Origin of the sequence: Pseudomonas juntendi (assembly GCF_021560075.1) — a bacterium.
Classification (GTDB): domain Bacteria; phylum Pseudomonadota; class Gammaproteobacteria; order Pseudomonadales; family Pseudomonadaceae; genus Aquipseudomonas; species Aquipseudomonas juntendi.
Map to the genome: position 1 here is coordinate 2,212,449 of NZ_CP091088.1, position 56,401 is coordinate 2,268,849.

At 63.9% G+C, this 56,401-nt stretch carries 52 protein-coding genes (2 of these 52 only partly in view); 26 read left to right on the plus strand and 26 right to left on the minus strand.

Going from position 1 to position 56,401, the window contains the following annotated elements:
- Window positions 1–883 carry the 5' portion of a LysR family transcriptional regulator gene (locus L1P09_RS10255; protein ID WP_054905654.1) on the minus strand. Its footprint begins 26 nt before the window's first position, so only the first 883 of its 909 coding nucleotides appear in the window; it begins with the start codon at window positions 881–883; the stop codon falls past the left edge of the window.
- 96 nt (window positions 884–979) lie between these two features.
- On the opposite strand from L1P09_RS10255, the gene L1P09_RS10260 reads away from it, so the two are divergent.
- Entirely contained in the window at window positions 980–2,158 is a 1,179-nt protein-coding gene (locus L1P09_RS10260) for an MFS transporter (RefSeq protein WP_029886083.1), read from the plus strand.
- 14 nt (window positions 2,159–2,172) lie between these two features.
- Here L1P09_RS10260 and L1P09_RS10265 read toward each other — a convergent pair whose 3' ends face one another.
- Window positions 2,173–2,796 (minus strand): glutathione S-transferase family protein, encoded by a 624-nt coding sequence (locus L1P09_RS10265; RefSeq protein WP_009685126.1) that lies wholly within the window; start codon window positions 2,794–2,796, stop codon window positions 2,173–2,175.
- A 191-nt stretch (window positions 2,797–2,987) separates the two neighbouring features.
- On the opposite strand from L1P09_RS10265, the gene L1P09_RS10270 reads away from it, so the two are divergent.
- Together L1P09_RS10270 and L1P09_RS10275 are read left to right on the plus strand one after the other, a co-directional pair.
- Complete coding sequence (locus L1P09_RS10270; protein ID WP_009685125.1) at window positions 2,988–3,290, plus strand: DUF3077 domain-containing protein; 303 nt, start codon at window positions 2,988–2,990, stop codon at window positions 3,288–3,290.
- Window positions 3,291–3,369: 79 nt separating this feature from the next.
- Complete coding sequence (locus L1P09_RS10275) at window positions 3,370–4,107, plus strand: hypothetical protein (protein ID WP_054905653.1); 738 nt, start codon at window positions 3,370–3,372, stop codon at window positions 4,105–4,107.
- Between the two features lie 9 nt (window positions 4,108–4,116).
- Here the strand turns inward: L1P09_RS10275 and L1P09_RS10280 are convergent, their stop codons facing one another.
- A complete protein-coding gene (locus L1P09_RS10280) occupies window positions 4,117–5,868 on the minus strand; it encodes a phosphoethanolamine transferase CptA (RefSeq protein ID WP_235768784.1) in 1,752 nt (583 codons plus the stop codon).
- A 204-nt stretch (window positions 5,869–6,072) separates the two neighbouring features.
- Between L1P09_RS10280 and L1P09_RS10285 the strand changes: the two genes are divergently transcribed.
- The gene (locus tag L1P09_RS10285) at window positions 6,073–6,228 is read left to right on the plus strand and encodes a DUF2986 domain-containing protein (RefSeq protein ID WP_009685121.1); all 156 of its coding nucleotides are present in this window, start codon (window positions 6,073–6,075) and stop codon (window positions 6,226–6,228) included.
- Window positions 6,229–6,253: 25 nt separating this feature from the next.
- On the opposite strand, the gene L1P09_RS10290 is transcribed toward L1P09_RS10285, so the two are convergent.
- The 3 genes from L1P09_RS10290 to L1P09_RS10300 form a co-directional block, all read right to left on the minus strand.
- Entirely contained in the window at window positions 6,254–6,646 is a 393-nt protein-coding gene (locus L1P09_RS10290; RefSeq protein ID WP_235768785.1) for a hypothetical protein, read from the minus strand.
- A gap of 173 nt (window positions 6,647–6,819) precedes the next feature.
- On the minus strand, window positions 6,820–7,410 hold the full coding sequence (locus L1P09_RS10295; RefSeq protein ID WP_029886078.1) for a biliverdin-producing heme oxygenase: 591 nt from the start codon (window positions 7,408–7,410) through the stop codon (window positions 6,820–6,822).
- A gap of 74 nt (window positions 7,411–7,484) precedes the next feature.
- The gene (locus L1P09_RS10300; RefSeq protein WP_235768786.1) at window positions 7,485–8,432 is read right to left on the minus strand and encodes a LysR family transcriptional regulator; all 948 of its coding nucleotides are present in this window, start codon (window positions 8,430–8,432) and stop codon (window positions 7,485–7,487) included.
- Window positions 8,433–8,524: 92 nt separating this feature from the next.
- Here L1P09_RS10300 and L1P09_RS10305 point away from each other — a divergent pair, with 92 nt between their 5' ends.
- Genes L1P09_RS10305 through L1P09_RS10330 form a run of 6 tightly spaced genes read left to right on the plus strand, consistent with a single transcriptional unit; the run spans window position 8,525 to window position 13,869 of the window.
- Complete coding sequence (locus tag L1P09_RS10305; RefSeq protein ID WP_232892963.1) at window positions 8,525–9,472, plus strand: ketopantoate reductase family protein; 948 nt, start codon at window positions 8,525–8,527, stop codon at window positions 9,470–9,472.
- Window positions 9,469–9,867 carry a VOC family protein gene (locus L1P09_RS10310; RefSeq protein ID WP_029886075.1) on the plus strand — a complete coding sequence of 133 codons (399 nt, stop codon included), beginning with the start codon at window positions 9,469–9,471 and terminating at the stop codon, window positions 9,865–9,867. The genes L1P09_RS10305 and L1P09_RS10310 overlap by 4 nt, the downstream gene beginning before the upstream one ends.
- Window positions 9,864–10,319 (plus strand): MaoC family dehydratase, encoded by a 456-nt coding sequence (locus L1P09_RS10315; RefSeq protein WP_029886074.1) that lies wholly within the window; start codon window positions 9,864–9,866, stop codon window positions 10,317–10,319. The genes L1P09_RS10310 and L1P09_RS10315 overlap by 4 nt, the downstream gene beginning before the upstream one ends.
- The gene (locus L1P09_RS10320) at window positions 10,316–11,548 is read left to right on the plus strand and encodes a CaiB/BaiF CoA transferase family protein (RefSeq protein ID WP_054905649.1); all 1,233 of its coding nucleotides are present in this window, start codon (window positions 10,316–10,318) and stop codon (window positions 11,546–11,548) included. Before L1P09_RS10315 ends, L1P09_RS10320 begins: the two co-directional genes overlap by 4 nt.
- Complete coding sequence (gene aroE / locus L1P09_RS10325; RefSeq protein ID WP_235768787.1) at window positions 11,545–12,363, plus strand: shikimate dehydrogenase; 819 nt, start codon at window positions 11,545–11,547, stop codon at window positions 12,361–12,363. The genes L1P09_RS10320 and aroE overlap by 4 nt, the downstream gene beginning before the upstream one ends.
- 60 nt (window positions 12,364–12,423) lie before the next feature.
- Window positions 12,424–13,869, plus strand: coding sequence for an MFS transporter (locus L1P09_RS10330; protein WP_166524970.1), 1,446 nt, complete (start codon window positions 12,424–12,426; stop codon window positions 13,867–13,869).
- An 81-nt stretch (window positions 13,870–13,950) separates the two neighbouring features.
- Here L1P09_RS10330 and L1P09_RS10335 read toward each other — a convergent pair whose 3' ends face one another.
- A complete protein-coding gene (locus tag L1P09_RS10335) occupies window positions 13,951–15,324 on the minus strand; it encodes an 8-oxoguanine deaminase (RefSeq protein WP_192439927.1) in 1,374 nt (457 codons plus the stop codon).
- Between the two features lie 194 nt (window positions 15,325–15,518).
- On the opposite strand from L1P09_RS10335, the gene L1P09_RS10340 reads away from it, so the two are divergent.
- Window positions 15,519–16,730, plus strand: coding sequence for an MFS transporter (locus L1P09_RS10340; RefSeq protein ID WP_161892749.1), 1,212 nt, complete (start codon window positions 15,519–15,521; stop codon window positions 16,728–16,730).
- Here the strand turns inward: L1P09_RS10340 and L1P09_RS10345 are convergent.
- Window positions 16,700–17,635, minus strand: coding sequence for a LysR family transcriptional regulator (locus L1P09_RS10345; RefSeq protein ID WP_009685106.1), 936 nt, complete (start codon window positions 17,633–17,635; stop codon window positions 16,700–16,702). The genes L1P09_RS10340 and L1P09_RS10345 overlap by 31 nt on opposite strands.
- A 69-nt stretch (window positions 17,636–17,704) precedes the next feature.
- On the minus strand, window positions 17,705–19,090 hold the full coding sequence (locus tag L1P09_RS10350; RefSeq protein WP_235768788.1) for an APC family permease: 1,386 nt from the start codon (window positions 19,088–19,090) through the stop codon (window positions 17,705–17,707).
- A 278-nt stretch (window positions 19,091–19,368) separates the two neighbouring features.
- Here L1P09_RS10350 and L1P09_RS10355 point away from each other — a divergent pair, with 278 nt between their 5' ends.
- From L1P09_RS10355 to L1P09_RS10365, 3 genes are read left to right on the plus strand one after another with little or no spacing between them, the layout of a single operon-like run.
- Window positions 19,369–20,211 (plus strand): helix-turn-helix transcriptional regulator, encoded by an 843-nt coding sequence (locus L1P09_RS10355; RefSeq protein ID WP_054912317.1) that lies wholly within the window; start codon window positions 19,369–19,371, stop codon window positions 20,209–20,211.
- A 40-nt stretch (window positions 20,212–20,251) separates the two neighbouring features.
- Window positions 20,252–21,634 (plus strand): aspartate aminotransferase family protein, encoded by a 1,383-nt coding sequence (locus L1P09_RS10360; protein ID WP_009685103.1) that lies wholly within the window; start codon window positions 20,252–20,254, stop codon window positions 21,632–21,634.
- Between the two features lie 35 nt (window positions 21,635–21,669).
- Entirely contained in the window at window positions 21,670–23,163 is a 1,494-nt protein-coding gene (locus L1P09_RS10365) for an aldehyde dehydrogenase (RefSeq protein WP_192439929.1), read from the plus strand.
- Window positions 23,164–23,201: 38 nt separating this feature from the next.
- Here L1P09_RS10365 and L1P09_RS10370 read toward each other — a convergent pair whose 3' ends face one another.
- Window positions 23,202–24,914: an FAD-dependent oxidoreductase gene (locus L1P09_RS10370; protein WP_232892960.1), complete on the minus strand. Its 1,713-nt coding sequence runs from the start codon at window positions 24,912–24,914 to the stop codon at window positions 23,202–23,204.
- A 195-nt stretch (window positions 24,915–25,109) separates the two neighbouring features.
- Between L1P09_RS10370 and L1P09_RS10375 the strand changes: the two genes are divergently transcribed.
- The 3 genes from L1P09_RS10375 to L1P09_RS10385 all read left to right on the plus strand — a co-directional run bounded on the left by L1P09_RS10375 (window position 25,110) and on the right by L1P09_RS10385 (window position 27,916).
- Window positions 25,110–25,886 (plus strand): IclR family transcriptional regulator, encoded by a 777-nt coding sequence (locus tag L1P09_RS10375; RefSeq protein ID WP_192439931.1) that lies wholly within the window; start codon window positions 25,110–25,112, stop codon window positions 25,884–25,886.
- A gap of 137 nt (window positions 25,887–26,023) precedes the next feature.
- Complete coding sequence (locus L1P09_RS10380; RefSeq protein ID WP_235768789.1) at window positions 26,024–27,076, plus strand: Gfo/Idh/MocA family protein; 1,053 nt, start codon at window positions 26,024–26,026, stop codon at window positions 27,074–27,076.
- Window positions 27,077–27,100: 24 nt separating this feature from the next.
- Window positions 27,101–27,916, plus strand: coding sequence for a sugar phosphate isomerase/epimerase family protein (locus L1P09_RS10385; RefSeq protein ID WP_232892958.1), 816 nt, complete (start codon window positions 27,101–27,103; stop codon window positions 27,914–27,916).
- A gap of 88 nt (window positions 27,917–28,004) precedes the next feature.
- Here the strand turns inward: L1P09_RS10385 and L1P09_RS10390 are convergent, their stop codons facing one another.
- Together L1P09_RS10390 and L1P09_RS10395 are read right to left on the minus strand one after the other, a co-directional pair.
- Window positions 28,005–29,294 (minus strand): MFS transporter, encoded by a 1,290-nt coding sequence (locus tag L1P09_RS10390; RefSeq protein WP_371105816.1) that lies wholly within the window; start codon window positions 29,292–29,294, stop codon window positions 28,005–28,007.
- 234 nt (window positions 29,295–29,528) lie between these two features.
- The gene (locus L1P09_RS10395) at window positions 29,529–29,942 is read right to left on the minus strand and encodes a histone-like nucleoid-structuring protein, MvaT/MvaU family (protein WP_232892957.1); all 414 of its coding nucleotides are present in this window, start codon (window positions 29,940–29,942) and stop codon (window positions 29,529–29,531) included.
- A gap of 398 nt (window positions 29,943–30,340) precedes the next feature.
- On the opposite strand from L1P09_RS10395, the gene L1P09_RS10400 reads away from it, so the two are divergent.
- The 3 genes from L1P09_RS10400 (at window position 30,341) to L1P09_RS10410 (ending at window position 33,834) form a co-directional block, all read left to right on the plus strand.
- Entirely contained in the window at window positions 30,341–30,769 is a 429-nt protein-coding gene (locus L1P09_RS10400; RefSeq protein WP_235768790.1) for a DUF2231 domain-containing protein, read from the plus strand.
- Window positions 30,766–32,058 (plus strand): PQQ-dependent sugar dehydrogenase, encoded by a 1,293-nt coding sequence (locus L1P09_RS10405; protein WP_235768791.1) that lies wholly within the window; start codon window positions 30,766–30,768, stop codon window positions 32,056–32,058. The genes L1P09_RS10400 and L1P09_RS10405 overlap by 4 nt, the downstream gene beginning before the upstream one ends.
- Window positions 32,059–32,619: 561 nt before the next feature.
- Window positions 32,620–33,834, plus strand: coding sequence for a YeeE/YedE family protein (locus L1P09_RS10410; RefSeq protein ID WP_054906146.1), 1,215 nt, complete (start codon window positions 32,620–32,622; stop codon window positions 33,832–33,834).
- 122 nt (window positions 33,835–33,956) lie between these two features.
- On the opposite strand, the gene L1P09_RS10415 is transcribed toward L1P09_RS10410, so the two are convergent.
- Window positions 33,957–34,286 (minus strand): hypothetical protein, encoded by a 330-nt coding sequence (locus L1P09_RS10415; protein ID WP_047149831.1) that lies wholly within the window; start codon window positions 34,284–34,286, stop codon window positions 33,957–33,959.
- 74 nt (window positions 34,287–34,360) lie between these two features.
- Complete coding sequence (locus L1P09_RS10420; protein ID WP_235768792.1) at window positions 34,361–34,846, minus strand: DUF998 domain-containing protein; 486 nt, start codon at window positions 34,844–34,846, stop codon at window positions 34,361–34,363.
- 194 nt (window positions 34,847–35,040) lie between these two features.
- Between L1P09_RS10420 and L1P09_RS10425 the strand changes: the two genes are divergently transcribed.
- Complete coding sequence (locus tag L1P09_RS10425; RefSeq protein ID WP_009687013.1) at window positions 35,041–35,790, plus strand: FadR/GntR family transcriptional regulator; 750 nt, start codon at window positions 35,041–35,043, stop codon at window positions 35,788–35,790.
- Window positions 35,791–35,811: 21 nt separating this feature from the next.
- On the opposite strand, the gene L1P09_RS10430 is transcribed toward L1P09_RS10425, so the two are convergent.
- From L1P09_RS10430 to L1P09_RS10480, 11 genes are all read right to left on the minus strand, one after another.
- Window positions 35,812–37,392, minus strand: a complete 1,581-nt coding sequence (locus L1P09_RS10430) for an aldehyde dehydrogenase (NADP(+)) (RefSeq protein WP_054906142.1) — start codon at window positions 37,390–37,392, stop codon at window positions 35,812–35,814.
- A gap of 57 nt (window positions 37,393–37,449) precedes the next feature.
- Entirely contained in the window at window positions 37,450–39,003 is a 1,554-nt protein-coding gene (gene garD / locus L1P09_RS10435; RefSeq protein WP_054906141.1) for a galactarate dehydratase, read from the minus strand.
- Between the two features lie 78 nt (window positions 39,004–39,081).
- Complete coding sequence (locus L1P09_RS10440) at window positions 39,082–40,446, minus strand: MFS transporter (RefSeq protein WP_054906140.1); 1,365 nt, start codon at window positions 40,444–40,446, stop codon at window positions 39,082–39,084.
- A gap of 104 nt (window positions 40,447–40,550) precedes the next feature.
- Window positions 40,551–41,462, minus strand: a complete 912-nt coding sequence (kdgD, locus tag L1P09_RS10445; RefSeq protein ID WP_235768793.1) for a 5-dehydro-4-deoxyglucarate dehydratase — start codon at window positions 41,460–41,462, stop codon at window positions 40,551–40,553.
- A gap of 387 nt (window positions 41,463–41,849) precedes the next feature.
- Window positions 41,850–42,653 carry a gamma-glutamyl-gamma-aminobutyrate hydrolase family protein gene (locus L1P09_RS10450; protein WP_029886748.1) on the minus strand — a complete coding sequence of 268 codons (804 nt, stop codon included), beginning with the start codon at window positions 42,651–42,653 and terminating at the stop codon, window positions 41,850–41,852.
- Between the two features lie 467 nt (window positions 42,654–43,120).
- Window positions 43,121–43,903: an amino acid ABC transporter ATP-binding protein gene (locus tag L1P09_RS10455; RefSeq protein WP_009687020.1), complete on the minus strand. Its 783-nt coding sequence runs from the start codon at window positions 43,901–43,903 to the stop codon at window positions 43,121–43,123.
- A gap of 21 nt (window positions 43,904–43,924) precedes the next feature.
- Window positions 43,925–45,169, minus strand: a complete 1,245-nt coding sequence (locus tag L1P09_RS10460; RefSeq protein WP_054906137.1) for an NAD(P)/FAD-dependent oxidoreductase — start codon at window positions 45,167–45,169, stop codon at window positions 43,925–43,927.
- 16 nt (window positions 45,170–45,185) lie between these two features.
- Window positions 45,186–45,896, minus strand: coding sequence for an ABC transporter permease (locus tag L1P09_RS10465; RefSeq protein ID WP_054906136.1), 711 nt, complete (start codon window positions 45,894–45,896; stop codon window positions 45,186–45,188).
- Window positions 45,893–46,612: an ABC transporter permease gene (locus tag L1P09_RS10470; RefSeq protein ID WP_009687024.1), complete on the minus strand. Its 720-nt coding sequence runs from the start codon at window positions 46,610–46,612 to the stop codon at window positions 45,893–45,895. The genes L1P09_RS10465 and L1P09_RS10470 overlap by 4 nt, the downstream gene beginning before the upstream one ends.
- Window positions 46,613–46,757: 145 nt before the next feature.
- Window positions 46,758–47,510 carry a transporter substrate-binding domain-containing protein gene (locus tag L1P09_RS10475; protein ID WP_054905894.1) on the minus strand — a complete coding sequence of 251 codons (753 nt, stop codon included), beginning with the start codon at window positions 47,508–47,510 and terminating at the stop codon, window positions 46,758–46,760.
- A 22-nt stretch (window positions 47,511–47,532) separates the two neighbouring features.
- Window positions 47,533–48,405: a MurR/RpiR family transcriptional regulator gene (locus L1P09_RS10480; RefSeq protein ID WP_029886745.1), complete on the minus strand. Its 873-nt coding sequence runs from the start codon at window positions 48,403–48,405 to the stop codon at window positions 47,533–47,535.
- 142 nt (window positions 48,406–48,547) lie between these two features.
- On the opposite strand from L1P09_RS10480, the gene L1P09_RS10485 reads away from it, so the two are divergent.
- From L1P09_RS10485 to L1P09_RS10495, 3 genes are all read left to right on the plus strand, one after another.
- On the plus strand, window positions 48,548–49,573 hold the full coding sequence (locus L1P09_RS10485; protein ID WP_009687028.1) for an Ldh family oxidoreductase: 1,026 nt from the start codon (window positions 48,548–48,550) through the stop codon (window positions 49,571–49,573).
- A 530-nt stretch (window positions 49,574–50,103) separates the two neighbouring features.
- Complete coding sequence (locus tag L1P09_RS10490; RefSeq protein WP_192439938.1) at window positions 50,104–51,300, plus strand: amino acid aminotransferase; 1,197 nt, start codon at window positions 50,104–50,106, stop codon at window positions 51,298–51,300.
- Between the two features lie 238 nt (window positions 51,301–51,538).
- Window positions 51,539–52,819 carry a serine/threonine transporter gene (locus L1P09_RS10495; protein ID WP_029887942.1) on the plus strand — a complete coding sequence of 427 codons (1,281 nt, stop codon included), beginning with the start codon at window positions 51,539–51,541 and terminating at the stop codon, window positions 52,817–52,819.
- A gap of 72 nt (window positions 52,820–52,891) precedes the next feature.
- Here the strand turns inward: L1P09_RS10495 and L1P09_RS10500 are convergent, their stop codons facing one another.
- Window positions 52,892–54,079, minus strand: a complete 1,188-nt coding sequence (locus tag L1P09_RS10500) for a Bcr/CflA family efflux MFS transporter (RefSeq protein ID WP_029887941.1) — start codon at window positions 54,077–54,079, stop codon at window positions 52,892–52,894.
- 564 nt (window positions 54,080–54,643) lie between these two features.
- Here L1P09_RS10500 and tpx point away from each other — a divergent pair.
- The gene (gene tpx / locus L1P09_RS10505) at window positions 54,644–55,144 is read left to right on the plus strand and encodes a thiol peroxidase (RefSeq protein WP_054881982.1); all 501 of its coding nucleotides are present in this window, start codon (window positions 54,644–54,646) and stop codon (window positions 55,142–55,144) included.
- Between the two features lie 539 nt (window positions 55,145–55,683).
- On the plus strand, window positions 55,684–56,401 hold the 5' portion of the coding sequence (locus L1P09_RS10510) for an MdtA/MuxA family multidrug efflux RND transporter periplasmic adaptor subunit (RefSeq protein ID WP_235768794.1). The gene runs 602 nt beyond the window's last position; 718 of the gene's 1,320 nt are visible here — the first part of the coding sequence; its start codon is at window positions 55,684–55,686; its stop codon lies off the right edge, out of view.

Genomic DNA, 56,401 nt, shown 5'->3' on the forward strand with positions numbered 1-56,401 from the left:
GCTGCTCCACCAGAAAATCCACGAACACCCGCACCCGCGCCGGCATCGACGGCCCGCCCACGAACACGGCATGGATCGGCTCGCGGTCGTCAGGATTGTAGGCTTCCAGCAGCGGAAGCAGGCGCCCGCTGGCCAGGTCATCGGCCACCGTGAAGGTGCCGATGCGGGCCACGCCTGCACCCAGCCTGGCCAGCTGTGCCAGTGCTTCGCCGCTGCTGCATTCGATGTTGCCCCGCACCTTCAACGCAAAGACCTCGCCGTCGCGGCGGAACGGCCAGTCTGCTACGGCCCGGCGAAAGTTGAAGTGCAGGCAGTTGTGGCCGGCCAGGTCTTCAGGCACCAGCGGCGTACCGCAGCGCGCCAGGTACTCGGGCGAGGCCACGACCACCTGGCCGGTTTCGCCAATTGGGCGGGCGCTGAGCGAGCTGTCGGGCAGGTGGCCAAAGCGCAGCGCAACGTCGGCCTGGCCGGCGTGAATGTCGGCCACCTCGTCGCTGATGGTCAGGTCGACCAGTACCTGCGGGTAACGCGCGCTGAACGCCGCCAGCAGCGGCACCACGGTCAAGCGGGCATGCCCTTGCGCGGCGCTGATGCGCAAGCGCCCGCGCGGCACGCCCTGGTCGGCGATCGCATCCTCGACTTCCTGCAGGTCGGCCAGCACCCGCCGCGCGCCGCGCAGGTATGCCTCGCCCTCGGGGGTCAAGGTCAGGGCCCGGGTGGTGCGCAGCAGCAGGCGGGTGCCCAGGCGCTGCTCGGTGCGGGCGAGAATGCGGCTGACCGCCGAAGGGGTCAGGTTCAAGGCGCGGGCGGCGGCAGACAGGCTGCCCGCGTCCACCACCTTGGCGAAAACCGCCATTTCACCGGATCTACCGCTGAAGTCCATTTGTGCCTCGCAAGCAAAGGTGATTGGCAAAAAGGCTGTCTAGTGCGCCAGGGAAGCAGATCGTAGCATTTGCCGCATAGCTAAGGAGTTTTTGCCATGCGTATCAATCCACCTCTGGTCGCACTTGCCATCGGTGCCTTCGGCATCGGTGTCACCGAGTTTGCCCCCATGGGCATGTTGCCCAGTATCGCCACTGACCTTGGCGTTTCCATACCTGCTGCCGGGCTGTTGGTCAGTGCCTATGCCCTCGGTGTGCTGATCGGCGCACCGCTGATGACCCTGGCCACGGTAAGGATCCCGCGGCGTTACCTGTTGATCGGCCTGATGGCGATCTTCACCCTGGGCAACCTGATGTCGGCACTGGCCAGTGACTACGCCAGTCTGCTGGTTGCCCGCGTGGTCACGTCACTTAACCACGGCGCGTTCTTTGGCATCGGCTCGATCGTCGCCGCCAGCGTGGTACCGCCCGAGAAGCGCGCCGGGGCGGTGGCAGCGATGTTCATGGGCCTTACACTGGCCACCATCGGCGGGGTGCCGCTGGCCACCTGGTTTGGTGAAATGCTGGGCTGGCGCACGGCGTTCTGGGGCATCGCCGGGCTTGGCCTGATCGCGATGACCACGCTGTGGTATGCACTGCCGAACGTACCTTCGCCCAAAGGCGACGGGGCCATGGCCGAAATCCGCGTGCTCGTGCGGGGGCCGGTGCTGGCGGCGTTGTTGCTGACCGTGGTGGGCTCCAGCGCCATGTTCACGGTGTTCACCTACATTGCGCCGATCCTGCAGAACGAAGCTGGCGCGTCCACCACCTTCGTCACCGCCATGCTGGTGCTGTTCGGTGTCGGCCTGACCTTGGGCAACGTGTGGGGCGGCAAGGCAGCGGACCGCTCGGTCGAGCGCACCTTGATCCTGTCGTTGGCGGTGCTGATTGCCGTGCTGCTGGTGTTCCCGCTGGTGCTGGACTGGCCACTGCCCACGGCACTGGCGATCCTGGTCTGGGGTGCGGCCAGCTTCGCCTTGGTGCCACCGCTGCAGATGCGCGTGATGGAAGCGGCCAAGGATGCCCCCAACCTGGCCTCGGCGGTGAACATCGGTGCATTCAACCTGGGGAATGCGATCGGCGCGGCGCTGGGCGGCGCGGTGATCAACGTGGGGTTGGGCTACGCGGCGATTGCCCTGGCAGGGGCGGCGATGGCGGCGCTGGGCCTGGTGTTGGTACTGCTGTTTGCCTGGCGTGGCCGGGCGGCGGCCATGGCACAGTGCAATGTGCCAGGCTGACCGCGCCGGGGGCTTTACGGGGTGCCGTTACGGCCATGCAGGTGGTAAGCCGGGCGCTCGCTCAGGCGCTCGTAGTAATCGCGCACAGCCGGTAGGTGCGGGTGCTCGAACGGCGTTTCGAACCAGCGGTTGACCGACAGGCCGATAGGAATATCGGCCAGGGTGAACTGGGCACCGGCCACGTAGGCGCCGGTAGCGGCCAGTTGCCGGTCGAGGATGTGCATGTAACGCGCCCAGTCCGCACAACCCGCCGCCAGCGCCACAGGGTCCTGGTGGGCGGGCGAATGCCTGACCAGCGACATGAAGGCGTAGCTCCAGGCGCGGTTCAAGTCTGACGCCTGCCAATCGATCCACTGGTCGATCCTGGCCCGTGCCTGTGCTTCGCCGGGGTAGAACGCGGTGGCGCCATAGCGGTTGGCCAGGTAGCGGATGATGCTGTTGGACTCCCACAGGGTGAAGTCGCCATCCTGGATCACCGGAACCATGGCGTTGGGGTTCAGCGCCAGGAATTGCGCGGTGTCGGTGGCCTTGAAGCCCGTACCCCAGTCTTCGCGCTCGAAGGCGACCTCGAATTCGGCACAGGCCCACAGGACTTTTCGCACGTTGATGGAAGAGGCTCTGCCCAATATCCGTAGCATGATGTTCGTCCTGAGTGGGGGTGATTGATCGTCCGCCACTGCCCGGTCTCGGTCAAGGGGCGGGGTGCAAGGGGGGGCTGCACGGTAACTTTGTAGGGCATTTCCGAAAATGAGCCGTTCCAGGCTCAAGTCATTGTGGTGGCCCAGGCCGCCGCCTAGTCTCGGCACGCTCAACCCCCCGAGGAATGAACATGGAAAACGACACCCCCGAAGACAACAACACGCTCAATGTGGTGGCGGCGGCCAGCCGCTTCGGCCACCCCGATGCCGAACTGGTGCACATGCGACCGCAGTTGCCGATACGAACCGCGCTGACGGAAGCCTCGGCCATCATGGGCTGCATTACTGAAATCACGCGCAAGGCCATCGACCGGCCAAGTGACCGCAAGGTGATGATCAAGGCCACGTTCTACCTGGCGGGCATGGCCAAGGCACTGGTCGATGGCCAGCTGCTGCAGATGCGCCAGGCGCGCGAGAAGGAGGGCATCGAGTAGACAGGGTTGCCTGGGGGCCATGAACTTGGCACCCTTGGGCGGTTTGAATCGTCTGCATCATTTCAAAAGGAGGTTCGCATTGAGTTGGGACAAGGTGGGGAAGCTCCTGGTCGCGGTGCTGGTTGGCCTGATGGTCCTGTCGGCCGCCTACGCGTTGTTCAGGGGCAACCCGCGGCTGGAAGCGTCACTGACGTATGCCTACCTCACCTATCCTGGCCAGTTCAGCGAGCGCATCAGCAAAGCCAGCGACCAGCTCAAGTATGAGCAGTTGCAGGGGCGCATCAACAGCATCAGCCAGGGGCAGTTGAGCCACGATCAGGTCGAGCGCCTGGTCGAACTGGCTCAGTTGCCGTACGCCCAGCTGTTCGCCAAACCGTTCGAGGCGGGGTTGGTGGACCACCGTACCGGCTTGCTCATCGAGCTGCACAACAGTGGCGATGCGCCGGTGCGCCAGGTCAAAGTGCGCCTGCCAGGCAAAGGCCTGGTGCAGGTGCGCGATGCTGCTGGCAACGACACACTGCTGGAGCAGGCTACCGCGCAAGTCGACATCCCTGTCATCGAGCCGGGTAGCCGGTGCAAGGTGTGGGTGTATTTCGACGCCGATTATTCCCAGATTCGCCAGGGCGGCGTCAGCATTACCCATGCCGACGGCGCAGCCAATGTGCAGGTGTATCACGAAGTGATCGGCTTCCCGGCAACCGTGGCCCGCTACAGCCGCGAGCTCATGGGGCTGCTGGTGGTACTGGCGCTGGGCGTGCTGGGCCTGGGTTACGCGCTGCTGGCGCGCCGTGCAGCGCGCCCCGCAGCGCAGCGCTAGGGGCTTGCCTTACTCTCCAGTGTCGCGGCTGGCAGTCTGCTGCTCCCCCATTACCTTGCCCCCAGGCAGTTGATCGAACGGGTGCAAGCCATCTTTGCGGTAGGGGTCGCCGATCCAGCGCGGTGCCGCCACGAATTGCGCGCTCACCAGGCTCTTGGCCGGCTCGAAGCCGTCGTAGCTCAAACCGGCAAGGTCCGACAGCGTATGGATCAGGTGCGAGCTGCTGTACGGGCGCTTGGCCATCGCCTGCAGGTCCCGCGGGTGCTGGGCCTGCCAGCTGGGTGAGGTCCACACCAGGAACGGGATGGTGTACATCGGCCGGGTCGGCGCGCTTTCGTTGCGCCCCAGCCGGTCGTGGTTACCAGAACTGTATACGTCCTCACCATGGTCGGACAGGTAGACCAGGAAGCCATTCGGGCTGCCGGCAGCGTAGCGCTTGATCAGGCTCGACACCACGAAGTCGTTGTAGCGCACTGCGTTGTCGTAGAAATTGTAGGTTTGCACCTGGTCATCGGTCAGCGCACTCGGTGCGCCCTGCTTGTCGGTGAAGTGGGCATAGGCGTCCGGGTAGCGGTAGCGGTAGTCCATGTGGGTGCCCAGCAGGTGCACGATGATGAACTTGTTGGGGGCCGGGTCTTGCAGGGCCTTCTCGAACGGTGCGAGCACCACGTCATCGTACTGGCTGGCATTCTGGTTGCGCTGGTTGTTCAGGTACACCGGCACGTCCGTCTGCTGCGAGAAGGTGGTGAGCATGGTGTTGCGCTTGGTCATGGTTTGCTGGTTGGTGATCCAGAAGGTCTTGTAGCCTGCCTGTTTCATCAGGTTGATCAGCGATGGGTCGGTGAGGAACCGGTCCGGGGCCTGCTCATCGCCGAAGGTCAGAATCTGCTGCATCACTTCGATGGTGTAGGGGCGGGGTGACACCACATCGCGGAATACGGTCAGCCCTTTGTCGTTGGCAGCCAGCGCGTCGAGGTTGGGGGTGGTGTCACGGTTGTAGCCATACAGGTGCATATGCTCGCGGGTGGTCGATTCACCCAGCACCAGAACCAGCGTGCGCGGTGCCGAACCGCTGTTGTCACGCAGGTTCTGTAGGGGCGGCAGGGCAGCATTCTGCGCCAGCAGCGCCTGCATGTTGTCCAGTTGCTGGCGGTACTGGCGGTAGCCGACCAGCAATTGCCAAGGCACTGCAGGTTCCATGCGCTGCTGTACCTTTTCCAGCGCATCGGCAAAATTGCGCTCCTGGGTGACCATTTGCTTGTAGAACGGCAGCACCAGGTTGGCTGCCAGCAACAGCACCACCACTGGCAGGCGGCTGCGCAGCGGCAGGGAGACCGGGCGCAAGCGGCGCCACAGCAATACTGCCCCCACGGTGTACAGCAGCAACGCCAGGCCCAGCCAGGCACTGAAGTACTGGCTGAAGTACTCACCGGCCTCGGCGGTGTTGGACTCGAACATAACGAAGATGACGCTCTGCGAGAACTCCTGGCGATAAATGCCGAAATAGCTCAGGCCAACCAGCGAAGCAGCCCACAGCAGCAGGCCGATGAGCGCCGCAGTGGCGCGGGTAAGGCGGGGCAGCAGCAGCACTGGGGCCAGCCACAGGCTACTGAGGAAAAACGCATCACGGAAACCCGAGAAACCGGTAGTGCCACTGAACAGCAGCAATGCCTGGGTGACGCCAGAGAAATACCAGAAGAACAGCAAGAGCCAGCCCAGGCCGGCCCAGTCCACGCGGGAAGGGGAAGTGGTGTGTGACACGTGTGCCTCGTCGTACCTTGGTAGCCCGCAACTGTGTGCGTGGCCGGAAAGGACGTGACGCTAATCTGTGGACTGTGAAAATAACGTCAAGGCGAGCAGCCATCGGGCCTTGGTCGTAGCCCGCTGCGCAGCAGCCGTGCGCAGCGGGTTGCTTGCACGGGTATGATGGCGGCAGCTAAACCGTACTCAAAGGCCGTGTGGACCATGAACCGTCGTAAGAAGATCAAGCAGCTGTTGCAGGCGCACCAGAAGAAAGCCAGCGCCAAACTCGCGCCGCGCAAGCCCAGGTACATCTGCAAGGCTGACCGTTTGAAGCTGGAAACAGAAGGGGTGGAGGCGGCCCCACCCCAGGCTGACTGAAGCGCCAGCAGCCGGTGTGTCGGCTTCAGCGGCGGTAGTGCCGGTGTTCGTCATAGTGGCGTTGGTGCATCGCCCGCTCATGGCGGCGCTCCCAATCCCGGCGGCGTTCCCAGTCACGTCGCCGCTCCCAGTCGCGTCGCCGCTCCCAGTCGCGCCGGGCCTGCTCGCGGCGCCACTGCTCGCGGCGCCAGTCCCCCCTGTGGTCGTGCCAGCGGTGGTCATCATGGGCCAGCAGGGGCGCCGGCTGAACAGCGGCGGCATTGGCCACGCTCGACCAAGGGTTGCTGGCCGCAGGCAACGCTGGCTGAACGGCCGGGGCCGCCACCTCGGCCGGTTTCAGTGGCAGGGCCGAAGCCGTGCCCGCTGCTGCAAGCGAGAACAGACCGAACAGCATCCACCTGGCGACTTGTATTTTCATGAGCGAAGCCCACCTCTGATCACAATTGAGCTATCAGGCCAGCGGTGAGGCAAGCTGCTTCGCCTGCCGTGACCGTTCTGTGCCACCCTCATAGACCAGCAACCAGGAAAAAGTTCGCTGTAGCAATAACTTGTACAATTATGCGGCAAGCAACCCGCCCGGCCCAAACCGGATCAGCGTTCGGCAAACACTGCGCGCAGGTGGCTGCGGTAATGCTCGAACGCAGCGATTGCGCCGTTTATCGCCTCGGCCTCTTGCTGTTCATCCAGCGCCAGGGCGTCCACACGGGCCACAAACTCACGCCAATGCAGCGCACGGCCATCAGGGTGCGGGGCCAGGTGGCTGGCGCCCTGGTCTTCACCCAGGCCCAGGCGTTGAGTGTACTTGAACAGAAACGCAGCCCCCAGGTTCGACCCCTCGCTGCAATACAGCCAGCCCAACGCCTGCGCCGGGCTGGCGCACACCGAAGGTGGTGGCGGTGGCGCGGGCAGGCCCAGGTCCAGCAGGTCGGCCTGCACCGCGGCAAACCGTGACAAGGCCGACAGCCCCGGTAGTTGCCGGTTGAGCTGCGGGTCCTGATACAACGCCAGCAAGCTGCCATGAAAACCATGCTGCACCTGCAGGAACCGGCCGTAGCGCTCGCGGCTCTCAAACGGCCGTGCCGCCATGACCAGCTGATCGACGCTGTCATGGTCGCGGCTGCTGGCCGCTTTCAAGCGTTGGCAGCGGCCTGGCTGCGAAACAGAGGGGGGTGCTGCGGTCATCGGCATATCCGTGGCATGAACGTAATGCGCCCATCATGCTTGCCACCTCGGCCAGCAGCAAGCGTTGCGCGGTGTCAGGCGCTTGCCCGGCTGGAGCCCTTGCGCGAGCCGGCTGAGCCGTCGCGGGCGAACAGCCCATGGACCACTGCGCGCAACCAGCGGTTACCCCCGTCCTGGTGGTAGCGGGCGTGCCAGTGCTGCTTGACCGTGAAACCCTCGACCGCGAACGGGCAGTCGTGCACCTGCAAATCATGCATGTCGGCCAACGTCTGGCCGATATGGCGGGGCAGGGTGGCGATCAGGTCGGTGCTCCCGAGGATCATGCCCAGGCCCAGGAACGCCGGTAGCTCCAGCACGATGCGGCGCTCGATGCCGGCCCGCGCCAGTGCCGTTTCCAGCAGCTTCTGGCCGGTGCCGGCGCTGATCTGCACATGGCCTTCGGCGTGGTAGCAGGCCATGCTCAGGCCGCCGGCCAGGCGCGGGTGCCCGCGCGCGCTCAGGCACACCCAGTCCTGGTCGAACAGCACTTGCTGGTACATGCCACCGCCCAGCCACGGTACGAAGCCGATCGCCAGGTCAGCTTCACCCGATTCCAGCGCGCTTTCGCTGTTGCCATCGATGCGTACCGCCTCCAGGCGAATGCCGGGCGCGTGGCTGCGTACGTGGTTGAGGATGCTGGGCAGCAAGGTGATGTGGCTGGCGTCGCTCACACACAGGCGAAAGCGCCGTTGTGCGGTAGCGGGTTGGAAGTGCGGTTCCCAGGCCGCCAGCCGGCGCAGTGACTCGAGGACTTCGCGGCACGGCCCGATCAACTGGTCGGCGCGTGGGGTGGGCGCCATGCCCCCAGGGGTGCGCACGAACAGCGGGTCGTTCAGTTGTTCGCGCAGGCGGCCCAGCCAGATGCTGATGGTCGGCTGGCTCTGCCCCAGCTGTTCAGCGGCGCGGGTAACGCTACGGCAGTGGTAGAGCACATCGAACAGTTGCAGCAGCTTGGGTTCGGGCAGTACCGGGGCAGTGGTCATTATTGCAAATCTCAATGGGGCTATTTGCTGCATTGTATAGCGCTAATAAGCGTGGCTGCATAAGGTGATCGCAAACCACGGAGGTCTGCGATTTGAAAATCTGCATTCTGGGTGCCGGCGCCCTGGGCTGCGCCATCGGCGCGGCCTTGAACGAAGCCGGGCATGAAACCTGGCTGCTCAACCGAGGCCGTGCCCATGTCGAGGCCATCAACCAGCACGGCCTGCAGGTGCAGGATGAGCGCGGCCAGCGCCAAGTCCGCGTGCATGCGGCGACGTGCGCCGATGAGGTGGGGGTGGCCGACCTGGTGGTGGTCTTGGTGAAGTCGTTCCACACCGCCGAGGCGATCGCCGGGGCCACGGCGCTTCTGGGCCCGCAAACGCTGCTGCTGTCACTGCAGAACGGCCTGGGGCACGAGGATATCCTGGCGCAGGCGGCCGGGCGCGAGCGGATACTGGCTGGCAAGACCTATGTCGGCGGCGTGCTGCTGGCGCCGGGGGCGATCCGCGCCGGGGTGGCCGGCAAGCAGACCTACATCGGTGAACTGGACGGGCAGCGCAGCGCCCGCGTGCAGGCTATCGCCGAGGTATTCAACGGTGCCGGCCTGGCCACCACGGTCAGCGACAACATCCTCGGCACCATGTGGGACAAGCTGCTGGTCAACGTCGCCACCGGTGCGCTCAGCGCCATCACCAGGCTCAGCTATGGCCAGCTGTACAGCGAGCCGCTGCTGGCGAGCACCGCCAAGGCGGCCGTTGCCGAAGCGATCGCGGTGGCCGAGCGCGCCGGTATCCGCCTGAGCCTGACCAGCCCCGAGGCAGCCTGGCAGTTGGCCGCCGAAGGCCTGCCGGCGAGCTTTCGCACCTCAATGCTGCAGAGCCTGGAAAAAGGCTCGATCACTGAAATTGACTTCATCAACGGTTCCGTCGTGCGCTGGGGCCAGCGCCACGGCGTCGCCACACCCGTCAACGCCACCCTGGTGGCGTGTATCAAAGGCATCGAACGCGCGATGGCCGACCAGCAGAACAAGGACAACCCATGAGCCAGCCGAAAGCCTACCTCGAACACGTCGCCTTCTGGGTGCGTGACATCAACTGGCATATCCGCTTTTTCAGCGAGGTGTGCGGCATGACTCTGCGCGAGTCGCAGGGTGACCCCGAGCAGCCGACCCAGTACTGGACCCTCGGCGGCCTGCAGTTCATCCACCAGCCCGACTTTGCAGGGCCTGAAGGGCGCATGGCGCACCTGGGGATCATGTGCGAAGACCTGGAAGCGGTGCTGGCGGCAGCACAGCGTTTCGGCGTCAGTGCAATGCCGCAGGGCCGCAACTGGCTGCGCTTGCCCGACGGCCTGGCCGTGGAGTTCATCCAGGCATTACCCAAGGCGACGGTCGCCCAGGCACTGGCTATCAACCCACGTGCGCAGGTGCAGCCATGAGCGTGACTGAAAAGTACTGGGACGACGCCCGCGAGGGCGATGAATGCATCAGCCCGAGCTACACCGTCACCCGCGAACGCATCCTGGCCTATGCCGACCTGACCGGTGACCATACCCCGGTGCATGTCGATGAGGCGTATGCCAATGCCAGCCACTTTGGCTGCCTGGTTGCCCACGGCCTGTTCGGCCTGTCGATCGCCGATGGCTTGAAGACCCAATGCGATTACCGCTTCGTGCCGGGCATGTCACTGGGCTGGACCTGGGATTTCGTGTTGCCGATCAAGGTCGACGATGTGCTGCATGTGCGCATGCGCGTTGGCGCGATGCGCCTGAGTAAAAGCCGCCCGGGTTGGGGCATCGTGGTCCTGCCGTCGGAGCTGATCAACCAGCACGGCCAGGTCGTGCAACGCGGCGAGCACCGGCTGATGGTGCCGTGCAAGGGGGCAGCATGAGCCAGGCATTGCCATTGGCGGGTATCCGCGTCATCGACTACAGCCATTTTCTTGCCGGGCCTTATGTAGGGCGTTGCCTGGCGGCGCTGGGCGCCGAGGTGATCAAGGTTGAACGGCCAGGCAGCGGCGACGCCGGTCGCCAGCACGCGTTCACCCTGGATGACCAGCAAAGCGGTTACTTCCTGCAACTGAACATGGGCAAGCAGGGCGTCAGCGTCAACATGAAGGACCCACGCGGCAAGGCCTTCATGCAGCGCCTGACCGATTCGGCCGACGTGTTCATCGAAAACTACCGGCCGGGCGCGCTGGACAAGCTGGGGTTGGGCTATGCCGAGCTGGCGACGCGCAACCCGCGGTTGGTGTACTGCTCCATTTCCGCCTATGGCCACACGGGGCCGGATGCACACCGTGCCGGCTTCGGGCTGATCGCCGAGGCCAAGAGCGGGATCATGCAGATGGTTGGCGTGCCGGGCGAAGCACCGCCGTTGCTGCGCATTTCGCTGGGCGACATGTACACCGGCATCCACGCCGTGGCAGCCATCAATGCCGCCTTGCTGGGGCGCGTCAGCAGTGGCCGTGGCCAGCACATCGACATGGCCTTGTACGACACGCTGGTGTCGATGCATGAGTACGCGGTGCAGTGCTTCACGCTGTCCAACGGCACCGTACTGCCCGAGCAGACCGGCCATGACATGCCCACCTCGACGTTGTATGGGGTGTTCCGTGCCGCCGACGGCGACCTGGTGATCGCTGCCCAGGTCGATGACGCCTGGCGGCGCTTTGCCGCCATGCTTGAAGCCAATGGTGGCCCGGCAGGTTTTGCCAGCGACAGCCGCTACCACAGTGTGAATGGCCGCAATGCCCACCGCGAGGCAATTCTGGCGGTGGTGCGCGATTGGGTGGGCGCGCGGCCAGTGGCGGCTATCCTGGCCTTGCTCGATGCCATCGACGTGCCCAGCGCCAAGGTACAGCGCATCGACGAGGTGCTGGCCGACCCGCAGATTCAGGCGCGCAACATGGTCGTCGAACAGCATCACCCGCGCTATGGCACACTGCGCCTGCCCAACCTGCCGTTCCGTTTTTCCGACTGCGACACCACCATCCACCAGGTGGCCCCGGACCTGGGCCAGCACAACGCCGAAGTCGCCGCCGGGCTTGGCTTCAGCGCCGAAGAAATCACCGCCATGCAGGCAGACGGGGTGCTGTTCACCCATGGAGAGGCACGATGAGCGACCGCTATGCAGTGATCGGCCGACCGATCAACCACACCAAGTCTCCGCTGATCCACGGGCTGTTCGCCCAAGCCTGTGGCCAGCAGCTGGAATATGGCGCAATCGAGGGGTCGCTGGAGGGCTTCGAGGCCCAGGTGCTGGCGTTCCGCGGTGAGGGTGGGCTGGGCATGAACATCACGGCACCGTTCAAGCTGCGCGCCTTCGAACTGGCCGAGCGCTGCAGCGAACGAGCGCAACTGGCCCGGGCAGCCAACGCCCTGAAGTTCGAGAACGGCGGCATCGTGGCAGAGAACTTCGATGGTATTGGCCTGCTGCGCGATATCGAGGTCAACCTCGGGGAGCCGCTGCATGCGCGTCGTGTGCTGGTACTGGGGGCGGGTGGCGCGGTGCGTGGGGCGCTGCTGCCGTTCCTGCACGCCGGCCCTGCCGAGCTGGTGATCGCCAACCGCGACATGGCCAAGGCGGTGGCGCTGCGCAATGAGCTGAATCACCCGCGGCTGCGAATCAGCCGGTACGAAGAACTGCCGGGGCAGGCTTTCGATATCGTGGTCAACGCCACCTCTGCCAGCCTGGTCGGTGAGTTGCCACCGCTGCCGGCCGGGGCCCTGGCCCAGGCCCGGCTGGCCTACGAACTGGCTTATGGCAAAGGCCTCACGCCATTCCTGCGCCTGGCCCGTGAACAAGGTGTGGCGCGCCTGGCCGATGGTGTGGGCATGCTGGTCGAGCAGGCGGCAGAGGCGTTTGCCTGGTGGCGCGGGGTGCGCCCCGAAACCGGTGCCGTGATCGATCGCCTGACCATCCCGCTGGAGTAGGCCTATGGTTGCCAACGTGCCCGTGCAGCTCCGCGCCCACGAACGGCGACTCGGTTGCCCATGACCGGGCCGCCAACGCAACGCCCTGGCACCCTGGCCCACCCGGCAGCCGCCCAGCGCTCGCGCCAGACCACCTGCATTGCCTTGCTGGTGGCCATCACGTTCTTCATGGAAAACCTGGACGCCACCGTCATTGCCACCGCGCTGCCGCAAATGGCCAGCGACTTCAGCCAGAGCGCGGTCAGCCTGAACATCGGTATCAGTGCCTACCTGCTGGCCGTGGCGGTGTTCATCCCGCTCAGTGGCTGGCTCGCCGAGCGCTTTGGCCCGCGCCAGGTGTTCGCCGGGGCTATCGCCTTGTTCACTGCCGCTTCGTTGCTGTGTGGGCTGGCCGCCAGCCTGGAAGCCTTTGTGGCTGCACGGGTGTTGCAGGGCATCGGCGGCGCCCTGATGGTTCCGGTGGGGCGGTTGGTGGTGTTGCGCACCACCGAGAAAAAAGACCTGGTGAAGCAGCTCGCGGTCATCACCTGGCCGGGCCTGGTGGCACCGGTACTGGGCCCGCCGCTCGGTGGCCTGATCGTCACGCACGGGTCGTGGCCGTGGATCTTCTACCTGAACATTCCCCTCGGTTTGCTGGCCCTTGCCGCCGTCTGGCTGTTGATACCCGACACCCGCTGCGAGGCGCCGCGCCGCTTCGACACGCTGGGCTTCGTCTGGTTGGGCTCGGCCTGTGCGGCTTGGCTGGTGGGCCTGGAGCTGCTCGGGTCACTGGCCGGCGACAGCCTGGGGGCAGGGCTGGTACTGGTAGTGCTTGGGGCTGTGCTGACCGGATTGGCCATCCGTCACGGTCGGCGCCACCCGGCCCCCCTGTTGCCCCTGCACACCCTGGCCATCCGTACCTTCAGGGTCAGCATCGTGGGCGGCACCCTGTTCCGCCTGTCGATCAGCGCGTTACCGTTTCTGATCCCTTTGCTGTTGCAGGTCGGCTTCGACCTGCCACCGTTGGACGCCGGCCTCTTGGTGCTGGCGATCTTTGCCGGCAACCTGGCGATGAAGCCGTTCACCAGCGGGTTGTTGCGGTGCTTTGGTTTTCGCCGCGTGTTGCTGGGCAACGGCCTGGTCGGCGTGGCCTGCATCCTGGCCTGCCTGGGGTTGCAGCAGGGCATGGCGTGGTACTGGATGGCGCTGGTGCTGTTCATGGGCGGGCTGTCACGGTCGATGCAGTTCACCACCTACAACGCGGTGGGGTTTGCCGATGTGCCGCAGCAGCAGATGGCCGAGGCATCGACGCTGTTCAGCATGTGCTTCCAGCTGGCCATGGCCTTGGGGGTGGCGGTGGTGGCGCTGCTGTTGCGCGTGGCCATGCAACTGCGTGGCGGCGAGAGCGGGTTGACCGTTGCCGACTTCCACTGGGCGTTGCTTGGCCTTGCACTGATTGCCGGTGTGGCCCTGCTGGACGCCCTGCGTTTGCCGGCCAATGCCGGCGACCAGGTGTTGCGCAACTGAGGCAACGGGCTGCGTTGCAGCCCATCGCCGGCGAGCCCACAGCACGCGGGTGCAGCGCAAACGGCTGGCTTGCCGTCGCGTTCAGGCGCCGCTGACCAATTGCAGGGCCAGCTGGTTGTGGCGTTCCAGCACCCGTGGCAGGTCGATCGTGGCCAACTGGCCGTCCTTGACCACCACCCGGCCATTGATGACGCTGGTGTGAACCTGGGTCGGGGTGCAGAACACCAGCGCGGCCAACGGGTCGTGGTGGCCGCCGGCGTAAGCCACATGGCCCAGGTCGAACGCGACGAAGTCGGCGACCATGCCGGGTGCCAGGGCGCCGATGTCGTTGCGGTTGAGCACTTTGGCGCCGCCCAGGGTAGCTATTTCCAGCGCTTCACGGGCGGTCATGGCGTCTGGGCCGAAGCCAACCCGCTGCAGCAGCAGGGCCTGGCGCACTTCGCCGATCATGCTGGCGCCGTCATTGGAGGCCGAACCGTCTACGCCCAGGCCAACCGCAACGCCGTGGTCACGCATCTTGCGCACCGGGGCAATGCCGGAGGCCAGGCGCATGTTCGAGCAAGGGCAGTGGGCAACCCCGGTACCGGTACGGGCGAACAGCTCGATGCCATGCTGGTCGAGCTGTACGCAGTGGGCGTGCCAGACGTCGTGGCCGACCCAGCCGAGGTCTTCGGCATACTCGGCGGGCGTCATGCCGAATTTTTCACGGCTGTAGGCGATGTCGTTGACGTTCTCGGCGAGGTGGGTGTGCAGCGAAACGCCATACTGGCGCGCCAACACCGCAGCTTCGCGCATCAGGTCGCGGCTGACCGAGAACGGCGAGCAGGGCGCCACGACGATGCGGCGCATCGACCCGTGACTGGCATCGTGGTAGTCCTCGATCAGGCGCTGCGACTCCTTGAGAATGTCGGCTTCCTTCTCGACCACCGCATCTGGCGGCAGGCCGCCCTGGCTTTGCCCTACGCTCATGCTGCCGCGCGCGGCATGGAAGCGCATGCCGATCTCGCTGGCAGCATGAATGCTGTCGTCTAGCTTGCAGCCGTTGGGGTAGATGTACAGGTGGTCGCTGGAGGTGGTACAGCCGGACAGCATCAGCTCGGCCATGGCGGTCTGGGTCGACACCGCGATCATTTCCGGGGTCAGCCGAGCCCAGATCGGGTACAGGTTGGTCAGCCAGTTGAACAGTTCACCGTCCTGAGCCGCCGGCACCACGCGGGTCAGGCTCTGGTACATATGGTGGTGGGTGTTGACCAGGCCCGGGATGACCACCTTGCCGGCCATGTCCAGCACCACGTCGGCGTGCTGCGGCAGGCTATCGCTGGGGCCCACTTGCTTGATCAGGTTGTCTTCGATGTACAGGCCGCCGTTTTTGATTTCGCGGCGTTCGCTGTCCATGGTGACCAGCAGTTGGGCGTTTTTGACGAGGAGGGTTTTCTTGGTAGCGGTAAATGACATGGCTTAAGCCCGTCGCTATACGCCTGGGCGATTACCGAGGTCGTAGGCGAACGCGTATGTAATCAGGAATCCTGAAAGTTGTATACATCAGCGCTCGATTGATGAAATCGAGTCATCCGATTAGTGAAATAACACCAGAAATACGAATTAAGTTTACCAATAGACTGGTGACCTTATTTCTGGAGCCTGTCTTGATGTCCGCTTTCGAACCAAGCCCTGGGGTCGCCACCCCCAGCCGGCACGCTGCAATCAGCATTGCCATTCTGGCGTTTTCAGCCTTTTTGATCGTGACCACCGAATTTCTGATCGTTGGCTTGCTGCCCGCGCTTAGCCAGGACCTGGGTATTTCCATATCGCTGGCGGGGCAGTTGGTCACCCTGTTCGCATTCACCGTGATGCTGGCCGGCCCGCTATTGACGGCGGCGTTGGCGCACCTGGACCGCAAGCGCCTGTTCATCGGCATTTTGCTGGTCTTCGCCGCAGCCAATGCGCTGGCTGCTGCCTCCGGCAGTTTCTGGGTGCTGGCCGTCGCCAGGGTGATACCGGCACTGGCGCTGCCGGTGTTCTGGGGCACCGCCAGTGAAACCGCCGGCCACCTGGCTGGGCGCGACAGGGCCGGGCAGGCCATTGCCAAGGTCTACCTGGGTATCTCGGCGGCGATGTTGCTGGGTATCCCGTTGGGGACCGTGGCAGCAACGGCGGTGGGGTGGCGCGGTGCATTCTGGATCCTGGCTGCGTTGTCGCTGCTGATGGCGCTGGCGATGTGGGTATGGATGCCGCACGTGGCGCGCACGGCGAAAGTTGACTTCATGCAGCAGGCGCGCATTTTCAAAGAGCGTTTTTTCCTGGCCAATGTGCTGCTGTCGGTGGTGGTGTTCACGGCCATGTTCACGGGCTACACCTACCTGGCCGACCTGCTGCAGCGGGTAGCGGGCGTGGCCCCGGCGCATACCGGCTGGTGGCTGATGGGCTTTGGCGCGGTCGGCTTGCTTGGCAACTGGATCGGCGGGCGGGCCGTGGACCGCTCACCGCTCAGGGCCAGCGCGCTGTTCCTGGTGCTGTTGGCCATTGGCATGGCGGCGCTGGTGCCGCTGGCCCAGGGGGCCGTGCTGTTCTGCCTGGCGCTGGCGCTGTGGGGCATTGCCAACACGGCACTGTACCCGGTGAGCCAGGTGCGGGTGATGAGTTCGGTCACCCATGCCCAAGCCCTGGCGGGTACCACCAATGTGTCGGCGGCCAACGCCGGTATCGGCCTGGGGGCCGTGCTGGGTGGCATGACCATTTCCCACCTGGGGGTCGGCTACGTGGGCTACGTGGCGGCTGGCATCGCCTTGCTGGCGCTGGCGTTGGTGCCCGTGGTGGGCCGGCTGGCGCCTCAGCCCGGTGCGCAGGCCCGGCTGCCGTGAGGCGCCAGGCGCGGTAGCAGGTAGTCGAGCAAGGCGCGAACCTTGGGTAGCCCTTCGCGGCTTTTCAGCCACACCAGGTTCATTGGCAAGCCGTCGGTGGCCAGTGCCGGCAATACTTCGACCAGGCGCCCCTGGTCGAGGTACTGCTGGGTCAGCCAGGTGGGTAGCTGGCCGATGCCATGGCCGGCCAGCACCGCTGCCACTTCGCCTTCGCCATCGCCCACGGCAATGCGCGGCTGCACGGTACGCCGCTCCATTTCGCCGGGGTGGCGGCCTTTGAAGTACCACGGGCTGACCAGGCCGTCGGTGTGGCCATAACCCACGCAGTGGTGGTGCTCCAGGTCGCGCTCGTGTTGCGGTACGCCATGCTTTTCCAGGTAGCCAGGGGCGGCACAGAACATCAGGCGCTGGGCACCGAAGTATTGGTGGCCCAGCGCCGCCGGCCAGGCATCCGGGCCACCGATGCGCACCACGATATCGATGCCCTCGTGCACCGGGTCGACGAAACGGTCGGAGAACGACACATGCGGCTGCAGCAACGGGTGCAGGCGGATGAAGTCGAGGATCAGCGGCAGCACATGCAGGCGACCGTAAGAGGCGGGCAGTTCGATCCGCACTTTGCCATGGGGTTGGTCATCGCTGGCCGCCAGGGTGTGCTCGACTTCTTCCAGGTCGGCCAGGACCGAGGTGCAAGTGCGATAGAACACCACGCCCGCTTCACTCAGCGACAGGCTGCGCGTGGTGCGGTTGAACAGCCGTGCGCCCAGGCGGGCCTCCAGCCGGGCCACGCTCTTGCTGATGGCCGAGCTGGTCAGGTTGAGCCGCTCGGCAGCTGCCGTGAAACTGCCCAAGTCAGCGACGGCGACGAAAACGTCAATGCCTTTGAGGCGTTCGGAAGAGTACATGGGTGGCTTCTATGATGAACTGGGTTCCCGGTTCGGGTGTGCCTATTGAAGCCTCGCACGTGGATTTCATCAATGAGTTTCGCCTGGCCTGGCCGGCAACGTGACCCGAAACGCCCGGGTAAGCCCCAGCAGTACCAGCAGGCCCATGCCCATCCAGCACAGGCCAATGCTGAACGACAGGCTGGTCAGGCTACTCCACAGCCACAGCGTGCTGAGAAAACCCAGCCCCGGTATGGCGCCGTACAGCACCACATTACCGGCACCGCGCAGCTTGCGGTCGATGAGGTAGTGCTTGACCACCGCCAGGTTCACCGCCGAAAAGGCGAACAGTGCGCCGAAACTGATCATGTTGGCCACGGTGTCGAGGGTAATGACCAGGGCAATCAGCGACAGCAGGCTGACCACCAGGATGGCGGTGGCCGGTACGCGCTTTTTCGTTGCAAGCTGGCCAAACGCCCGCGGCAGCACGCCGTCTCGGCCCATCGCGAACAGCACCCGTGACACGCTGGCTTGCGACACCATGGCCGAGGCGAAGCAGCCGGCCACGTAAGTGGCGGTGAATGCGCTGACCAGCAGTTCGCCGCCTACCCGGCGCATGACGTCCACCGAGGCCGAGTCCGGGTCGGCAAAGCTGCCCCAGTCGGGGAAGACCAGTTGTGCGCAGTACGACACCACCAGGAACAGCAAGCCGCCGATCAGGGACACGGCAAGGATCGCCAGCGGAATACGGTAGGTCGGGTTGCTGGTTTCCTCGGCCATGGTCGAGACCGCATCGAAGCCCAGGAATGACAGGCACAGTACGGCCGCGCCGGTCATCACCAACGGCACGCTGAAACCGTCGTGGTGGAACGGCGCCAGCAGCGAAACGGGTTCGGCCTGGCCGCTCAGCCTGAGCACGGCCAGGCCGACGAAAACCACGATGAACACCAGTTGCGTCACCACCAGGATCCAGTTGGCGCGGGTGATCGACTCGATGCCGATCAGGTTGAGGAAGGTGACCAGGGCGATGGACCCTGCCACCCACACCCAGGCATGAATGGCCGGGAAGTATTCCGACATGTAGATGCCGATCAGCAGGTAGCTGAGCAGTGGCAGGAAAATGTAGTCGAGCAGCAGGGTCCAGCCGGTGATGAAACCGATGTGGCTGCCAAAGGCCTTGCGGGTATAGGTGTAGACCGAGCCGGAGTAGGGGTGGGCCTGGACCATGCGGCCGTAGCTGTAGGCGGTCAGCAGCATGGCGGCGAGGGTCAGCAGGTAGGCAGTGGGCAGGTGCCCCTTGGTCATCTGGGTGACCAGCCCATAGGTGGTGAAGACCGCCAGCGGCACCATGTATGCCAGGCCGAACAGCACCAGGGCGGTCATGCTCATGGACTGGCGCAAACGCCCGCTGCTGGCGGCAGGTTGCGCGGTGGCGGGCGGGGTGGTGGGGTGAGCTGTACTTGTTGTTGTATGCATTGCTAACTCCTGGAAAGGGATGCAGGCCACTGCGGCAGGCGAGCAGGCTCGTTACCGGGGTGTCGTGCAAGGAGGTCGAGCGCAAGGCTCGCAGCGCTGGGGCGGGTTGATGCTCCCACACCCCGCCAGCACCCGGAATCACCCTTTGGGGTGAGCCCAGGCAGCGGCCATCCGGCTCACCCCAAAGGGTGATTCCGCAGGTTCCCCTGCCATGGGAGTATCTGCCCAACCACGCACCGCACTGGCGGCGGTGCCTTACTCCATATGGCAGGCCGACTGTGACTATCCAATTGCTTTCAGAACAGTGGTTCGAGCACCAGGCCAAGGTCACCGAGGCAATCGGCCGGCCTGGCTTCGCCGCCAACCTGTTTGCAGCACTGGGCGTGATCCGGCCGATCCAGGCCACCACGGTGTACCTGTACCCGCACCACGGCATGCCCTGCGCGCTGTTCGAGCAGGACGACAAGGCGCCCTGGCAGCCCGAGGGTAACGTCAGCCGCTACCTGTCGGGTTTCTACCTGCTCGACCCGTTCTACGGTGCTTGCGTGGAGCAGCTGGGGTCTGGCTGCTACGGCCTGTTCGAGGTGGCACCCGACCATTTTGAGGTCAGCGAGTACTACCAGTCGTTCTACCGCCACTCGCACCTGGCAGACGAACTCAACTACATCCTGCAGCTGGCCCCCGGCCAGAGCCTGGCCGTGTCGCTGGCTTTCACCGACAAGCTCGACCCGCAAACCCGTGCACTTTTCGGGCACATCACGCCCTGGGTGCTGGCGCTACTCGGCAAGCATTTTGCCGGCGTCGACAGCCGTGCCGGGCGCTTCGAGAACATCCTTGAGCAGCGTATTCACGCTGCGCTGAACAACTTCGGCAGCTCGTTGCTGACCGAGCGCGAATGCCGCATTGCCCAGCTGATCTTGCGCGGCCATTCGACCAAGTCGCTGGCCGAGCGCCTGGGTGTGTCGGAAGACACCATCAAGTCGCACCGCAAGAACGTCTACGCCAAGCTCGATATCGGCACCCAGTCCGAGCTGTTTTCCCTGTTCATCGACGCGCTGGCCAATGCCCAGGGCGTGCTGGGCAAGGACCCGCTGGAAAGCTATATGGGCAAGCGGCGCTGAGCGCCGCTGCCGTGCACCCCACCGCAAAGGAAAACCAACAATGAATGCGCCTTTCGCCCCGCAACGCCAGACCCGTGACTACCAGGCAGCCGACGCCGCGCACCACATCCATGCCTTCCTCGACCAGAAGGCGCTGAACGCCGAAGGGCCGCGGGTGATCGTAGGTGGCGAGCGCCTGCACCTGTGGGACAGCGAGGGCAAGCGATACCTGGATGGCATGTCCGGGCTGTGGTGCACCCAGCTCGGTTACGGCCGCCGCGACCTGACCGCCGCTGCCGCCAGGCAGATGGACCAGCTGGCGTACTACAACATGTTCTTCCACACCACCCACCCGGCGGTGATCGAGCTTTCGGAGCTGCTGTTCAGCCTGCTGCCCGGGCACTACAGCCACGCGATCTACACCAACTCCGGATCCGAGGCCAACGAGGTGCTGATCCGCACCGTGCGCCGCTACTGGCAGGTGGTCGGCCAGCCAAGCAAGACGATCATGATCGGCCGCTGGAATGGCTACCACGGCTCGACTCTGGCGGCCACGGCGCTGGGTGGCATGAAGTTCATGCACGAAATGGGCGGGCTGATCCCGGATGTGGCGCACATCGACGAGCCCTATTGGTACGCCGAAGGCGGTGAGCTGAGCCCGGCCGAGTTCGGCCGCCGCTGTGCCTTGCAACTGGAAGAAAAAATCCTGGAGCTGGGCGCCGAAAACGTTGCTGGCTTCATTGCCGAGCCGTTCCAGGGCGCAGGCGGCATGATCTTCCCGCCGGAAAGCTACTGGCCGGAAATCCAGCGCATCTGCCGCCAGTACGATGTGCTGCTGTGTGCCGACGAGGTGATTGGTGGCTTTGGTCGTACCGGCGAATGGTTTGCCCACGAATACTTCGGCTTCCAGCCCGATACCCTGTCCATAGCCAAGGGCCTGACCAGCGGCTACGTACCCATGGGCGGGCTGGTGCTGAGCAAGCGCATAGCCGAAGCGCTGGTGGAGCGGGGCGGGGTGTTCGCCCACGGCCTGACCTATTCCGGCCACCCGGTGGCAGCGGCGGTGGCCATCGCCAACCTGAAAGCCCTGCGTGACGAAGGCATCGTGCGCCAGGTGAAGGACGACACCGGCCCCTACCTGCAGCGCATCCTGCGCGAGGTGTTTGCCGACCACCCGCTGATTGGCCAGGTGCAGGGCGCAGGCCTGGTGGCGGCGCTGCAACTGGCAGAGCACAAGCCTACCCGCAAGCGCTTTGCCAATGAAAACGACCTGGCCTGGCAGTGCCGGACCTTCGGCTTCGAGGAGGGGGTGATCATTCGCTCCACCCTGGGGCGGATGATCATGGCGCCGGCCTTGATCGCCAACCACAGCGAGCTGGATGAGCTGGTGGAGAAAACCCGCATCGCCGTTGACCGCACGGCGCGCCTGGTTGGCAAGCTCTGACAGTCCGTCAGCACAACCGCTTGAAAGGAGTACAAATGTACACCCTCGAATTCTGGCAGCAACGCGCTGCGGACCTGTACTTGCCGGCCAGCGCCCTGATCGCTGGCAACGCCGTGAAGGCCCAAAGTGGCGCGACCTTTGCCGCTATCAATCCCGCCACCAACCAGGTGCTGGCGCAGGTCGCCGCCTGCGCCCAGGCCGACGTCGACCTGGCCGTGGCCAGCGCACGGCAGGCCTTCGAGCACGGCCCGTGGGCGCGCATGGCCCCCGGGCAGCGCAAGCAAGTGCTGCAGCGCCTGGCCGAACTGATCATGGCCCACCGCGAAGAGCTGGCGTTGCTGGACTCGCTGAACATGGGCAAACCGGTCATGGACGCCTACAACATCGATGTGCCCGGGTCGGCGCAGGTATTTGCCTGGTACGGCGAGGCGCTGGACAAGCGCTACGACCAGGTGGCGCCGACCGCCACCAATGCATTGGCCACCATCACCCGTGAGGCCTTGGGCGTGGTGGCGGCAGTGGTGCCGTGGAACTTCCCGCTGGACATGGCCGCCTGGAAGCTGGCCCCGGCCTTGGCCGCGGGCAACAGCGTGGTGCTCAAGCCGGCCGAACAGTCGCCGTTCTCGGCCTTGCGCCTGGCCGAACTGGCCCTGCAAGCCGGTTTGCCCGAAGGCGTGCTGAACGTGGTGCCGGGCCTGGGCGAGCAGGCCGGGCAGGCCCTGGGCCTGCACCCAGACGTGGATTGCCTGGTGTTCACAGGCTCCACCCAGGTGGGCAAGTACTTCATGCAATACGCGGCGCAGTCCAACCTCAAGCAGGTATGGCTGGAGTGCGGGGGCAAGAGCCCGAACCTGGTGTTCGAGCACTGCCAGGACCTGGACCTGGCTGCGGAAAAGGCGGCCTTTGGTATTTTCTTCAATCAGGGTGAGGTCTGCTCCGCCAACTCGCGGCTGTATGTGCAGCGTTCCATCCACGATGAGTTCATCGAGCGCCTGCAGGCCAAGGCCCGGCAATGGCAGCCTGGCAACCCGCTGGACCCGGCCAGCCGCGCCGGGGCGATTGTCGATGCTGGCCAGGCAGCGCGTATCCAGGCCGCCATCGACCGCGCGCGGCAAGAGGGCGCGCGGCTGGTGTGTGGCGGTCGGCGGTTGCATATCGGCGGGTCGGACAACTACATCGAGCCGACCATCTTCGCCGAGGTCGATGCCAGCATGAGCCTGGCGCAGGAAGAAGTGTTCGGGCCGGTACTGGCAGTGAGTGCCTTCGACAGTGAAGAGGAGGCGGTGCGCCTGGCCAATGACAGCATCTATGGCCTGGCGGCTTCGGTGTGGAGCGACGACTTCAACCAGGTGCACCGCGTGGCGCGGGCGCTGAAAGTCGGTACCGTGTCGGTGAACACGGTCGATGCACTGGATGTCACGGTGCCTTTCGGTGGCGGCAAACAGTCGGGGTTTGGCCGCGACCTGTCGCTGCATGCGTTCGACAAGTACACGCAGCTCAAGACCACCTGGTACCAGCTGCGCGGCTGAACCCGGGCCGGCGGCAAGCACGACCTGCCGCCGGCCGCTTACTCATACGCCTGCACCCCGGCAATATGCCGCCCGGCCACGTAGCCGAAGGTCAATGCGGGCCCCAGGTTGATGCCGCCAGACGGGTACCAGCCACCGAACACACTGGCCATGTCGGTACCTGCCGCGTACAGCCCGGTGATCGGCTGGCCGCTGGCATCCAGTACCCGTGCCTGGCCATCGGTGCGCAACCCGGCAAAGGTGCCAAAGCAACCCGGCTTCACCTTCACCGCGTAGAACGGGCCCTGTTCGATTGGCGCCACACACGGGTTGGGGCCTGGGTGTTGCGGGTCGCCCTGCTTGCGGTTGAATGCGGTGGAGCCACGGCCGAAGGCCGGGTCCTGGCCGTGGCGTGCAGGGCTGTTGAAGGCCTCGACGGTGGCGCGCAACCCGTCCGCATCGATGCCGCAGGCAACCGCCAACGCTTCGAGTGTGGCGCCACGTTTCAGGTAGCCACTGCGCACATGCGGCCACACCGGCAGTGGCGCCGGGCGGGCATGGCCCAAGCCATAACGGCGTAGGAAACGGTGGTCACACACCAGCCACGAACACACCTCCTGGTCCGCTGGCACTGCCGCGACCATGGCTGCCACATAGTCATAGTAACCGTGCGCTTCATTGACGAAACGCTTGCCGTTGGCCAGCACCCCGATGATGCCCGGTTTGCCCCGTTCGATGATGTGCGGGAAATGGCCGACAGTGCCATCGCCATGCGGCACCTGCGAAACCGGCGCCCAGGCCACCGGCGACTGCAGGTCGGTGGCCACCACGCCACCTGCTGCCTCGCCCAGGCGCAGGCCATCGCCAGAGCAGCCCTTTGGCGGCAGGGCCAGGGTGTCGTGGCCGCTGGCGTCGCGGGGGAACAGCTGCCGGCGCCGGGCAGCGTCGTGAGGGAAGCCGCCCGCTGCCAGTACCACTGCCTTGGCGCGGATACGCTGCTCGCCTTGCGGGGTCGTCACCAGCGCGCCGCACACCTGGCCTGCTTCGACCAGCAAATGCTTGGCCGGCGCCGACACCTGCAGCTGCACGCCCAGGTCCTGCGCCGACTTGGCCAGCCGCGCCACCAGTGCCACGCCGTTGACCAGGTGCATGGCCCGGCCATGGCGGGCCAGATGGTACAGGTGCCGGCCGAAGCGCTTGCAAACGTGCAGCAAGGCCTTGGGCGAACGGGTCATGTTGAGGAACGCGGCAAGGTCGGCGCCGGCCATGATCGGCATGCCCATGAACGAGGTTTCGTGCAGGGTCTGGCGCAGGCGTGGCAGCAGTGCACCCACCTCGCGGGCATCGTACGGTGCGGCAATCACCTGATGCCCACCTTCGGCGGCGCCAGGGGTGTGGCCGTGCATGTCCGGTATCGCATTGCCGTCGGCAAACTGCAGCGCCGTATGCTTCTCGAAAAACGCCACCATGTGGGGGCAGGCTTCAAGGAAAGCGTCCACCCGTTCGGCATCGTAATGGGCACCCAGCTCATTGCGCAGGTAGGTCCGTGGCTGCTCGATGTCTTCATCGATGCCGGCGCGGCGCGCCAACGGGTTGCGCGGCACCCAGGCCCAGCCACCGGACCAGGCCGTGGCGCCGCCCAGCACTGGCTCCTTTTCTACCAGAATCACCTTTTGCCCATGCCAGGCAGCTGTTACAGCGGCGGCCAGCCCGGCGGCGCCTGAACCTATCACCAGTACATCGCATTCGGTTTCGAAGGGGGCAGGGGGCATCGCACTAATCCTGTATTGTTATTGGAACGTGGTTCTATATTCTTATTTGGCCCGTGTCGATCCGCAAGGGCAGGGCTGACCGCCCGCGCAACAAGCGGGCGATAATCGAACAATTGGCAGGAGCTGGCATGTGTACCCTGTCGGCGATGTGGAATCATCTTCTAGAATTCGCAAAACGTAGCAAGGACCTGTGTCATGGCTGGTAGTCAGATCGAACGCGCCTTCAATCTTGTTGAGAGCCTTGCCGGTGAGCCCCAGGGCCTGGCATTGCAAACCCTGGCCGAGCGCCTGGATATCCCTAAAAGCGCCGCGCACCGCATGCTGGCCGAGCTGATGCGGCTGGGCTACGTACGGCAGAACCGTGACAACAGCCGCTATCAGCTGTCGGCCAAGCTGGTCGCCCAAGGCTTCCGTTACCTGGCCAGCAGTGGTGCCGATGTCATTCAGCCGATTCTCGACCGCTTGGCCCAGGACAGCGGTGAGCTGGTGCGCCTTGGTGTCATCGATGGGGGGCGGCAGACCTGGATCGCCAAGTCCCAGGGCGCGCGCTCCGGGTTGCGTTACGACCCGGACATGGGGCGCGACGCGCCGCTGTTCTACACCGCGTCCGGGCACGCCTGGCTGGCCAGCCTGGACGATGAGCAGGCGCTGCAGATGGTGCTGCGCCAGGGCATCGCCGACCCGAGCCAGTTCGGCCCGAATGCGCCGCGCACCACCGACGAGTTGCTCGCCTACCTGCACCGCGCCCGCGAGCTGGGTTATGCCTGGGTCGAGCAAACCTCGGCGGTGGGCACCTCGGCGCTGGCTGCGGTGGTACGGCGCCCGCAAAGCGGCGAGGTGATTGGCGTGCTGAGCATTGCCGGGCCCAGTGCACGCCTGGCGCAAAGGCGTTTGGCCGAGCTGGCCCCCCTATTGCTGGCGGCTACCGAGGAACTGTCTGCCGCCAGCCACGCCAGCGAGCTGTTTGCCTGAGGGATATTCCGGTCGATTACCGCACAGTCTGTTCAGCAGGCTCTTCTGAAAAGTTGAACCTGGTTCTAAATTGCTGAGTGTGAATTCTGGAACGCTGTTTCATATTCGCACTACAACAATGACAAGAGGACAGGCTGTTGAACGCACCCCTTCGTATCGCCCTGGTCGGCGCTGGCATCATGGGCCGCCAGCATTACCAGCACTTGCGCAATGTACCCCAGGCCCGGTTGTGCGCGGTGGCCGACCCCGGCCCGCAGGCCGAAGCCTTCGCCGTCGACTGCGGCGTGCCGTACTTTGCCGACCACTGGCAGATGCTGCAACGCGTGCAGCCCGAGGCGGTGATCATCGCCAACCCGAACAACCAGCACGTGGCCACTGCGCTGGATTGCGTCGAAGCCGGCGTGCCGGTACTGGTGGAGAAACCGGTGGGCGTGCAGCTGCAGGAGGTGCGGGCGCTGGTCGAGGCGTCACGGCGGTGCAAGGTACTGGTATTGGTCGGCCACCATCGTCGGCACAATCCATTGATCGCCAAGGCGCACCAGGTGATCAGCGAAGGCAAGCTGGGCCGGCTGATCAATGTCACCGCACTGTGGCAGTTGCAAAAGCCCGACAGCTACTTCGACACCGCCTGGCGCCGCGAGCCGGGTGCGGGTTTTTTGCTGACCAACCTGATCCATGACCTCGACCTGCTGCGTTACTTGTGCGGCGAGGTGGTACAGGTGCAGGCCTTCACCCGCAACGACGTGCGCGGGTTCGCCAACGAAGACAGTGCCGCCGTGCTATTGCAGTTCGCCAATGGCGCCTTGGGTAGCCTGACCGGCTCGGACGCCGTAGCGGCGCCCTGGAGCTGGGAGCTCGACTCGGGTGAAAGCCCGGTCTACCCGCGCCAGGATGGCCAGCCGTGTTATCTGCTGGCCGGCACCCAGGGCTCGCTGAGCATTCCTCAGCTCAAGCACTGGCACTACGCCGAGCCGGGTTCGGGGTGGCACACACCGTTGTTGCAGCACCAGCACAGCATACCCGCCGGTGAAGCATTGACCCTGCAGTTGCAGCACTTCGTGCGGGTCGCCCGCGGTGAACAGCCGCCTTTGGTCGATGCCGCCGACGCTGGCCGCACCCTGGCACTGATCGAAGCGATCCGCCAGGCTGCCGCCAGCGGCCGCGCCTGTGCTCCCGAGCACATTGCCTGATACCCTCTTTGCTGGTGACGACGAATGACTGATCGAATATTTTCCCTCGCGGCCCTGACGGTACTCGAACTGTCCCCGCCAGACATGGTCGAGGCTGCTGCCCGCGCTGGCTACAGCCATGTTGGCCTGCGCCTGGTGCCGGCCACCGAGCAGGAACAGCACTACCCGCTGGTGGCCAATGCCGATCTGCGCAGGCAGACCCAGGCACGCCTGCGCGATACCGGCATCCAGGTGCTGGACCTGGAGATCCTGCGCCTTAAGCCGGACACCTGCGTGGCGGACTTCGAAGCCATCCTGGCGGTGGGTGCCGAGCTGGGGGGTACCGAACTGCTGGTGGCAGGCAACGACCCGGACGAAGCACGGCTCACCGAGCGCTTTGCCGCGCTGTGCGAATTGGCGGCGGGCCATGGCATCCACCCGCACCTGGAGTTCATGCCCTGGACCGACGTACGCGATTTGCGCCAGGCCATGCGCGTGGTAGCCAACGCCGATCAGGCCAATGGTTGCGTGCTGGTGGACGCGTTCCATTTCAACCGCTCCGGCTCTGCGCTGAGCGACCTGGCGCAGTTGGCACCGCAACGCATGCGCTATGCCCAATTGTGCGACGTGGCGGGGCCAGTGCCGGCCGACATGGACGAAATCCTGCGCCAGGCGCGTAACGAACGGCGCTTCCCGGGTGATGGCGATGCCGATCTGGTCGGGCTGCTGCGTGCGCTACCGGCCACCCTCCCGCTGAGCCTGGAAATCCCTACCCGGCAGTTGCTGGAACAAGGGATCAGCGGCGAACAGCGTGCGCGCATGGCGCTGGACCACGCCAAGGCGGTATTGGCCAAGGTCTGACAGTGGCCAGTGCGGCGCGGCGCCTCCGTTGACCGGTGGCGCAAAAAAAGGGCCCGCAAGGGCCCCGTAGAGGTAACTGAGCAGCGCCTCAGGCGCTTTCGACCTGGCGCGGCGCCATGAAGTACATCCATACCAGCGCCAGGAAGTACATGGCCGGGATCATGGTGAACAGCACGGCATAGTTATTGTGGGTAGCCGTCAGCACGCTGCCGACGATCTGCGTCATGAACATCCCGCCAATGGCTGCGCACATGCTGCCGAAGCCGAACACGGTACTCACCAGGTGCTTGGGCGTGTAGTCCATCACCAGGCTCCAGATGTTCGCCGTCCAGGCCTGGTGCGCCCCCACCGCCAGCGAAATGGCCGCCACCGCGACCCAGAGGCCGCTGGCGTTGGCGGCCAACACTACGCTGACCATGGTGCAGGCGAAGACCAGCATGGACAGCAACCGCGCCGTCGTGGCGCGCACGCCGCGGCCGATCAACCATGACGACAGAATGCCACCGCCGATGCTGCCAAAATCGGCCGTCAGCCAGATGATGATCAGTGGGATACCCATCTGGGTCACATTGATGCCCAGGCTGTACTGTTGGTTGAGGAAGGGCGGCAACCAGTACAGGTAGAACCAGAACACCGGTGCGGTGATCGCATAGGCCACCGCGAACGCCCAGGTCCCGCGCAGGCGCAGTATGCGGCTGAACGGTACCCGGGTCGGCTCGGGCTCGACAGCTTGCTGGATGTACTGCACCTCGCTCTGCCGCACTGTCGGGTGGTCTTCAGGGTTGTAGTACTTGACCAGCCACAGCACTACCCACACCAGGCCCAGGCAGCCCATGGCGATGAATGCGGCCTGCCAGCCCCACACGGCCAGAATCAGTGGCAGCAGCGCTGGGGTTACCATGGCGCCGACATTGGTACCGGCATTGAACAAACCGGTGGCGATGGCCCGCTCACCGGCCGGAAACCACAGGCGCACGGTTTTCACGCAAGCCGGGTAGTTGGCGGCTTCGGTCAGGCCAAGGATAAAGCGGCAAACCATGAAACCGGCAGCCGAGGTGGCCAAGCCATGGGCGCCGGTGGCCAGGCTCCAGAGCAGCACGGCAAAGAAAAAGGCCCGTTTGACGCCGACCTTGTCGATCAGCCGGCCTTGCAACAGAAAGCCGATGGCGTAACCGACCTGGAACCAGAAGTTGATGTTGGCGTAGTCCATCGCCGTCCAGCTCATTTCCTTGGCCAAGACAGGCTGCATGATGCCAAGGGCGGCGCGGTCGATGTAATTGAGGGTGGTGGCGAAGAACACCAGGGCCAGCATGCCCCAGCGGGTCTTGCCAACGCCGAAGGCGGCGCGAAGCTTGTCGCCGATCGAACCCTGGGGCATCCGGGGCGCGGCGGGGTGAGTCTTGGAGTTGTTCATGACGGCTCGTTTCTTGAAATTGTATTCAACTGCGGTGCTGCGGGTGCGTGACCATTTCCCAGGCAAGGGTGCACGCAAGGCCGGTGCATGGTGAGCAGTGCGGGCGGCAGCGTCAATTCAAGAGGCGGGCTAATGTTCGGTTACCGAACGCTTGCGTGTGCCGGCGAGGCAGCAGGATTACCGCTGAGCCGGCGCTGGTTATTCGCGCGGGCTGCGTGGTAGCAGGGCACCTGGTATTACCCAGCTTTCCACTTCGGCGCGGCTGTACTGCCTGATCCACTGGCGCAAGGTCTTGTGCAAGGTGCTCTTGGCTTCGACAACTTCACCGGTATAGGGGTTTTGATAAAACTTGCTGAGCCGCGCCCGGAAACCGGTCGGTGAAACCAGTGCGTGGGGTTGCCGGGTGAACAGGTCGAACGTGTGGCGCTGCTCAGGTGCCATGATGCTCAGCACCTGCCTTAAACCGAATTGATATTCGGCCAGCAGGTCGTGCAGTTTGCTTTCGAATTCCAGCTCGCGGCGAAGCTGGGGGTCAACCTTGATGAACTGAAGTTCGTCTTTCTTGTTGGCGAGTAGCCATTCGAGGGCGCGGAACTGGGCAAGATGAGACATGGGGCTTCCTCCAGTGCGTGATGGCACCAGTGTTAGCGCGCCGGTCAGAGCAACGCAAGTGGGGAAATAATTTGAGATTTTTGCAGGGCATTCTTCGCTGTTGTGTTGTACGAAAGTCCAGTTCTAAGTTGGGTTGTCAGTAACTTCTTACAGCGGTTGCCTTCAATAACTTCAATCAATGAATGCCTGGGGTTTTGCCTGTCAGGGCATCTGCTGAGGCGCTGCTGGTTGCTTGAGCCCAATGGTGTGCACGCTGGGGGGATCGGTTCTTACAAGATGTTTCATTGCAGCGAAGCGGTGAACTATCGGCGATGCGCAGGGCTCCTTTGCTAGGCGCACCCTGCGCACGGCTGATGGCCACCCTGTCAGCCTGGGTCACCGAATGAAAAGGAGGCACCGTGACCACATCCGACCACACCCTTTACCGGCGCACCCCCAGCCCGCTGCACGCCCTGCTGTTGGCCGGCAGTGTGCCGTTGTTCCTGGGCGCGCTGCTGAGCGATATCGCCTACTACAACAGCTACCAGATCCAGTGGAGCAACTTCGCCGCCTGGCTGATTACCGGGGCCTTGCTGTTCTGCGGGCTGGCGCTGCTGTTTGCCTTGGCCAACCTGATCCGCGCCGAGCGCAAAGGCGGGCGCCCGACGCTGTATTTCGTGCTGCTGCTGGTGACCTGGGTGCTTGGCCTGATCAATGCCTTCGAGCATGCCAAGGACGCCTGGGCGGTGATGCCGGCAGGGCTGGTGCTGTCGGTGGTCGTGAGCGTACTGGCGTTGGCCGCAGCCTGGACCGGCTTGAGCAACCTGCGTTCTGGAGGTGAAGCATGAAGCCCTTGCACGCGTTGAGTGTATTGAGTGTGGCGCTGCTGTTGAGTGCCTGTGGTGGCGATGGCGAGCCTACCCAGGCCCATGGCCCGGACCCGCGCTTGCCCGAGCCACAACGTGGCTTGTTGCCGAGCATGAAGATCGCTCAGCCGGTGGCCTGGGGTGCGCAGAAACCGACCGTTCCCGAAGGCTACAGTGTCACGGCCATTGCCACCGACCTGAAGATTCCGCGCCAGAGCCTGGTATTGCCCAATGGCGACATCCTGGTGGCCGAAGGCAGGGGCGGCAGCGCGGCCAAGCTCAAGCCCAAGGATGTGATTGCCAGCCAGATCAAGGCCAAGGGCAACACCCAGGTCAAAGGCGGCAACCGCCTGACCTTGTTGCGCGATGCCGACGGCGACGGCAAGTACGAGGTGCAGACGGTATTCGCGGAAAACCTCAACGCGCCGTATGGCCTGGCTTTTGCCGACGGCAAGTTGTACGTGGCCAACCAGGACGCCCTGGTGCGCTTCAACTACACCGAAGGCCAGACCAAGGCCGACGGCCCGCCGACCAAGGTCACCGACCTGCCATCGCAGATCAACCACCACTGGACCAAGGCGCTCACGATCAGCCCCGATGGGCGCTACCTGTATGTGGGCATCGGCTCGAACAGCAATATCACCGAGCGCGGCCTGGAAGTGGAGATCGACCGCGCCATGGTCTGGCAGGTGGATGCCGAAACCGGCGCGCACCGGCCTTACGCCACAGGCCTGCGCAACCCCACCGCACTGACCATTGAGCCGCAGACCGGGCAGTTGTGGACAGTGGTCAACGAGCGCGATGAGTTGGGGCCTGATTTGGTGCCTGACTACCTCACCTCGGTGCGTGACGGCGGCTTCTACGGCTGGCCCTACAGCTACTGGGGGCAGAACGTCGATGAGCGCGTAAGGCCGCAGGCCCCGGACAAGGTCGCCGCGGCGATCAAACCCGACTACAGCCTGGGCTCGCACGTGGCGGCACTGGGGGTGGACTTCTCGATCCCGGCCATGGGGGAGGGATTTGCCGACGGGGTATTCGTGGGCGAGCACGGCAGTTGGAACCGGCCGAACCCGGTGGGCTACAAGGTCATCTTCGTGCCGTTCAGCAATGGCAAACCGGCTGGGGAACCGATTGACTTCGCGACGGGTTTCCGGGGTGAAGACGGCAAGACCCGCGGTCGCCCGGTGGGGGTGACGGTGGACCCACGCGGTGCTTTGATCATTGCGGATGACCTGGCCAATACCGTGTGGCGGGTTACGCGCAATCGGTGAAGGTGGCCGGCTTCGCGTGCGGCCACTCATTGCGAAAGGCGGGGGCCGCGTTGCGGCCCATCGCCGGCAAGCCAGCTCCCACAGGGGTCGCCTTAGGGCTGACAGGTGTTTGTCACAAGATATGCAGTGCCTGTGAGATCGAGCGCCGCCCGCGCGGCGCAATCGCGAGCTGCGCTCGCTCCTACGTTTGTTTCGGGCCAGTAACGCCTGTGACAGGCGCGCGCGGCCGCCTTGTTTGTACGGCGCGATATTGAGGCATGCACCAAGGCGTTCGCGCGCGAATCCCACAGGAATAACTGGCCCGAAACAAAAGTAGGAGCGAGCGCAGCTCGCGATTGCGCCGCGCGGGCGGCGCTCGATCTCACAGGCGCTGAAGATGCTCCGGCTACCCCCGCCAGGAACCATAGAATCTCCCTCAGGTACGGCGCATGGCTTGAGTGCTGTGCAGTATGTGAGAGCTGGCAGCTTTGAACGGCTTAACAAATGCCCTGGCCATACGCGGACCCGGTTGACCGTTGCGGGTATACTCGCCAACCGTTTCACTGTTATCCGAGTATTTAGATGGGTCTTTCCGCAATCGCAACACCCGCACCGCGCCGCTTCGGCGTGCCCCTTGTCGCCTTGCTTGTGCTGCTGGCTGGTGCCTGGTTCCTGAACCTCAACGCCGGCTTCAAGCAGGCCTTGCTGCTTATGGTCGGCGCCGCACTTGGCCTGACCTTGTACCACGCGGCCTTTGGTTTCACCTCAGCCTGGCGGGTGTTCATCAACGAACGCCGGGGCGCGGGCCTGCGCGCGCAGATGTTCATGCTGGGGCTGGCGGTGCTGTTGTTCTTCCCGGCGCTGTCGGCAGGTAGCCTGTTTGGCTCACCCGTGACCGGCCTTGTGGCCCCGGCCGGTGTTTCGGTGGTGTTCGGTGCGTTCATTTTCGGCATCGGCATGCAACTGGGCGGCGGTTGTGCCTCGGGCACGCTGTTCACCGTTGGCGGGGGTAATACACGCATGCTGGTGACCTTGCTGTTCTTCATCATCGGTTCGGTCAGCGCTACCCACCACGCCGACTGGTGGTTCGCCTTACCGTCGTTCCCGGCCACCTCGATTGTGCAGGCGTGGGGCGTGGCGCCGGCGCTGCTGGTGAGCCTGGGCGTATTTGGCCTGATCGCGTGGGCCAGCGTGGTGCTGGAAAAGCGCCGGCATGGCGGGTTGGAGGCGCCTGTCGGCAGTGCGCAGCGCGGCTTGCGGCGATTGCTGCGGGGACCCTGGCCGCTGCTGTGGGGCGCCATCGCTTTGGCCGTGTTGAACTACGCGACACTGGCCCTGGCGGGGCGGCCGTGGGGCATCACCTCGGCCTTCGCCTTGTGGGGCGCCAAGGTGCTTGAAGGCCTGGGTGTGAATGTCGCCAGTTGGGTGTTCTGGCAGGCACCGACCAACGCCAAGGCGCTGGCTTCGCCGTTGTGGCAGGACATCACGACGGTCATGGACCTGGGCATCGTGCTCGGTGCGCTCCTGGCAGCAGGGTTGGCCGGGCGTTTTGCGCCCAGCCTGAAAATTCCGCTGCCGTCATTGCTGGCTGCGGTGATTGGCGGGCTGCTGCTGGGCTATGGTTCGCGCCTGGCCTATGGCTGCAATATCGGAGCGTACTTCAGCGGTATTGCTTCGGGCAGCGTGCATGGCTGGCTGTGGCTGGTGGCGGCTTACGCCGGCAACCTGATCGGGGTGCGCTTGCGCCCGCTGTTCTTTGCCGGGGAACGCCGTCCGGCGGTGCTGAGCGGCTGCTGATTCAGCACTGGGCGCCGTCCGGGGCTGCTTGAAGCTTGCTTCACGGCAGGGGCCCCGTGGCGGCGTTTTTAAATTCATGAAGTACTTTAGATTTGATTCATAAGTGCTTGAAATAAAAACACCTATCTCTTCGCAACTGCATGGTGCACGCACTGCTCGTAATAGGTCTGCCGGATTGCCGCAGGCTTGAGCCTGGAGCGGCTGTTATAGGTTTGTTCAGTAATGCCGAAGGCGGTCATGCGCATCCACGGTTTGGCGAACTTTCGCACCTGAAGCTTCTTGCGCGTAGCGTACAGGGTGACCCCGGCAAGCTTGGCCTGCTGGGCTTCACCGGCTATTTGCGCACCCCACTGGCAGGTGTGGCGATCATTCTGACTGAGCGCCCTGGCCTGGGCGCCGAAAGCGAATGTGGCGAGCAGGCAGCCGGCCATCGTAGCTAGAAGTACTCGCATATTGCTGTCCTAAGCAATTGAAGGGGAACGAAGTTTGCCTTCAATTGCAAAGGTGGGGGGCCAGCGAATTGCCGTCAGCGGTTGGGCCTGTGCAATGACCTGGCAGCCGGGTTGCGCAGGCTAGCCCAGGCAAGGCAGGCGATCCACGGTACCGACACCCCGTAGTTGAGGCGCTGGTACAAGCCGAACAGTTGCCCGCTTTGTGCCGCCTGGGCCATGAGTGCGACGGTCACGATGGCCAGTATCAGGCTGGTGGCGGACAGTAGCGCGACGGCCTGGCTTCCGGCCAGACGCGTCCTGAGCCACGCCCACAGGGCGCTCGCCAGGGTCAGTGAAAAGAACATCAGCAACCCCGACAAGATGAACAAGACCGCGAGAGGATAATTGTTGACCCATGGCGACCAGCGCTGCACGGGCGAGCCAACCGCGCTGAGCTGGCTCATGGCTTGTTGGAAATGGTCGTAGCCGGGGTACGCCAGTGCAGTGAGCCAGACCCCGGCCAACAGCCACAAGGGGATCAGTAAGCCGCAGCCCAGCAAAAGGCGGTCATAGGTTTTCACACGGGCAGTTCCTTCCATGGATGCGTGAGGTGGAAGCGCACAGTATCTTGCAGCGCAGGCTCTGTGCCAGCACTTCCAGGTGTTGTCGGATAGGTGCAGCCCCAGGCAGGCAATGAAATCCGCACGCGACATATGTGATCGTACAACTGCTTGCGCTATGATAAGCGCTGTCTTTCAAGGTGAAACACAGGGCGATGACAGAGCAGCAGGTACAGGCAAGGACCCGGCGCAAGCCGCGCAGTCTGGCCCAGGAACTGGTTACGGTGCTGACCGAGCGTATTCGCAGCGGCCAGCTCAAGCGCGGCGACAAGCTGCCGACCGAATCGCAGATCATGGTTGAAGAGGGCGTCAGCCGCACGGTGGTGCGTGAGGCCATTTCGCGGCTGCAAGCCGCCGGGCAGGTGGAAACCCGCCACGGCATCGGTACGTTCGTGCTGGATGCGCCGGCGACCGGGGGCTTCCGGATCGACCCGGCTACCGTCGTTACCCTGCGGGAAGTGCTGGCGGTGCTGGAGTTGCGCATTGCCCTGGAGATCGAATCGGCGGGGCTTGCCGCACAACGCCGCAGCGATGACGAGCTGGCCGGCATGCGCGCGGCGCTGGATGAGCTGAACGAAGGGGCGGCCCACGCCACCGATGCGGTGTCGGCCGATTTCCAGTTTCACCTGCGCATTGCCCAGGCCAGTGGCAACCATTACTTCGCCGACATCCTCAACCACCTGGGCACCAGCATCATCCCCCGGACCCGGTTGAATTCAGCGCGGTTGGCGCGTGATGACCAGGCCCATTACATGAGCCGGCTGCGCCATGAGCATGAAGCCATCTATGAAGCCATTGCACGGCGAGACAGCGAAGGGGCCAAAATGGCCATGCGCATGCACCTGAGCAATAGCCGTGAGCGTTTGCGTCAGGTGCATGAAGAGGCTGAGGCGCAAGGGGCCTGAGGCCCGTGCCGCAAAGGGGCGTCAGATCGCCCCGTCGCGCCACTGCCCATTCACCAACCGCCGCAGCCCCAGCGGGTTGCTGTCACGCAGGGCCTCGGGCAACAGCGCCTGCGGGTAGTTCTGGTAGCACACGGGGCGCAGGAAGCGGTCGATAGCCAGGGTGCCGACCGAGGTTCCGCGGGCGTCGGAAGTTGCCGGGTACGGCCCGCCGTGGACCATGGCATCGCACACCTCGACACCTGTCGGGTAACCATTGAGCAGAATCCGCCCGACTTTCTCTTCCAGCAGTGGTACCAGCCAGGCAAAGGCTTCAAAGTCCTCAGGCTCGCCGATCAGTGTGGCGGTCAGCTGGCCGCGCAGGCCAAGCACGGCAGCGCGCAACTGGTCGTTATCCTGAACTTCCACGGCCACGGTGGTGGGGCCGAACACTTCCTCCTGCAGCAATGGGTCGGACTCGACCAGCAACCGGGCATCGGCCTTGAACAACTGGGCATGGGCCTGGCTGCCTTGCTGTGCCTGGCCGGCCAGGTGTTCGATACCGGCGTGGGCGTGCAGGTGCTCCAGGCCAGCGACATAACTGCGCAGGCCGCCGGCGTTGAGCATGACCTGGCCGGCCTGCTGGCCCAGGTGCTGACCCAGCTCAGCCAACAGCTGGCTGTACGGTGGCGATTGCAGCCCGATGACCAGGCCCGGGTTGGTGCAGAACTGCCCTGCGCCCAGGCACACCGAACCGGCCAGCTCACGGGCGATGGCGTCGCCACGCTTGGCCAGGGCGCCCGGCAGGATGATCACCGGGTTGATGCTGGACATCTCGGCGAACACCGGAATCGGCTGGGGGCGCTCTGCGGCCATGCGGCACAGGGCGTCGCCGCCTTTCAGCGAGCCGGTGAAACCTACAGCCTGGATGGCCGGGTGCTTGACCAGCCACTCGCCCACGCCGCCACCGAACACCATGTTGAACACCCCCTGGGGCATGCCGGTACGCTCGGCTGCCCGGTTGATGGCGCAGCCGACCAGGTCGGCGGTTGCCATGTGGCCGCTGTGCGCCTTGAACACCACCGGGCAGCCGGCGGCCAGCGCCGCGGCGGTGTCGCCACCTGCGGTGGAGAACGCCAGCGGGAAGTTACTGGCGCCGAACACCGCGACCGGGCCAACGCCAATGCGCATCTGGCGCAGGTCCACGCGTGGCAGTGGCTGGCGTTCGGGCAGGGCGAGGTCGATGCGTGCGCCTAGGTAGTCGCCACGGCGCAACACCTGGGCGAACAGGCGCATCTGGCCGCTGGTACGGCCGCGCTCACCCTGGATACGTGCGGCGGGCAGTGCGGTTTCGCGGCAGACGATAGCGATGAAGGCATCGTCCAGCTCGTCCAGTTCGGCGGCGATGGCATCCAGAAATTCGGCGCGGCGCGCCGGGGCCAGTTGGCGGAATTCGGCGAAAGCGGCGGCCGCGGCTTTGGCGGCTTGGTCGACTTCGCCCTCGGTAGCCTGGGCAAAGTTGTACGGCAGGGCTTCGCCAGTGCTGGCGTCCAGGCTCTGCAGGCGCTGTGCGCCAGCGGCGCTGCGCTGGCCGGCGATGAAGTTGTGGCCGAGGATTTCAGGCATGGGGTGCTCCTGTGAGGGTGGCTGAATGAAGAGTGCTGGGCAAGCCTGCCCAGGGCATCAGGTAATCGGCGCCGGATTGAACAGGGTGATGTCGTTGTGCAAGCGGTGCTGCTCGGCCCAGGTCTGCTTGCGGCCACTGGCGACGTCGAGGTAGTAGTGGAACAGCTCCCAACCCAGTTCCTCGATGGTCGCGCGGCCGCTGGCGATGCGCCCGGCGTCGATATCGATCAAATCGGGCCAGCGCTGCGCCAGCTCGCTGCGGGTGCACACCTTGACCACGGGCGCCATGGCCAGGCCATACGGTGTGCCGCGGCCCGTGGTGAAGACATGAAGGTTCATGCCTGCGGCCAGTTGCAGGGTGCCACAGACGAAGTCGCTGGCCGGGGTGGCGCAAAAGATCAGGCCCTTGCCCTTGACCCGCTCGCCTGGGCCAAGCACGCCCTGGATGGCCCCGCTACCGGACTTGACGATCGAACCCAGCGACTTTTCGACGATGTTCGACAGCCCGCCTTTCTTGTTGCCCGGTGTGGTATTGGCGCTGCGGTCGGCAGCGCCTTGCTGCAGGTAGCGGTCGTACCAGTCCATTTCGCTGACCAGCGCGTCGGCCACCGCCTGGTTTTGCGCGCGGGAAGTCAGCATGTAGATGGCGTCGCGAACCTCGGTCACTTCCGAGAACAGCACGGTGGCACCGGCACGTACCAGCAGGTCGGCGGCATAACCCAGCGCCGGGTTGGCGGTAATGCCCGAAAAGGCGTCGCTGCCACCGCACTGCATGCCGAGGATCAGCTCGCTGGCCGGTACGCTTTCGCGTCGACGCTGGTCGAGTTTCTTCAGGCGGGTTTCGGCCAGCGCCATGATCTGCTCGATCATTTCCACAAAGCCCAGGCTGGCGTCCTGCAGGCGGTACAGCCACGGGTCGCTGAGATCTACCGACGGGTCGTTGTCGTGCATCACCTGGCCGGCCTGCAGCTTTTCGCAGCCCAGGCTGATGACCAGCGCTTCGCCGCCCAGGTTGGGGTTGCGCGCCAGGTTGCGCACGGTGCGGATCGGGATATAGGCGTCGCGGGCGTTGATGGCCACGCCGCAGCCGTAGCTGTGGGTGATGGCTACCACGTCATCGACGTTGGGGTATTTGGGCAGCAGTTCGCTGCGAATGCGCTTGACCGCGTGCTCCAGCACGCCGGTCACGCACTGCACGGTGGTGGTGATGCCAAGGATATTGCGCGTGCCGACCGTGCCGTCGGCGTTGCGGTAGCCTTCGAAGGTGAATCCTTCCAGTGGCGGCAGCGGCTGTGGCACGGCATCGCAGCGTGGCAGGCTGTCCAGTTCCGGGGCAGCGGGCATGGCCAGCTGGCTTTCCTGTACCCAGCTGCCCTGGCGCAGGTCTTCCAGCGCATAACCGATGATTTGCCCGTAGCGGCGCACCGGCTCGCCCTTGGCGATGGTCACGGTGGCAACCTTGTGGCTTTGCGGTACGCCCTCGACCAGGGTCAGGCCGTCGGCAAAACGGGCACCTTCGCCCAGGCCGCCGTCATTGACCACGACCACGACGTTGTCATCGTCGTGCAGGCGCACGTAGCGGGGCGAGTCGGAATGTTCAATCAACTGCATGTTTGGGCCCTACTTGTCAGGTTCTCAGGCTTTTTTGTACATCCGCCCGCACCGAACGAGCCGGCGCGGGCGTGTCACTCAATGGCGCGAGCTGGCCAGTTCGCCGTTGGCAGCAGGCTCAGCCTGTGGCTTCGGGGCGTCGTCGCGCAGTTCGATACGCTTGATCGGGCCAACGATCGCCAGGTAGCTGAACACCGCTACCAGGGCGTTGGCGCCTACGTAGACCAGGGCCCACTTGAACGAACCCGTGGCGCTGATGATGTAGCCGATGACGATAGGCGTAGTGATAGAGGCGATGTTGCCGAAGGTGTTGAACAGGCCGCCCGACAGGCCGGCGATCTGCTTCGGCGAGGTGTCTGCCACTACCGCCCAGCCCAGCGCGCCGATGCCTTTGCCAAAGAAAGCCAGGGTCATGAAACCGACGACCATCCACTCGGCGTCTACGTAGTTGCAGAACACCATGGTGGTCGACAACATCAGGCCGCAGACGATCGGCAGCTTGCGCGAGAAGGTCAACGAGTTGCCACGGCGCAGCAGCCAGTCCGAGATCACCCCACCCAGCACACCGCCGATAAAGCCGCATACCGCCGGCAGCGAGGCGATGAAGCCGGCCTTGAGGATGGTCATGCCGCGTTCCTGCACCAGGTACACCGGGAACCAGGTCAGGAAGAAATAGGTGATGGCGTTGATGCAATACTGGCCCAGGTACACGCCCAGCAGCATGCGGCTGGTCAGCAGCTGCTTGATGTAACCCCATTTCGGGCCATCGTTGCCGCGCTTGTGGTCCATGTCGACCAGGCCGCCGTTCTGCTCGATGTGTTCGAGCTCGGCCGGGCTGATGCGTGGATGCTGGCGCGGGTTGTAGATGGTCTTCAGCCAGACCATCGAGAAGATGATGCCCAGCGCCCCCATCACCACGAACACGTGCTCCCAGCCGAAGCTGAACACGATCCAACCCATGATCGGTGCGAACAGGGCGGTGGCGAAGTACTGCGCGGAGTTGAAGATGGCCGAGGCGGTACCGCGTTCCTGGGTCGGGAACCAGGCCGCGACGATACGGGCATTACCTGGGAACGACGGGGCTTCGGCAAAGCCGACGAGGAAGCGCAAGGTGAACAGGGTCACGACTGCCCAGGCAACCGGAAGGCCGCCGACAAAGCCCTGCAACAGGGTGAACAGCGACCAGGTGAAGATGCTGAAGGCGTAGACGTTCTTGGAACCGAAGCGGTCGAGCAGCCAGCCACCCGGAATCTGGCCAGCCACGTAAGCCCATCCGAAGGCGGAGAAGATATAACCGAGGGTTACGGCGTCAATGCCGAGGTCTTTCTGCAGGCTGGAGCCTGCGATTGCAATGGTCGCGCGGTCGGCATAGTTGATCGTGGTCACCAGGAACAGCATGAACAGGATCAGGTAGCGCACATGCGTCTTTTTAGTCGCTTGCATGCTGGTTGTACTCCCACTAGTTATTTTTGTGCGGGCTCACGAATGGTAACCGGAGCGGGGCAGGCCCACTCCGGGCGCGGCATATGGCAGGCCGCAAGCAGCGCTTACTGCGGGCCCATCTTGTCCATCAGCGCGGCGAGCATTTCGTACTCTTCGGCGGTGAGGTCGGTCAGCGGGGTACGCACCGGGCCTGCGTCGTAACCGGCCAGCTTGGCGCCGGCCTTGACGATGCTCACGGCGTAGCCAGCCTTGCGGTTGCGGATGTCCAGGTAGGGCAGGAAGAAATCATCGATCAGCTTGGCTACAGCAGCGTGGTCGTCGCGGGCGATGGCGTTGTAGAAGTCCATCGCTGTCTTCGGCACAAAGTTGAACACTGCCGAGGAGTAGACCGGTACGCCAAGGGCCTTGTAGGCAGCAGCATACACTTCTGCGGTTGGCAGGCCACCCAGGTAGCTGAAGCGATCACCCAGGCGGCGGCGGATCGACACCATCAGCTCGATATCACCCAGGCCGTCCTTGTAGCCGATCAGGTTAGGGCAGCGTTCGGCCAGTTTCTCCAGCAGGTCGGCGTTCAGGCGGCAGACATTGCGGTTGTACACCACCACGCCGATCTTCACCGATTTGCACACGGCCTCCACGTGGGCGGCAACACCGTCCTGGCTGGCTTCGGTCAGGTAGTGCGGCAGCAGCAGCAGGCCCCTGGCGCCCAGGCGCTCGGCTTCTTGCGCATATTCGATGGCCTGGCGGGTGGAGCCACCCACGCCGGCGAGGATCGGTACCGAAGTGGTGCAGGTATCGACTGCGGTCTTGATGACCTGGCTGTATTCGCTGGCAGCCAGGGAGAAGAACTCACCCGTACCGCCGGCGGCGAACAGGGCACTGGCGCCATACGGGGCCAGCCACTCCAGGCGCTTGATGTAGCCCGCCGGGTTGAAGTCGCCCTGGGCGTTGAAGTCGGTGACCGGGAAAGACAGCAGGCCGTGGGAGAGGATGGATTTGAGTTCTTGTGGATTCATTGTTGTTGGCATCCTGTGGCGCTTGGGTGGAGGTGTTGTTTTGCGTTAGAGGTAAGTTATCGTACAACCTCAGGGATGACCAGTGCTTTTTGCGATTTTTGTTTTGTGCGAGCGTGCCTGCTTCTACGTGCCCGCCTCGATATATGTGGTGGGTTGTAGATCGAGCCCCGCCCGCGCGGCGCTCGATCTTACAGGCGCTGAAAAACCGACGACTACCACCTGGTAGTCATCGTATCTCTCAAGACCAAAGAAAAAAAACGATCGCAAAGACAGGCACAAACCCGCCGCCCGATTCCACGGCAGATATTCTGGGACCAGCAGAGGGTGACCGGGGGAGGCGGGGGCGGCCTTGCGCCGCCCCGCGATCAAAGCAGGGGAAACTGTAGGTCAGGCAGCGCGCTTGACCTGCGCCTTGCGAACCTGGGCGCGGCACGCGTCACCGAACGCCTGGAAGATCTTGATCGAGTCGGGGTTCTGCGCGGCTTGCCATTCTGGGTGCCATTGCACGGCGAACAGGAACGGCGAAATGCTTGGCGCATGAATGGCCTCGACCAGGCCGTCTTCCGCATGCGCGATGGCCTCGATGCCGGCGCCGAGCTTGTGCAGGCCCTGGCCGTGCAGCGAGTTGACGCGGATTTCGTCGCAACCCAAAGTGTCGCGCAGCCAGCTGCCTGGTTTGATCTTTACGCTGTGAACCTGGGCGTACTGTACTTCGACCGGGTCTTCCGGGTTTTCCCGGTGGTCATTGAAACCCGGTTCGGCGTACACCTTCTGGTAGATGTCGCCACCCAGCGCCACGTTGATTTCCTGCATGCCCCGGCAGATGCCGAAGATGGGCAGGCCACGCTTGAGCGCCGCCTTGACCAGCGGAATGTCGAACAGGTCGCGGTTCTGGTCCTGGCCTTTGCCTGGGGTCTGGTTTTCCTGGCCGTACAGCGCCGGGTCGATGTTGCTGCCAGCGCCGGTCAGGTAAACGCCGTCGGCCATGTCCAGATAGGTCTCGAGGTCGTCAATGCCGCAGCAGGTGGGCACCAGCACCGGGACACAATCGGCGAACTCGACCAGCGGGGTGATGTATTTGTGGGTCATGACCTGGTAGTCATGGCCTTTGCGCTCTTGGCTGCCCATGGTCATCAGGACGACGGGTTTGCGCAGGGAAGGTTGCTTGTTGCCAATGTTGCTGTTGGACATATGTCACCTTGGGACAGGTTCGACCTGTCGTTGTTGTGCAGGCGCACGGCGCGGGGCCCTGAGTGGCGCCTGGAGCCCCGAGCACTGCCGGCTCGTCGAGCTGACGATGCCGGTCGGGGCCTGTAGATAGCTTGCCAGAGCCGTTCGATATGTCAAACGACTGAAAGGGGCTGCAAGGCGGGAAATGCGCCGGTTTTGGGTGGGTTGAACCGATGCGGGCCTGTGGCGGCGTGGGTTTGGCGGGAGGTTCGGTCAATAATATTTAACGACGCAGTCGGGTCTTTGCAGCCGTGCAATGAAATAGGTGGCTTGAAGTCAACGCGGTCGTTGTGGGAGCGGCCTTGTGTCGCGAAAGGGCTGCACAGCAGCCCCGGCAATATAGGCAACAGTGCTGAAAAACCGGGGGCCGCTTTGCGACCCTTTCGCGACACAAGGCCGCTCCCACAAGCTCAGTGACAGGTCTGCACTCAGTGCAGGATCTGCGCCAGGAACCCCTTGGCCCGCTCGGTGCGCGGGTGGTTGAAGAACACCTGCGGCGGGCTGTCCTCGATGATCTGCCCACCCTCCAGGAACAGCACCCGCTCGGCCACCTGCCGGGCAAAGCCCATTTCGTGGGTGACGCAAAGCATGGTCATGCCCGTGCCGGCCAGTTGCACCAGCACATCCAGCACTTCAGCGACCATTTCAGGGTCCAGTGCCGACGTAGGCTCGTCGAACAGCATGATCCGCGGTTTCATGCACAGCGCGCGGGCAATTGCCACGCGCTGCTGCTGCCCGCCGGACAACTGGCTGGGGTACTTGTGCGCTTGGCTTGCGATGCCCACTTTGGTCAGGTACATGCGCGCCCGCTCCTCGGCATCCTTGCGCGATAGCCCACGCACGCTCGTGGGGGCGAGCAGGCAGTTGTCGAGCACGCTCATGTGCGGGAACAGGTTGAAGTGCTGGAACACCATGCCAATGTCGCTGCGTACCTGCGCCGCCTCCCGGGTGTTGGTCGCAAGGTCGACGCCGGCGACCTCGATAGTGCCCTGCTGGGCGATTTCCAGGCGGTTGATGCAGCGGATCAGCGTCGACTTGCCCGAGCCGGAAGGCCCGCACAGGACGATACGTTCGCCTTCGCGTACCTGCAGGTCGATGTCGCGCAAGACATGGAACGCCCCGTAGTGCTTGTTCAAGCCTTCAATGCGGATTAGCACCGGGCGCGGGTCGGTTTCAGGGGTAGCGGTGGCATGGCTCAAGAGTGCGGTCATCGTGTTGTGCTCCCGCGGGGGTCAGTCGAAACGGGTTGCGCTATAAGGCGCGGGGTCGGTGAAGGGGCGTTCCCCGGTCACCAGTTCGGCCAGCAGGCGGCCGCTGACCGGGCCCAGGGTGAGGCCATGGTGGGCGTGGCCAAAGTTGAACCACAGCCCCGGGTGGCGTGGCGCCGGCCCAATGACCGGGCGCATGTCGGGCAGGCACGGGCGCCGCCCCAGCCACGGTGCGTCGTCCAGGCGCTCGCCCAGCGCGGGGAACAGCTTGCGCGCCAAGGCTTCGCAACGGTCCAGCTGAATCTGGTTGGCGGGCGCATTGGCGGCATCGAACTCGATACCGGTGGTCAAGCGCACGCCGCGCGCCATCGGTGCCAGCACATAACCGCCCTGGGTGTCGCAGATCGCGTGCTCCAGTTGCGCGCCGCCACGGGTGCCGTAGTGCATGTGATAGCCGCGCTTGATCGCCAGCGGTATCTGGTAGCCCAGGCCGCTGAACAGGTCGGCCGACTGGGGGCCCAGGCAGGCGACAACCTCGTCGGCAGTGATCGGGCCACGGCGGCTGTCGACCTGCCACTTGCCGTGGTGCTGACGCAGGCTGCGCGCATCGCCATGCAGGAACTGCCCGCCGCGTTGCTGGAACAAGGCTGCATACCCACGGGTGAGGGCGCCGGGGTTGATGACGGTTTTTGGGTCAAGCCAGTGGATACCGCCGACCACGGTGGCATCCAGCTGGTGTTCGCGTGCCTGCAACTGGCCGCATTCCAGTATTTCGAACTGCAGGCCGTAACGGCTCAGGCCTTTGGCATCGGCCTTGGCCTGGCTGAACAGCGTCGGATCGCGGAACACCTCGATCCAGCCTTTGGCCTGCACCAGCCCTTGCAGGCCGGCAGCTGCGATCAGCACGTCGTGTTCCTCCACGCAGCGCTGCACCAATGGCAGCATATCGGCGGCGGCACCTGCCAGGCGCCCGGGGGCGGACTGGCGCCAGTAGCGCCACAGCCACGGTGCCGCCTTGGGCAGATGCGCCAGGCTGTAGCGCACGTCGGGCTGGCGGTTCAGGCCATAGCGCAGCAGGGCGCCCAGTTGCCGTGGGAAGGCATAGGGGATGACGCTGGAGCGCTCGATGAGCCCGGCGTTGCCGTGGCTGGTACCGCTGCCCGGTTCGTCGCGGTCGAGCAGTACCACCTGGCGCCCGCGGGCTTGCAAGTGCAGGGCGGTGCTGACGCCGACGATGCCGGCGCCCAGGACTAAGGTCTGGCAATGCATGGAACGTATCCTTTGGTCAGTTCAGGTGGCGGCCCAGGCGGGCTTCCAGGTGTTTCAGCAGGCGCCGCACCACCTCGACGATCACCAGGTAGAGCACTGCGGCCCACAGGTAGATCTGGAAGTCGAAGCTGCGCGAAAAGGCCAGTTTGGTCACGCCCATCAGGTCGTAGATGGTCACCAGCGAGGCAATGGCGCTGGCTTTGATCATCAGGATCAATTCGTTGCCCAGCGGGCCGATGGCAACCAGCAGCGACTGCGGCAGGATCACCTTGAAGAAGGTCGTCGAGCGCTTCAGGTTCAAGGCCCGCGCCGCCTCATACTGGCCCGGGGCGACGGCCATCAGGCTGCCGCGGAAGATCTCGGCCTGGTAGGCGGCGGTGTTCAAGGTGAACGCCAGCAAGGTGCAGAACCACGCCTCGCGGAAGAACCACCACAGGCCCACGTCCTGCCAGAAGCTCTTGAACGAGCCCAGGCCGTAGTACAGCAGGAACAACTGGGCCAGCAATGGCGAGCCGCGGAAGAAGTACACATAACCTGCCGCCAGGCGTTGCAACAGCAGGTTGTGCGACAGGCGCGCCAGCGCCAGCAGCAGGCCCAGCAGCGCGCCCAGGCTGAAGGAAATGGCGACCAGCTTGGCAGTGACCAGCAGGCCGTCGACAAAGCGCGGGCCGTAACGCTGCAGCAGGTCAGGGTCGAGCACCAGCGCCAGCAATTGGTCGAGGCTCATGCGCGCGCTCCTTGCAGGTGGCGGTTGCTCCGCCGCTCGATGTAGGCGAACACGCGCCCGGACAATGCCGCGAACAGCAAGTAGCCCAGGCACGCCACGCCATAGAAGAACATGGGCTCTTTGGTCACGCTGACGGCCAGGTTGGTCTGGCGCATCAGGTCGACCAGCGAGATGGTCGACACCAGCGAGGTGTCCTTGAGCAACGACAGCCAGTTGTTGGACAAGCCGGGCAGGGCAATGCGGGTCAACTGCGGCAGCAGCACCTTGAAGAACCCGGTGCGTTTGCTCAGCCCCAAGGCCGAACAGGCCTCCCACTGGCCTTTGGGCAAGGTCTTGAAAGCGGCCAGCCAGATCTCGCTGGAAAATGCGGCAAACACCAGGCTGAACGCGATCATGGCGGCCACGAAGGTATTGATCAGGAACTCACCTTCATAGCCCAGGGCGGCAAGGACCTTCTGCGCGGCGATCTGGCAGCCGTAATAAATGATCAGCAGTGTCAGCAGCTCGGGCAAGCCGCGGAACACGGTGGAAAACGTGGTGGCCCAGGCCCGTGGCAGGCGTTTGCGCGAGCGGGCCGCCAGGGCGACTACCAGGCCCAGCGGCAGGCCGATGGGCAGGCAGGCCAGGGCCAGTGACACAGTGACCAGCGCGCCGGCCAGCAGCGCTTGGCCCCAGCCACCGCTGGCCAAGGACAGCAAGGACAATTGATCGAGCATGACGAACACCTTGTGTTGACCTCACCGGCCTCATCGCCGGCAAGCCAGCTCGCACAGGTAAACCGCTGTTCTTCAGGTCTGTGGGCAACCTGTGGGAGCTGGCTTGCCGGCGATAGGGCCCGGTCAGGCAATGAGGGCTTGAAGATCAGTTGTAGATATCGAATGCAAAGTATTTGCTGGCGATCTTCTGATAGGTGCCGTTGGCCACGATCTGTTGCAACGCGGTGTTCAAGCGTTGGCGCAAGGCTTCATCATCCTTGCGCACGGCAATGGCGGCATCGGCCTTGGTGTTGGCTACATCACCCAGAATCTTGCAGCAGTCACCGCCGTTCTTGCTGATCCATTCCTGAAGCGGAAATTTGTCGGCAATCACCCCGTCCAGGCGGCCGGCGGCCAGGTCCGCGTTGGCTTCGTCCATGGTCGGGTACAGCTTCACATCAGCGCCGGCCTTGGCGTAAACGTCCTCGGCATAAATGGCCTGGGTAGACGACGACTGGGCGCCAACCGTGTAGCCGTCGAAGTGGGTTTGGGCATCGGTGATCTTGCTGTCCTTGGCCACGGCCACGGTCAACGGGGTACGGTAGTAATGGTCGGTGAAGGCAATTTTCTTGCGCCGCTCCTCGGTGTCGATCATCGAGGCCACCACAGCGTCGTACTTGCGCGCCATCAGCGCCGGGATGATGCCTTCCCAGTCCTGAGCCACCAGCGTGCACTCGACCTTCATCTGTTCGCACAGGGCATGGGTAATGTCGACGTCGAAGCCATGCAACTGGTTATCGGCGTCGACATAGTTGAACGGCGGGTAGGCACCCTCGGTGGCGAAGCGCAGGGTTTCGCCACTGGCAGCACCCGCCAGCAGCAGGGCGCACGCACCCAGCAAGGCCATGGACTTGTTCATCTCGCACCTCATTGCACTCTTGCTATTGTTGTTTGCCCGCCGACCACGTGGTGTAGCCGACGAACTCGTTATGTAGAGCGGCAGTTGCTTCCAAGCGCTTTTCAACATCCGGCCCGAGTTTCTTGCAGACCTCGTTGACCATCAGGTGTACCCACGACAGCATGGCCGAGGTGGATTCCCAGAACAGATTGAATTCGGTGGGTATGCGGAACACCTCGTCGGCGTTGGCATCGGCCCAGTCGCAGAAAGTGTCGGTCACCAAGGTGACCGCAATGCCCGCCTCGCGCGCCTTTTGGCACAGCAACAGGGCATGGCGGGAATAACGGCGCGCCTCGAACACCACCAGGGCGCTGTCTGCGGCGTTACCGAGCAGCACGTCGGCAAAGTGCCCGGCACTGAGGTCGACCAGTTGCACCCCATCGCGCAGGTATTGCAGCAAGTGGCCCATGCACATGGCCAGGCCGCGCTCGGTCTGAAAACCTGCAACAAAGACCCGGCGCTTGCTCGCCAGGCGTTGGGCCACGTTGTGCCAGGCCGGGCCTTGGCGGTACTCGTGCACGCGCACCAGGGCGGCCATTTCCAGTTCCAGGCTGCCGCCGTTGTCGCTGGCGTCCTGGCGCTGGCGGTAATCGTGCAAGCGGTCGCCCACCAGCCACGGGCCATCGCCCAGGTCGCTCTGCAGGTCTTGCTTAAGTGCCTTGAGGTGGGCATAACCCAGGGAGCGGCAAAACCGCCCGACACTGGATTCGCTGACGCCCAGCTTGGCGGCGATGCTGGCCGAGGTCTGGAACGGCAGTTCGTGCAGGTTGGCGAGCATGTAGGTGGCGATCTTGCGGCCTGACGCTGCGGCCCCGTCGAGGCTGGCTTCCAGGCGTTGCTTGATCGGTTGGCTCATGCTGGGGCTCCAGAAGGTAAGGCTTGGGAAGAAAATGAATGTTTTCTGCCATTAAGTCAACATTTGACAGATAGCTGTCACTCGCGGGAAAGTTTTGCCGCTGCAACGCTGTAGCCACTCCAAAATCAACAAGGAGCTTCAGATGTCCGCACCGTCCACCGGCACCGTCGTGCGCGTGCCGTTTACCGAGCTGCAAGGCCTGCTGCAGGCTATCTTCCAGCGCCATGGCTGCAGCGATAGCGTGGCCAGGGTGCTGGCCCACAATTGTGCGAGCGCCCAGCGCGATGGTGCCCATAGCCATGGGGTGTTCCGCATGCCGGGGTACGTGTCCACGCTGAACAGCGGCTGGGTCGATGGGCGGGCCGTGGCCAAGGTCAGTGACCTTGCCGCCGGCTATGTCAGCGTCGATGCCGCTGGCGGGTTCGCCCAGCCCGCACTGGCGGCGGCCCGCGACCTGTTGGTGGCCAAGGCGCGCAACGCCGGCATTGCCGTGCTGGCGATCCACAACTCGCACCATTTCGCCGCCTTGTGGCCAGACGTGGAGCCGTTCGCTGAAGAGGGCCTGGTGGCCCTCAGCGTGGTCAACAGCATGACCTGCGTGGTGCCGCATGGGGCCCGCAAGCCTCTGTTCGGCACCAACCCTATCGCCTTTGCAGCACCCTGCGCCGGGCATGACCCGATCGTCTTCGACATGGCCACCAGCGCCATGGCCCACGGCGACGTGCAGATTGCCGCGCGTGCCGGCCAGCCGCTTCCCGAAGGCATGGGTGTCGATGCCAATGGCGAACCAACCACCGAGCCCAAGGCGATTCTCGAGGGCGGTGCTTTGCTGCCATTTGGCGGGCACAAGGGTTCGGCGCTGTCGATGATGGTCGAATTGCTGGCGGCGGCGCTGACAGGCGGGCACTTCTCCTGGGAATTCGACTGGGCGGAGCACCCGGGGGCGAAAACGCCATGGACCGGGCAACTGATCATCGTCATCGACCCGAGCAAGGCCGAGGGCGAGCGTTTTGCCCAGCGCAGCCGCGATCTGGTGGAGCAGATGCAGGCGGCAGGGTTGACGCGCATGCCGGGTGAACGGCGTTACCGCGAGCGCGAGGTGGCAGACGAGGAGGGGGTGGCGCTGACCGAGCAGGAATTGCAAGACCTGAAAGCGTTGCTTGGTTGATCCGGCCTAATCGCCGGCAGGCCAGCTCCCGCAGTGGGAGATTCTAGGGTTTGTGGCAAGGGTAGCCGTAGCATCTTCAGCGCCTGTGAGATCGAGCGCCGCCCGCGCGGCGCAATCGCGAGCTGCGCTCGCTCCTACGTTTGTTTCGGGCCAGTAACGCCTGTGACAGGCGCACGCGGCCGCCTTGTTTGTACGGCGCGATATTGAGGCATGCACCAAGGCGTTCGCGCGCGAATCCCACAGGAATAATTGGCCCGAAACAAACGTAGGAGCGAGCGCAGCTCGCGATGCGCCGCGCGGGCGGCGCTCGCTCTAACAGGCGCTGCATATCTTCTGACAAACACCTGCCAGCCCTGATGCGATCCCTGTGGCTGGCTTGCCGGCGATGGGACCATCACTGCCAGCATAAAACCCTGGCCATGCAATGTTGCATAGACAACCTTGCACATTAGTGGATGTTCCTGAGCCGTGTGTGCGGGTATGCTCAGGGCTGACTTTTCGTACTGTCCTGATCCAAGGAGCTGCACGCTGTGTTCAAACATGTCGATGCCTATGCCGGCGACCCGATCCTCTCGTTGATGGAAACTTTCAAGGCCGACCCGCGCGCCGACAAGGTCAACCTGAGCATCGGCCTGTATTACGATGAGGCCGGCGTGGTGCCGCAATTGGCGGCGGTGGATGCGGTGGAAAAGCGCATCGCCGGCCAGGACCATGAAGCGTCCCTGTACCTGCCTATGGAAGGCCTGGCCAGCTACCGTCAGGCGATTCAGGCGCTGCTGTTCGGCGCCGATCACCCGGCCGTGACGGGTGGGCGCGTGGCCACGGTGCAGACCGTAGGTGGCTCTGGCGCGTTGAAGGTCGGCGCCGACTTCCTCAAGCGCTACTTCCCGCAGTCGGAAGTCTGGGTCAGCAACCCGACCTGGGACAACCACCGTGCCATCTTCGAGGGTGCCGGTTTCAAGGTGCACACCTACCCGTACTTCGATCAGGCCACCCGCGGCGTCGACTTCGACGGCATGCTGGCCACCCTGCAAGCGCTGCCGGCCAATAGCGTGGTCCTGCTGCACCCGTGCTGCCATAACCCGACCGGTGCCGACCTGGCCCAGAACCAGTGGCAGCAGGTGGTCGAAGTGGTCAAGGCCCGCCAGTTGATCCCGTTCCTCGACATCGCCTACCAGGGCTTTGCCGAGGGCCTGGTCGAAGACGCCTACGCCATCCGCGAAATGGCCCGTGCCGGCGTACCGTGCCTGGTCAGCAACTCGTTCTCGAAAATCTTCTCGCTGTATGGCGAGCGGGTCGGTGGCTTGTCAGTAGTGTGCGACGACGGGGCCACCGCACAGAGCGTGCTGGGCCAGCTCAAGGCCACCGTGCGCCGCAACTATTCCAGCCCGCCCAATTTCGGTGCCCAACTGGTGGCTGGTGTGCTCGGCGATGCCGGCCTGAATGCCCAGTGGGCCGAGGAAGTCGAAGTGATGCGCAAGCGCATTCTGGATATGCGCCAGGCGCTGGTCGATGCCCTGGCCGTGCTGCTTCCAGGCCAGGACTTCCAGTTCTTCCTGCGCCAGCGTGGCATGTTCAGCTACACCGGCTTCAGCGTCGAGCAGGTCCGCCGCCTGCGCGACGAATTTGGCGTGTACCTGATCGATAGCGGCCGCGTGTGCATGTCCGGCCTGCGCCCAGCCAACCTTCAACGGGTAGCCGAGGCGTTTGCTGCCGTGCAGAAGTAACCCTGCATCGGGGTGCTGAGCACCCCGTTCGCGCTGCAAGGCCGCTCCTGCATCCACCGCGCAACACCCGCGATGCCTGCCACTTGTAAAGACAAGTGCAACCGCCCCTCGGAAAAGGGCTTCGCAAGTGCAACCTTTCCGTGCACAATCGCGCCCCTCTTTTCCGGTTGAGTTGGGCGAACGCACCATTTCGCCATTCTCAGCCTGTTGCAGTCTTGCGAGTGGAGCTTCACCCGGAATGAATGAGCAGGCCCCAAGCGTTGAACAACGCTTTGCAGAATCGACCCCCGCCACCCTCGGTAACTGGGCGCGGCACGACACCACCTGGATGCTGGGCCTGTTCGGCACCGCCATCGGTGCTGGCACCCTTTTCCTGCCGATCAACGCCGGCCTTGGCGGCTTCTGGCCGCTGCTGGTCCTGGCCGTGCTGGCATTCCCGATGACCTATTTCGCCCACCGTGGGTTGACCCGTTTCGTGCTTTCCGGGCGCACCGGTGGTGATATCACCGAGGTGGTCAAGGAGCATTTCGGCAGCACTGCGGGCACCTCGATCACCGTGCTGTACTTCTTCGCCATCTTCCCGATCCTGCTGATCTACAGCGTGGCGCTGACCAACACCGTGTCCAGCTTCATCGAGCACCAGTTGCACCTGCAGCCACCGCCACGGGCCATGCTGTCGTTCGTGCTGATTCTTGGCCTGCTGGCCATCGTGCGCTGCGGCGAGCAGGCCACGGTCAAGGTCATGAGCCTGCTGGTATACCCGTTCATCGTTGCCCTGGCGCTGCTGGGCCTGTACCTGGTGCCGCACTGGACTGGCGGTATCCTCGATAGCGCCACCCAGGTGCCACCGGCCTCGGCCTTCCTGCACACCTTGTGGCTGGCCATTCCGGTGATGGTGTTTTCCTTCAACCACTCGCCGATCATCTCGGCCTTCGCCGTGGACCAGAAACGCCGCTACGGCGACCACGCCGATGAGCGCAGCGGGCAGATTCTGCGCCGTGCCCACCTGTTGATGGTGGTGATGGTGCTGTTCTTCGTGTTCAGCTGCGTGCTGACCCTGAGCAGCGCGCAGCTGGCTGAAGCCAAGGCGCAGAACCTGTCGATCCTGTCGTACCTGGCCAACCACTTCAGCAACCCGACCATCGCGTTTGCCGCGCCGCTGATTGCCTTCGTGGCCATCGCCAAGTCGTTCCTCGGCCACTACATCGGTGCCAGTGAAGGCCTCAAGGGCATTATCGCCAAGACCGGCGCGCGCCCGGGCGCCAAGGCCCTGGACCGGGTGGTTGCAGGGTTGATGCTGGTAGTGTGCTGGATCGTCGCCACCCTCAACCCGAGCATCCTCGGCATGATCGAATCGCTCGGCGGCCCGATCCTTGCGGTGCTGCTGTTCCTGATGCCGATGTACGCCATCCGCCGTGTACCGTCCATGCGCAAGTACAGCGGCGCGGCGTCCAACGTATTCGTGGTAGTGGTGGGCCTGGTTGCGCTGACTTCGGTGGTGTACGGCCTGCTGGGCTGAGTCACGGCTGGCTATGAAACAAGCCCGGGTTGGCTGGCGCCGCCCGGGTTTTTTGCGCGTGAAATCAGGGTCTCACCTGCATGGGATTTCATCGACCTTGGTGTAAGCAAGTAGCCACCCTCCGCACAAGCTCGCTAGCACGAACAGCAGCCCCAAGCCCCCTGGAAGCGTACGCTCGACGCCTGCTACCACACTGCTTATACCGCCAGCCCCAGCGAACAGGAATGTCGTGTTAAGCGATGCTGCAGCACCCGCTTGACATGGATAGCGTGCCAAGGCCTGCGTCGTCGCGGCCGGGCGCACCAGCGTTGTCCCTGTAGTACATATGAGCACAGCTAGCATAATGCCTGCCACAGATAGCTCCGAAAACCGTTCCCAGATAACAAGGGTTATGCCCCCGGCGCTGATGAGCAGAAAGCCCGCTTTTATTTGAGCCTGTGGGCTAACACGTCGGTTCAGATAGGTTGCAGCCGCTCCCCCGGCGATGTATGCCACCCCGTAGCCAATAAATACAATGGAAAATTGATAGGTCGTCAGCCCCAACCTGCTCATCAGGAGGAGTGGTGCTATCACGATAAAGGAAAAATGGCAGGAGAAGGCGAGACTGGTCTGCAGTGTATAGGCGAGGAAGGTCGTGTCTCGCAGCATTATACGATAACTGGAAATACCGGGCGCTTTGCGTTGCAAGGCAGTTGTACTTGGTAGGAGTACGTACGCCAGGAGTGAAACTATAGAAGCGATAATAGCGAAGCTTATAAAGCTTGCCTGCCAGCCAAAGGATTGCTGGAGGAGCGCACCTACCAGCGGTGATATTGAGATGAACAGCCCGCTTGAGCTGGTTAAGAGGATTCGCATGGTATTACGATGTTCATCTCTGTATAGATCCTGCACTAGCGCTTGGCCTAAGACGAGGCTGCCACACCCCAGCGCCTGTAGTAAACGGAATGCCATGAACATTTGATAGGTGGTAGAGCATGCGCAACCAAGCGCCCCTAAAATGGCTAATCCGAGCCCGCCCAGCAACAGACGTTTGCGCCCGATACTATCCGACAGAGGGCCGATGACGAGTTGCGCCATTGCAACGCCGACAGCAAAGAAACTCACCGAGTAGGCTATCTGCTCTGCACCGACCCGAAACCTATCTGCCAGCGTAGGGAATGAGGGTAGGATCACATCCAGCGGAAATACCCCTAGCAGGGATATCAGAACCAGCAATGTCGAGTACAGAGGGTAGCGCAGTTTAGCTGAGTAAGCGATCATGCTACCAACCCGGAAGCTTTAAATAGCAAGAAATAATCTTCGTTGGCTAGCAATTCGGTACGCTCAATAGCTCGCAGCGTCGGTGCGCAATTAGGCATCGCGCTCGCTGGCTCGTTGGGGCTTGTTGGCAAGTTTTGCGGACTCCATCTTGATAGGCTTGATATAAATATCCATCAGGTTCGTTTTATTATGGCCCCTCCGATAGTAGCGCCTCTTTTAAGATGTACAAGATATTCGCGCAGGCGAAATTTCCGATAGATTTGTAGGATTATTTACCTTGCTATCTGCGAGTGGGCGATTAGTTGGGCCGGATCGCCTCTACCACAGGCCTTGCGAGCATGTTGGAAACCAAGCTCCTTCCATTGTGCGAGCCTAAACAACAAACATTGTTATCAGGCTTTTAAAGGTGAGCGAGAAGGGTGGTTGCTGTCCTGCGTTAGGGGTATCCGCTTTTATCCACATAAAAAGTCTGGCCATAGAAGAATTTCACCCGCCCCCATAGGCACTAGGCCGCCTTCATGCTTAACTCGGTGTCCTTTTCAAACCCCGCATAAGGATTTCGTCATGGCTCAAGTGACTCTCAAAGGCAACCCGGTCCAGGTCAACGGCAACCTGCCACAGGCCGGCGCCCAGGCTCCGGCTTTTTCCCTGGTGGGTGAAGGCCTGGCTGACAAGTCGCTGAAAGACTACGCCGGCAAGCGCAAGGTGCTGAACATCTTCCCGAGCGTCGACACCCCAACCTGTGCCACTTCGGTGCGCAAGTTCAACGCCCAGGCCAACGATGTAGCCAACACCGTGGTGCTGTGCATCTCCGCCGACCTGCCGTTTGCGCAGGCACGTTTCTGCGGCGCCGAGGGCCTGGAGAACGTGAAGAACCTGTCGACCCTGCGTGGCCGCGAGTTCCTCGAAAACTACGGCGTGGCCATCGCCGATGGCCCGCTGGCTGGCCTGGCCGCCCGCGCCGTGGTGGTGCTGGACGAGAACGATAAAGTGCTGCACAGCGAGCTGGTCGGCGAAATCGCTGAAGAACCGGACTACGAGGCTGCACTGGCGGTACTGAAGTAAGCAGCGCGCCTGTCGCGGAGCGCTTTGATGTTGTGATAGCCCTGTAGGAAAGAGTGCAGCTCTGCTCTGCAGGGTTGTCAGTGCTCGCCGTGGCATCTTTAGCGCTTGTGAGATCGAGCGCCGCCCGCGCGGCGCATCGCGAGCTGCGCTCGCTCCTACGTTTGTTTCGCGCCAATTATGCCTGTGTGATTTGCGCGCGAACGCCTTGGGGCATGGCTCGATATAGCGCCGTGCGAACAAGGCGGTCGCGCGCGCCTGGCCCAGGCAATACTGGCCCGAAACAAACGTAGGAGCGAGCGCAGCTCGCGATGCGCCGCGCGGGCGGCGCTCGTTCTGTGGAGCCCCACAGCCCTCAGCGCGCTCCAAGCAACACCCTGTAACGGCCTGGAACACGTTCCGGGCCGTTTTCATTTAAAATTCCGCATCTTGGCAACGTCAGCCAAAGGTAAACCTCTGGTAAAGGCGCTTTGCTAAAACGATGCCAGTGCTTATCGTTCACCCTCCCCAAGCCGTCATTCCGAACAAGGTTCGTTCAACCCATGCAAGCGTCCAATTCCCGTTCCCCTCGTCGCTGGCTGCTCGGCCTGCTGATCCTGCTGCTGGTGGCTGCGCTGGCCTGGTGGCTGTGGCCTGCAGCAACGCCTGGGCATAAGGACGCCAGCGGCGGGCGTGGTGGCAAAGGGATGGGCATGGGCGGCCGCCCGGGCTTCGGTGGTTCAACCGACCCGGTGCCTGTGCGCGTCGAACCCGTGACCGTGGGTGACTTCCCGCTGTATTACAACGCGCTGGGTACAGTGACTGCGACCAACACGGTCAACGTACGCAGCCGCGTGGCAGGCGAGCTGCTCAAAATCCACTTCAAGGAAGGCCAGCAGGTCAAGGCCGGCGACCTGCTCGCCGAAATCGACCCGCGCACCTACCGGATCGCGCTGCAGCAGGCCGAAGGCACGCTGGCACAGAACCAGGCGCAGTTGAAGAACGCCCAGGTCGACCTGGCCCGCTACAAAGGCTTGTACGCCGAAGACAGTATCGCCAAGCAGACCCTCGACACGGCCGAGGCCCAGGTGGCGCAGTTTCAGGGCCTGGTCAAGACCAACCAGGCGCAAGTCAACGATGCCCGGCTAAACCTGGAGTTCACCCAGATCCGCGCCCCGATCAACGGCCGGGTGGGCCTGCGCCAACTCGATCTGGGGAACCTGGTAGCGGCCAACGACACCAATGCCCTGGTGGTCATCACCCAGACCGAGCCCATCAGCG

Coding starts and splice junctions, on each gene's coding strand:
- L1P09_RS10260 (WP_029886083.1), top strand. CDS start 980: ATGCGTATCAATCCACCTCTGGTCGCACTTGCCATCGGTGCCTTCGGC.
- L1P09_RS10265 (WP_009685126.1), bottom strand. CDS start 2,796: ATGCTACGGATATTGGGCAGAGCCTCTTCCATCAACGTGCGAAAAGTC.
- L1P09_RS10270 (WP_009685125.1), top strand. CDS start 2,988: ATGGAAAACGACACCCCCGAAGACAACAACACGCTCAATGTGGTGGCG.
- L1P09_RS10285 (WP_009685121.1), top strand. CDS start 6,073: ATGAACCGTCGTAAGAAGATCAAGCAGCTGTTGCAGGCGCACCAGAAG.
- L1P09_RS10290 (WP_235768785.1), bottom strand. CDS start 6,646: ATGAAAATACAAGTCGCCAGGTGGATGCTGTTCGGTCTGTTCTCGCTT.
- L1P09_RS10295 (WP_029886078.1), bottom strand. CDS start 7,410: ATGACCGCAGCACCCCCCTCTGTTTCGCAGCCAGGCCGCTGCCAACGC.
- L1P09_RS10300 (WP_235768786.1), bottom strand. CDS start 8,432: ATGACCACTGCCCCGGTACTGCCCGAACCCAAGCTGCTGCAACTGTTC.
- L1P09_RS10310 (WP_029886075.1), top strand. CDS start 9,469: ATGAGCCAGCCGAAAGCCTACCTCGAACACGTCGCCTTCTGGGTGCGT.
- L1P09_RS10315 (WP_029886074.1), top strand. CDS start 9,864: ATGAGCGTGACTGAAAAGTACTGGGACGACGCCCGCGAGGGCGATGAA.
- L1P09_RS10320 (WP_054905649.1), top strand. CDS start 10,316: ATGAGCCAGGCATTGCCATTGGCGGGTATCCGCGTCATCGACTACAGC.
- aroE (WP_235768787.1), top strand. CDS start 11,545: ATGAGCGACCGCTATGCAGTGATCGGCCGACCGATCAACCACACCAAG.
- L1P09_RS10330 (WP_166524970.1), top strand. CDS start 12,424: ATGACCGGGCCGCCAACGCAACGCCCTGGCACCCTGGCCCACCCGGCA.
- L1P09_RS10335 (WP_192439927.1), bottom strand. CDS start 15,324: ATGTCATTTACCGCTACCAAGAAAACCCTCCTCGTCAAAAACGCCCAA.
- L1P09_RS10340 (WP_161892749.1), top strand. CDS start 15,519: ATGTCCGCTTTCGAACCAAGCCCTGGGGTCGCCACCCCCAGCCGGCAC.
- L1P09_RS10345 (WP_009685106.1), bottom strand. CDS start 17,635: ATGTACTCTTCCGAACGCCTCAAAGGCATTGACGTTTTCGTCGCCGTC.
- L1P09_RS10350 (WP_235768788.1), bottom strand. CDS start 19,090: ATGCATACAACAACAAGTACAGCTCACCCCACCACCCCGCCCGCCACC.
- L1P09_RS10360 (WP_009685103.1), top strand. CDS start 20,252: ATGAATGCGCCTTTCGCCCCGCAACGCCAGACCCGTGACTACCAGGCA.
- L1P09_RS10365 (WP_192439929.1), top strand. CDS start 21,670: ATGTACACCCTCGAATTCTGGCAGCAACGCGCTGCGGACCTGTACTTG.
- L1P09_RS10370 (WP_232892960.1), bottom strand. CDS start 24,914: ATGCCCCCTGCCCCCTTCGAAACCGAATGCGATGTACTGGTGATAGGT.
- L1P09_RS10375 (WP_192439931.1), top strand. CDS start 25,110: ATGGCTGGTAGTCAGATCGAACGCGCCTTCAATCTTGTTGAGAGCCTT.
- L1P09_RS10385 (WP_232892958.1), top strand. CDS start 27,101: ATGACTGATCGAATATTTTCCCTCGCGGCCCTGACGGTACTCGAACTG.
- L1P09_RS10390 (WP_371105816.1), bottom strand. CDS start 29,294: ATGCCCCAGGGTTCGATCGGCGACAAGCTTCGCGCCGCCTTCGGCGTT.
- L1P09_RS10395 (WP_232892957.1), bottom strand. CDS start 29,942: ATGTCTCATCTTGCCCAGTTCCGCGCCCTCGAATGGCTACTCGCCAAC.
- L1P09_RS10405 (WP_235768791.1), top strand. CDS start 30,766: ATGAAGCCCTTGCACGCGTTGAGTGTATTGAGTGTGGCGCTGCTGTTG.
- L1P09_RS10410 (WP_054906146.1), top strand. CDS start 32,620: ATGGGTCTTTCCGCAATCGCAACACCCGCACCGCGCCGCTTCGGCGTG.
- L1P09_RS10415 (WP_047149831.1), bottom strand. CDS start 34,286: ATGCGAGTACTTCTAGCTACGATGGCCGGCTGCCTGCTCGCCACATTC.
- L1P09_RS10425 (WP_009687013.1), top strand. CDS start 35,041: ATGACAGAGCAGCAGGTACAGGCAAGGACCCGGCGCAAGCCGCGCAGT.
- L1P09_RS10430 (WP_054906142.1), bottom strand. CDS start 37,392: ATGCCTGAAATCCTCGGCCACAACTTCATCGCCGGCCAGCGCAGCGCC.
- garD (WP_054906141.1), bottom strand. CDS start 39,003: ATGCAGTTGATTGAACATTCCGACTCGCCCCGCTACGTGCGCCTGCAC.
- L1P09_RS10440 (WP_054906140.1), bottom strand. CDS start 40,446: ATGCAAGCGACTAAAAAGACGCATGTGCGCTACCTGATCCTGTTCATG.
- kdgD (WP_235768793.1), bottom strand. CDS start 41,462: ATGAATCCACAAGAACTCAAATCCATCCTCTCCCACGGCCTGCTGTCT.
- L1P09_RS10450 (WP_029886748.1), bottom strand. CDS start 42,653: ATGTCCAACAGCAACATTGGCAACAAGCAACCTTCCCTGCGCAAACCC.
- L1P09_RS10455 (WP_009687020.1), bottom strand. CDS start 43,903: ATGACCGCACTCTTGAGCCATGCCACCGCTACCCCTGAAACCGACCCG.
- L1P09_RS10460 (WP_054906137.1), bottom strand. CDS start 45,169: ATGCATTGCCAGACCTTAGTCCTGGGCGCCGGCATCGTCGGCGTCAGC.
- L1P09_RS10465 (WP_054906136.1), bottom strand. CDS start 45,896: ATGAGCCTCGACCAATTGCTGGCGCTGGTGCTCGACCCTGACCTGCTG.
- L1P09_RS10470 (WP_009687024.1), bottom strand. CDS start 46,612: ATGCTCGATCAATTGTCCTTGCTGTCCTTGGCCAGCGGTGGCTGGGGC.
- L1P09_RS10475 (WP_054905894.1), bottom strand. CDS start 47,510: ATGAACAAGTCCATGGCCTTGCTGGGTGCGTGCGCCCTGCTGCTGGCG.
- L1P09_RS10480 (WP_029886745.1), bottom strand. CDS start 48,405: ATGAGCCAACCGATCAAGCAACGCCTGGAAGCCAGCCTCGACGGGGCC.
- L1P09_RS10485 (WP_009687028.1), top strand. CDS start 48,548: ATGTCCGCACCGTCCACCGGCACCGTCGTGCGCGTGCCGTTTACCGAG.
- L1P09_RS10495 (WP_029887942.1), top strand. CDS start 51,539: ATGAATGAGCAGGCCCCAAGCGTTGAACAACGCTTTGCAGAATCGACC.
- L1P09_RS10500 (WP_029887941.1), bottom strand. CDS start 54,079: ATGATCGCTTACTCAGCTAAACTGCGCTACCCTCTGTACTCGACATTG.
- tpx (WP_054881982.1), top strand. CDS start 54,644: ATGGCTCAAGTGACTCTCAAAGGCAACCCGGTCCAGGTCAACGGCAAC.